Below are 56263 nucleotides of genomic sequence, written 5' to 3'. Positions count from 1 at the left end.
CCGCGCAGGTGCTGGGCCGGGGTGCGTGGCCGCGGGCGTCGCCGGCCACCAACGCTCAAGCGTAGTGGCCCGCGCCCACGCGGACGGTGCCTTCGGCGCGGCGCGGCTATCGAGCGGCGCTCGCCGACAGCTGCTGCTCGATGAGGTCGGCCGCACGCGGCGCGCGGCCAGCGGCCGCGAGGCCGGCGGCGACCGCCTCGACGCCCGCCTGCATCCCGCGGGCACGGCCCACCGCATCCCGCAGCCTCGCCGGCGTGAGCTGCGATCGCGAGAGCCGCACGCCGGCGCCGGCATGCTGCACGCGCGCGGCCACCTCCATCTGGTCGCGGCCGTACGGCACGGCCACGACCGGCACGCCGTGCGCGAGCGCCTTCTGCGTCACGCCCAGCCCGCCGTGGGTGATGGCGACCGCCGCCCGCTCGAGCAGCAGGCTGTGCGGCACGAAGCGCTCGACGCGTGCGTTGCGGGGCAGCGCCACGCCCAGCCGTGCCCCGTGCGCCATGGTCGCGATCACCGCCACCGGCTCGTCCGCCAGCGCTTCGAGCGCCACGCGCACGATGTCGGTGTCGCCCTGGTAGTCGGTAGCCGTCGCCACCAGCACGACGGGGCGGTCGAGCCGGGTGAGCCAGGCCGGCGCGGGTGCCGGCGGCTCCCAGGAGGTCGGGCCCACCAGCTGCAGCCGCGGCGCCCAGTCGTCGTGCCGGTACTCGAGCGGCTCGGCGGTCGTGACGAGCGTGAGCGGGGCGCGGCGCACCATCGCGTCGTAGGAGTCGATCGCAGGCAGCGCGGCGACCTCGGTGCGCAGCGCATTGAGCATCGGCGTGGCCGCCCGCATCGCCGGCCGGTAGACCAGCCGGTCGATCAGCGCATCCCGCAGCCGGCCGGCCGGCCCGTTCGCCGGTGCGAGGCCGGGGCCGTACGGCGGGCAGCCGCGCGAGCGCATGGCCGGCGGGTAGGTCGCGAGCGACACCCACGGCATCCCCGTGCTCTCGGCGACCGCGGCAGCGCCCCAGGTGTTGACGTCGGTGAGCAGCAGATCGGGCTGCGACTGCTGGATGAGCGCGCGCATGTCCGGCGCCTCGCGCCGGCCGCGCTCGCAGAAGGTCTCGCACATGCGCCCGTAGGCGTCGAGCACACGTCGCGCGCGCCAGTCATCGAACTCCACGGCCTCGACCCGCGCGTCGACCGCGTCCGCGTCGAAGCCGAGGTCACGCATCCGCCCGACCTCGCTCGAGAGCGTGCGCAGCCGGATCCGGTCGCCGCGGCGCTGCAGCTCGAGCAGCACGCCGGCGAACGGCAGCACGTGGCCGAGCGCCGGGCTCGTGTAGGCCGCGATCGTCGCCATGGCGTGACTCCAGCTCGGGGTCGGACGCGCGTCGCCCCGACGCTCACTGTAGGGCGACGGGGCGATGCGCGCGAGCGGCGCCTACGCGGTCTCGGCGGTGATGCCCGCGGTCGACGCGATGGTCTCGCGCATCTTCTTCTCGAACGCCTCGTAGAACATCGACAGCGGGAACTCGTCGTCCATCACAAGGTCGGTCAGCTGTCGCGGCGCGCCGTCGAGCGGCAGCTCACCGGCCTTCCACTTCGAGGCCGGGTGCGGCTCGACGACGGAGGAGACCAGCTCGTAGGCGGCCAGCCAGTGCGCGACCTTCGGCCGGTCGATCGAGCGCCAGTAGAGCAGCTCGATGGCCTCGCCGAGCTTGTTCACGACGTCGGGCACCTCGTCCCAGTCGAAGGCGAGCTGCGTGTCGGTCCAGTGCAGCACGCGGTGCTGGTGCAGCCAGGCGAACAGCAGCTGGCCGCCCAGGCCGTCGTAGTTGCGCACGCGCGAGCCGGTGATCGCGAAGCGGAAGATGCGGTCGAAGATGACCGCGTACTGCACGTGCTTGGCGTGCTTCGCCAACGCGAGATCGGCATCCGTCGCCTTGTCGTCAGCGGCGATGCGGCGCTCGATCGCGACCGACTCGCGGAAGGCGGTCAGGTCGCAGCGCAGCTCCTCGAGCGAGTAGAGGAAGAACGGCATGCGCTGCTTGATCATGAACGGGTCGAAGGGCAGGTCGCCGCGCATGTGGGTGCGGTCGTGGATGAGATCCCACATGACGAAGGTCTCCTCGGCCGTGCGCTGGTCGGCGATGAGCTCGGCGGCGTCAGCGGGCAGCTCGAGCTTCGTCACCTCGCACGCGGCCTCGACGACGCGGCGGAAGCGGGCGGCCTCGCGGTCCTGGAAGATGGCGCCCCACGTGAACGACGGGATCTCGCGCATCGCGACCGTCTCCGGGAAGAGCACCGCCGAGTTGGTGTCGTAGCCGGCGGTGAAGTCGATGAAGCGCAGCGGCACGAACAGCGCGTTCGAGTAGTCGCCGGCCTCGAGCTCGGCGATGAAGTCGGGCCAGATGACCTCGACCAGCACGGCCTCGACGAGGCGCTTCGCCGAGCCGTTCTGCGTGTACATGGGGAAGATCACCAGGTGCTTGAGCCCGTCGATGCGGTGCTGCTGCGGCTGGAACTTCGCCAGCGCGTCGAAGAAGTCGGGCTCGCCGAAGCCGCCGTCGGCCCAGCGCTCGAAGTCGAGCGCGGCCTGCGCGAGGTAGTCGGCATCGTGCGGGAACTCGGGGGCGATGTCGCGGATGCCCTGGGTCAGCTCGGTCACACGGGCGCGGGCCGCGTCGTGGTCGCCCGGCTCCTCGATGGAGCCGTTCTTCGACTGCATCGGCTGCAGCGCGGTCGCTGCCGCCTTGATCTGCAGCCAGGCGGCGTGCTGGCGGAGGTCGGCTGCGGTGGCCTGGGTCATCGTCACGGGGAAGCCTCCTGGAGGGATTCGCTGGTGAGCGATCGTGGCGCGGCGGCGCTCGATCGGTGCGTGTTTCCAGCGTACGGGCAGCCTGGCGCAATTATCTTGCGCTCCGGGCCGCCTTCTCTGTCAGTTCTGAGCGTTGCGCGTGAGGTCGCCGTCGCCCGCAAGGGAGTTGCGTCGGCGGCCGTCAGTGGCTGGTGGCACCGTCGGATCAGCGCCCGCCGCACCCCAGCGCGGTGAGCGCCGCACGACGCGAGCGCCGCCGACCCTGGCGCTCTCGCGCCGACGGGCATACCCTCGAACCTTGGAGCAGCCTTTGGACGTCACCCCCAGCAACGACCACCCGGCGCGCGCCACCGGAGTGCCGGTCGCGATCGTCGTGGGGCTGCACGTCGCCATCAGCACAGCCATCATCGCCCGGGTGGATCCGGACGTGCCCGAGCTGCTGCCCTACTGGGTCGCCTCCGTGCTCATGCCCTCACTGGTCTGGGCCGTGCTCGTGATCGGCCGCGCGGCGGTCTGGAAGCAGCCCTCCGCGTTTTGGCTCGGCGCCTCCGCCGGCGTCGTCGTCGTCCTGGCCTTCATCAGTGCGCTCGGGCTCTTCCTCGGCAATGCGAGGCTCGGCGACATCAGCGCGCGGGGCGTGCCGCTCGCACTGATCTTCTCCTCCTGGGTGCTGCTCGCCTGCGCCATGCTGGTCGCGATCGTGCTGCGGATGCTCGGCAAGCACGCCGATGCGCCGATCGACGCCGTCGCTGACGCACCGACCCCGCTGCCCGCCGGCGATGACGGCAGCCCCGCCGCTGCCGATGGCGACAGCCCGGCCGATGGCGTCGGCCTCGCCGACCGCGAAGGGGCGCCGGCCGAGCAGTCGCGCGCCGACTCCCGCTAGCTCAGATCAGCGCCTGCGCGATGAAGAAGCCGGCCCAGCAGCCGGCAGCGGCCAGGATCGGCGGCACGATCGCCCAGCGCTGCCTCGTGGCGGCGGCCGCGGCACCCACCGCATTGCCCACCAGCGTGGAGCCGAGCAGCGAGATCCAGTAGGTCAGCCGCGCAGGCTCCACGTCGGAGCCGGCTGCCTCGGCGGCCCGCACCAGCCAGCCGTCGCCGACCGGTGCGGCCAGCAGCAGCACCAGCACATTCACGAAGATCAGCACCCACGCGGCCAGCCGCCAGCGATCGGCGGCCGTCCACTCGCGCTGCGGCTCGAGCTCCTCCCACTCCTCGTGACTGAGCCCTTCCGGCCCGCCCGACACATCCGTCATCAGAAGATCATCGGTCGGTCGTCATCGAGCTCGGTGTCGAGGTCGAGGTCGACGACCACCGGCACGTGGTCGCTGGGGGCGTCGCCGGAGCGCTCGTCGCGGTCGATCGAGGCGCGGCCCACCAGCTCGGCGAGCTCTGGGGTGCCGAGCACGAAGTCGATGCGCATGCCCTCGTTCTTGTTCCAGCGGCCGGCCTTGTAGTCCCAGTAGGTGTAGCCGGGGGCCCGGTCGCGCACGACGTCGACGAGACCCGCGTCGATGAGCCCGCGGAACGCATCCCGCTCGGGCTGGGACACGTGCGTGGCACCGTCGAACACACCGATGTCCCACACGTCATGGTCGAGCGGGGCGATGTTGAAGTCGCCCATCAGCGCCAGCGGCTGCCCGCGCCACTCGTCGAGCAGCCCCGTGAGCACCCGCAGCCACTCGAGCTTGTAGCCGTAGTGCGCATGCGTGAGCTCGCGGCCGTTGGGCACGTAGAGGCTCCACAGCCGCACCCCCTCGACCGTCGCCGCCATCGCGCGCGCCTCGACCACCGGGTCGCCGGTGTTGGCGTAGCCGGGCTGGCCGGGGAAGTCGCGCTCGACGTCGGTCATCGGCAGCCGCGAGGCGATCGCGACGCCGTTCCACTGGCTGAAGCCGTGCGCCTGCACCTCATAGCCGGCGGCCTCGAACGCCGCATAGGGGAACTGCTCGGTCTTGCACTTGATCTCCTGCATGGCGAGCACGTCGACGTCGCTGCGCTCGAGCCAGTCGACGATGCGGGCCGAGCGGGCACGCACGGAGTTCACGTTCCAGGTGGCGATGCGCATGCTCCGAGCCTACGGGCGAGGCGGATGTTTCCGCATCGCGGGCGGGCCGCGGGTGGCCTGGCATGCGAAGGCGTACAGAATGGGGTGATGGGACACGCGCGCGACCGCTACCTCCAGGCTCTCGACCTGTTCTCGGCAGAGGCACGGTCATCCGCCGATCGGCTCGGGCTGCCATCGGCGTGCGACGAGTGGTCGATCGCCGACGTGATCCGCCACACCACCGGCATCCAGGCCGAGTACGGCGGCTCGGCGCTGCTGGGCCGAGCCCTGGGCGCGAACGACGTGACGGCCGACCACGCCTCGATCACGGCACCCTCGACCGACTGGGATTCGGTGACTGTCTGGGAGCAGCTCGCGACGCAGCTGCGCGGCGCCGCCCACGAGGCGGGCGAGGATTCCTTCCGCGCGCTGCCGCTCGCGACGCTCGACATGGCCCTGCACGCGTGGGACATCCGCTGGGGCGCGGTGCGTGTGGGGCTGGCGGCCAACCTCGAGTTCCCCACCCAGCTGCTCGAGTGGATGGAGGACTATCGCGACCGCGCCGACGAGGCGGCGATCCGCGCGCCCGGCATCTTCGGCGACCCCGTCGAGCCGCCGGCCGACGCGACCCGGTCCGAGCGCTTCGCCGCCTGGACCGGCCGGCACCCGCGCGTCAGCTTCGTGCCGCTGCGCGACCACCCGGCGACCCCCAGCTCGGCGAGCGCGGCCAGTGCGACCAGCGCGGCGGAGGCCGCCGCCGGCTGATCCATCCCGGCACCCGCGCCCAGTAGCCTTGACGCCGTGACCGCGCGCGACCAGCTCATCCAGCTCATCCGTGATGAGGCCGTCTTCCACGGCGACTTCATCCTCACCAGCGGCAAGCGCGCCAGCTACTACATCGACCTGCGCAAGCTCTCCCTCGACCACCGCGCGGCGCCGCTGATCGGCGACGTGCTGCTCGACCTGATCGCCGACCTGCCCGACATCTCGGCCGTCGGCGGCCTCACGATGGGTGCCGACCCGCTCGCCAACGCCGTGCTGCACCGCGGCCTCGCGCGCGAGCTGGCGGTGGACGCGTTCGTCGTGCGCAAGCAGCCCAAGGATCACGGCCGCGGCCGCCAGGTGGAGGGCCCCGAGCTGGCCGGCAAGCGCGTGGTCGTGCTCGAGGACACCTCGACCACCGGCGGCAGCCCGATCGCCGCGATCGAGGCGCTGCGCACGGTGGGCGCCGAGGTGGTGGCGGTCGCGGTGATCGTCGACCGGGCGACCGGCGCGCAGGCGGCGATCGAAGCGGCGGGCGTCGAGTACCGCGCCGCGATCACGCTCGACGACCTCGGCCTCACGCCCCAGTAGTCAGTGCTCAACGTGTCAGGTGCCTCGTTGCCGCACCGTGTGCGGCAAGCAAGCACCTGACACGTTGAGATCAGCGGGTAGACGGCCGCGCGCGTGCCAGTATTGGCTATCTGACAGGCGGATGCGGGAGGTCACGTGGGCGGAGTGCTCATCGGGTTCGCCATCATCGGCTTCGTCATCCTGGTCGGCTGGCTGCTCGCCCGCTTCCGCATCGTGTCGCAGGAGGGCCGCCTGGTCCTCAACAAGACCTCCTTCTTCGCGGCCAGCCCCGCACTGCTGTTCACGGTGCTGGCGGAATCCGACGTGCAGCTGCTGTTCTCGAGCGTGCTCGCCGTGGCGCTGCTCGCCTTCGTCGCGGTCGCACTGGTCTACACGGTGGTCGCCCGCCTCTGGCTGACGAAGGACGCCAGTCGCATCGCGCTCGCCGCCGCCGCCTCCGGCTACAGCAACGTCAACAACATCGGCCTGCCGGTGGCGATCTACGTGATCGGCGACGCGAGCTTCGTCGGCCCCATGCTGCTGCTGCAGCTGCTGGTCATCGCCCCCGTGCTGCTGCTGACGCTCGACATCCTCACCAGCGGCCGCGCATCCGTCACCGGCATCCTCACGCAGCCGCTGCGCAACCCGATGCTGATCGGCTCGCTGCTCGGCGCCCTCGTCGCGGCCTTCGACATCCAGCTGCCCGACCCGGTGCTGGCCCCGCTCGAGATCCTCGGCGGCGCGGCGGTGCCGCTGATGCTGCTCGCCTTCGGCATCTCGCTCGGCGGAGAGCGGCCGCTGCAGCCGGGCACCGGCCGGCGCGAGGTGTGGCTGGCGGTCGTGCTGAAGAACACGGTGATGCCGGTCGCGGCGTTCCTGCTGGCGCGGTTCGTCTTCGGCATGGACGACCAGCTGGTCTACGCCTGCACCGTGATGGCGGCGCTGCCGAGCGCACAGAACATGTACCAGTACGCGCTGCGCTACGACCGCGCGACCGTCATCACGCGCGACATCGTGCTGCTGACGACCGTGCTCGCGTTGCCGGTGATGCTGCTCATCGCCTGGCTGCTGAAGCCCGCGTAGCGCATCGACGCGGGAATCTTCGCGCCCACCCACCGGTTGTCCCTATCGTTGGAATTTGAACGAACGGGGGCGGAGCGATGGCTGACAGGACCGCGACGATCGTCGTGATCGGCGCCGGCCAGGCGGGCCTCTCCGCCGGTCACCACCTGCAGAAGCGCGGCTATCTGAGCGCCCTCGAGCATCCGCACGCCGAGCGCACGTTCGTGATGCTCGACGCCGACGCGGCACCGGGCGGCGCCTGGCAGCACCGCTGGGAGTCGCTGCGCATGGCGACCGTCAACGGCATCTTCGACCTGCCGGGCTTCGAGCAGCCGCCCGCCGATCCGGCAGAGCCCAGCCGCACCGCCGTGCCCCGCTACTTCGCCGCCTTCGAGCGCGAGCGGCAGCTGCCCATCCTGCGCCCGGTCACCGTCACCGCGGTCGAGCGCGCCGACGACGAGCCCGATGGCGACCTGCTGGCGACCACCGGCGCCGGCACCTGGCGCACCCGGGCCGTCATCAACGCATCCGGCACCTGGAACAGCCCGCGGCTGCCGGTCTACCCGGGGGCGGATGCCTTCCTCGGCCGCCAGCTGCACACCCGCGACTACGTGTCGGCGGATGCGTTGCGCGGCCAGCGCGTGGCGGTGGTCGGTGGCGGCATCTCGGCCGTGCAGCTGCTGGAGGAGCTCTCGGCGGTCACCGACACGCTCTGGTACACCCGCCGCGAGCCGGTCTTCCTCGAGGGCGAGTTCGAGCCCGAGACGGTCGGCCGCGACGTGATCGAGCGGGTCACCGCCGACGCCGAGGCCGGCCGCCCGACCGGCAGCGTCGTCTCGTACACGGGCCTGCTCTGGACGGACTACGCGCGCCGCGCCGAGGCTCGCGGGGCGCTCGAGCGGCGGCCGATGTTCTTGGCTCTCGAGCCGCACGGCGTGCGCGAGGCCGACGGCACGTTCACGAGCGTCGACGCAATCCTGTGGGCGACGGGCTTCACGGCCAACCTCGCCCATCTCGATCCGTTGGCGCTGCGGGGCGAGCTGGGCGCCGTGCAGGTGCGGGGCACGCGCGTGGTCGTCGAGCCGCGCGTGCACCTGATCGGTTTCGGGCCGAGCCAGTCGACCGTCGGCGCCAACCGCGCCGGCCGGGCGGCGGTCGCCGAGCTCGATCGGCTGCTGGGCCGCGAGCGCGTGCTCGCCGCATCCGCCTGACGCAGCTCAGCGCGACCGGCGTAGCGTGGCAGCCATGAGCTGGTCGTCGCGCTTCTTCAGGCCGCCGCCCTTCATCGTCGCCGGTGACCGCTTCAGCGGCTGGCTCGGCCTGCTGGTGGGATGGGTCGCGGTCGGCTTCGGGGCGAGCTCGGCCTCGCGCGCGGCCGGCCTGCTGCTCTCGTTCAGCGACGGGGCCTGCGGCATCCACTCGGCGTCCATCTGCCAGGTGGCCGGGTGGGGCGGGCTCGCGATGGGCATGGTGGCGCTCGCGGGCGGCACCGCGCTGTGGCTGCTGATGGCGCGCGGCTTCGGCCCGCCTGCCACGTGGTGGGTGCTGCCGCTGCTGCTCGCGGCGCTCGCCCTGGCGCCGTTCAACGCCGCCGAGGGAGCGGCGCTGTCGCTGTGGTGGCTGCCGCTCTCGGCGGTCGCTGGGCTGTTGGCGATCGCGCTCGCGATGCTCGCCGGGCGCCGCGGGAAAGCGGCCCGCTACGGCTGGATCCGCCTCGACGGGCTCGATGCGCGGGAGGTCGCGCATCGCCCGGTCGACAAGGCGGTCATCCCGGCGGCGACAGTCGCCGCCGCGATCGCGGGTGCGGCCTTCGGCGCCCACGTGATCCGACTGCTCTCGGAGGCCTGAGGGCGCTGCCGCCGCGCCGGACGCGGGCGGCCGCTTCGGGCTGGGCCTGTGCACCGGCAGGGCTGGCCTTGCGCAAAAGCGCTGGTCTGGCGCGGCTTGCTGAGGAGAACTTCAGTCGCAGTGCCCCGGCTCCTGAGTTGACAATGATTCGATAACCACGTTAGCGAACGATGTTCGAGAACGGTCGGACCGAGGAACCCCAGCTCGAGACCGGCGATGCGAATCGAGGACGGTACTCATGTCGTTGCGGATCCACGCCTCCAGGGCAGCCACCAATCTGCTTGCGCTGTTCCTGGCCCTCGCGCTCGCAGCCGCGATGCTGCTTGCACCGGCGGCGACGGCCATGGCGGCAGACGACGCGCCGACTGGTGACCCGGCTGTCACTGAGCCAACCTCCGGGTCGGCCGAGCCGGCTCCGGCGGATCCTCCCGCGGGCACATCGGCCGTGACCGAGCCGGCGATGGAACCCGTAGTCCAAACCGACACCGCGCTTGCGGCCGAAACCGCTCCTCCGGCCGAGACTGCGCCCCTCGCTGAGACCGCTTCTCCGGCTGAGACCGTGCCTCCCGCTGAGAGTGTCCCGCTGGCTGAGTCTGCTGCAACTGCGGCCGATCCCGTACTCACAGAGTCGGTACCATCCGTGCCGCTTCCGTCTGCACCGATGCAGTTAGTGCAAGCTTCGGTCGCGCCGCTCGCAGCATCGCTCATCACACCGATGGCTGCGCCTGACGGGGCGGCAGCTCTCGGCTACTACACGTCAGATTTTGACAACAATGATCCGACGGGCTGGTACGAGGCCGGCAGCGCAGCTCAGGCTTCAGAGATCTATTCCTTCACTACCGCGTATACACAGAGTGGCGGGGTTTGGACACTTGGCGCGACGTGGACGAGGCCGAACAGCACCGGCAACAAAGGGTGGTCCATCGAGTACACCGTGGCGCCGGAACGGTGGGGCACGACATCTTCAGGGGCGGCTCTCGTGCCGCAGCCCGATCGCTCGCAGGGCGGCGTCGTGTTCATCATCAAAAATCAGGGCTACACGACCGAGCGTTGCGTTTACACGGCGACAATCTACCCTCTCGGGTCGACAAACTATCCGGGTACATGCGAATCAGTCGGGAGCGTCGTGACGGCGCTGGACGGTGGCAACACGATGGTCCTGAGCCTCCCGCTCCCGGAGGAGCTCGTCGGCGCGCAGGGGTGCCCATCCACGCTCGGCTCCACTGGCTATATTCGTTCCTGGACCGGTGAGTCGCGCCAGATCCAAGCTTGGGCCGCGCCCGTGTCCGTCGATCCACCATCGACCTGCGGCTCGATCAGCATCACGAAGGCGTCGGATGTCGTCGCGACCAGCTCCCACCAGTTCGGGTACATCCTCGACCGCAGCAGCGACCTTCCTGTCATCGGCACGCCCGTGGGTACCCCACAGACGCTCACCGTCAACGGCACCGTGGCGATCGGCGAGACCGACACCATCACGACCGTGCCGGCAGGCACGGACTTCACGCTGGTGGAGACCGCGATCCCGGCGAACGTCCCGTGGTCGCACCTGTCGACCGTCTGCACGGTGGAGGGTGGCCAACGCTACGAGTTGACGGTCTCCGCTCCCACGTTCAAGGTTGAGCCGAACACGAGGACGAGCTGCGTGATCACGAACACGACGTCGAAGCTCACGGTCACGAAGATCGCGATCGGCCAGCAGGATCAGGCGTTCGGCTTCGACCTCGACGGCGTTGCCGGGTCCGATCTCAGCATCGTCGGCACCTCTGCACCCGGCACCTCGACAGCGATCCTCTACAAGCCGAACACCCAGGTGACGGTCACTGAGCTGCTGGACGCCGTCAACGCCGGAAATGGCGTGGGTGCCGATTGGGCACTGCAGGGCATTAGCGGGGGCACGGTCAATCTCGCAGATCTGAGCACTACGGTGACCACCGAAGCCGGCTCGACCGTCTACGTGACGTTCACGAACATCCAGACCGCATCGGTCGTCGTCGACAAGCAGTGGGTCGTCAATCAGGTCGCCTACGACCACGGTGCGCAACCCGACGGCCTCGATGCCGCGCTCAAGCTGACCGGGCCGGGCAACGAGCCCGCCTCCGAGCAGGCCTGGTCAGAGGAGCGGACCGGCTACGTCGTCGGTGACACCGTGGTGATCAGTGAGACGACGACGATCGATCCGCGGATGATCGGGTGCACCCTGACGTCCACGATCACCGACCCGTTGGGCCAGACCGTGCCGGCGGCCGGCTACACGCTCACGCAGGGCAAGCAGACCTTAACGGTGACGAACACCGTCGACTGCGACACCGACCTCACGCTCGTCAAGGAGGTCGTGGGCGGGCCTGCCGCAGCTGTCGACTGGACCCTGACGGCCACCGGACCGGGCACCGCGACTGCCGGACCGACGGGGCCGGGCACCGCAACCGGGTCGGTCGATCCTGATGTGACCTACAACCTGTCGGAGACTCCCGGCGAGAATACGGCCGCGCGCACCGCGCTCTATCGGCAGCAGGGCACATGGGCTTGCTTGGCGCTCGACGCGGACGGCGACCCGCTTGATCCGCAGCCCACTGGTTGGACTGACGCGCCGGATGCGTCGGTGACCGTGCTGCTCGGCATGCACGTGCGGTGCGCGGTCACCAATGCCACCGCGCAGCTGACGATCTTCAAGGCGATCGAGGGCGGTGTGCTGACGCCCGACATGTTCGAGCTGACGGCGACACCGGCAGTCATGGAGGGTCTGGCGGCCGAGTCCGTGGGCGGCGGCGCTCCCGACGACGGCGCTGTTGCAGATGCGGACGGATCCAGCACGTTCGACGTGCGGCCCGCCCACGACTACGTGCTCAGCGAGGCGACTCCTGGCAACGTCAACCTCGCCTACATCGGCCTGCGGCTCGAGCGGTGGGTGAACGGCAACTGGGAAGTGGTCGAAGACCCCTCCGCAGCGATCCAGGTGCCAATCGGCGGCCACGACTTCTACCGATTCGTCAACGCACCGCCGACAGCGTTCGCACTGCCGATCACCGGTGGCATCGGCTCCGACCTGTTCGGCTATGGCGGCGCCGCGCTCCTGCTTGCCGCACTGCTCGCAGCGGTCGCCGTCACGCGCAGTTCGACCTTCATGACCGCCCGTCCGGGAGGCCGCCATGTCTGACCATCAACTCTTCACAACTCCAGCGCAGTCCTCTGCACACCACCCGAAAGGAAACGCCACCATGGCAACCACACAGAAGGGACTTGCGGCGAGACTGACCGCAAGCGCCGGAGCCATAGTGCTCGCGTCGATGATCGCACTGGGCGGCGCGCTGCCCGCATCCGCCGCCGAACCCGGGAACATCAACCCCGCCACCGATCGATCGCTGACCGTCCACAAGTTCACGCAGACGGCAGAGAGCCTCGGCCTACCGAACGACGGATCCGCGCTGACGACTGACCAGCGGGCTCTACTGACCGGGCCGCTGAGCGGCGTCGAGTTCACGGTGCGCCAGGTGCCCGGCATCAACCTGACCACCAACGCGGGATGGGCGGCTGCGCAGGCCCTGACGGTCGGTGCGGCCCAGTCCGCGGTCGCGGGTGAGACGGCCGCCCCGAACGTCAACTCCTGGGTCGGTTCGACCGACGGGGGCAGCTACACGTTCAGCGATCTGCCGCTTGGAGTCTTCCTCGTCACGGAGACGGCGATCGGGACCAACCCGATTGCCGTGCGCACGCCTCCGTTCCTGGTGTCGCTGCCGCTCCCACTGAACAACGAGTGGCTGTACGACGTGAACGTCTACCCCAAGAACTCGGTCGGATCGATCGAGAAGACGGTCGATGAGGGCGGCGCGCAGGAGCTGGGCGACACCGTGTCGTGGCAGATCGACAGCACTGTGCCGTTCTCGCCAGCAGGCAGTCCCATCACGAGCTACAGCATCGAGGACGCGCTCGACGCCCGGCTCACCTACACCGCAGACAGCGCCGTCGTGCGGCTGGGCAGCCTGGCCGATCTGAATGCGATGACGCCTCCAGCGGCCACGCTGCTCACCACAGCCGATTACACGCTGACGCCTGTGGGCAACACTTTGACGTTCGCGTTCACCCTGGACGGGCTGATCAAGCTGAACGCTGCTGACGGGCAGACCGTGCGGATTGCGCTGGACACGACGGTGACCAGCGTCGGCAACGGCGTCATCGTGAACGGCGCGACGGCGTTCGTCAACGGCAACACGGTCGACACCGACAACGCCACGACCTACTGGGGCTCGGTCCGAGTGATCAAGCATGCTGGCAACCAGACGGCAAACCGTCTCGACGGCGCGACCTTCGAGCTGCGCAACGTCAACAACGCGACCGTCCCGGCTCCCGCCGGCTCGGTCGTGGCGACAGGGGTTGCCGCTCCAGACGGAGTGATCAACTTCGACGGTGTCATCACTGCCCTGGACGGCACGCTCTACTACCTGGTGGAAACACAGGCCCCGACCGGCTACGTGCGGCTGACCGACGCCACGCCCATCACGGTGATGCCGGGCCAGCCCGTCGAGGCGCAAGTGAACTTCGCGTACGTCTCGAACGAGCAGGTGCCCGCGTACACGCTGCCCATCACGGGCGGCAGCGGGGAGGCAGCCTTCATGATCGGCGGCCTGGGCCTGATCGGTACGGCGCTGGGCTTCGTGCTCATCCGCCGCCGCAAGGAGCAGGCCGAGGCCTGATCCCCAGGCTCCGTGGCAGAGGCTCAGGCCTCTGCCACGGAGTCGTCTCATCGCAGAGGAGCGACGATGACCCGCACGATCGAGGCAGCACCGCCCGTGCCACGGGCGTCGGCGCGGCGCCGGCGTCGTCGTGCGGGTCTTGCGTCGCTCGCCGTGGCGCTGATGGGCATGCTCGGCACCAGCATCGCCCTCTACCCCTCCGGTGCGGGCTGGTTCTCACAGCTCGAGCAGTCCTTCCGCGTCGACGACTACGCCGAGGTCATGACCGAGCTCGGCCCCGCGGGCCGCGAGCAGGAGCTCGCCGATGCCCGCGACTACAACGCGACCCTCAGCGGCGGCGCACTGATCGACCCCTACGGCGGCACGCCGCTCACCGACCAGCAGGCCATCGTGCGGGCGTACCAGGCGCAGCTCGATCTCGGCCCGGCCGACGTGATGGCGCGCATCCGCATCCCCTCCATCGCGGTCGACCTGCCGATCTACCACGGCACCGACGAGGCGACCCTGCGGCGCGGCGTCGGCCACCTGCTCGGCTCGGCGCTGCCGGTCGGCGGCGCCGGCACCCACAGCGTGCTCACGGCGCACCGAGGTCTGCCCGAGGCGGTGCTGTTCAGCGACCTCGACAAGGTCGAGGTGGGCGACGTCTTCGAACTTGAGGTCTACGGCGAGGTGCTCGTCTACCGGGTGCGCGAGGTGCAGGTGATCGACCCCGGCAACACCGACCTGCTGCTGCCGGAATCCGGCGACGACCTCGTGAGCCTCGTGACCTGCACGCCGCTGGGCATCAACAGCCACCGCATCATCGTCACCGGCGAGCGCATCGCCACCCCCGCCGCCGACACCCCCGCAGCCGAGGAATTGGTGATGCCCGAGATCCCCGGCGAGCCCTGGTGGTCGGTGCTGCTCGCCGGCGGCTGGGCACTGTCGGTCGGCTACCGCAGCCTCGTCACGCCCCGTCTGCCCGGGCCGCGCGGCTGAGCGCGGCCGGCCCCGACGCATCCGCACCCCGGAGCGCAGGATGCCGCGCGGCGCGCGGGCTCAGACGTCTGCGTGCGGCTCGTCGAGCTCCGAGGCGATCGGCTTCGGGTCGACGAGGTCCTGCACGCTCTCGAGCATCTCGTCGGGGCGGAACGGGTAGGTCTCGACCACCGCCGGGTCGCTGATGCCGGTCATCACGAGCACCGTGTGCAGCCCCGCCTCCATGCCGGCGATGATGTCGGTGTCCATGCGGTCGCCGATCATGCCGGTGACCTCGCTGTGCGCGCCGATCTTGTTGAGCGCCGAGCGGAACATCATCGGGTTCGGCTTGCCGACGATGTAGGGCACGCGGCCGGTGGCCTTCGTGATGAGCGCGTTGATGGCACCGGTGGCGGGCAGGATGCCGTCGGCGCTCGGGCCTGTCGCATCGGGGTTGGTGGAGATGAAGCGGGCGCCGGCGGCGATCAGGCGGATCGCCTTCGTGATCGCCTCGAACGAGTAGGAGCGGGTCTCGCCGATCACCACGAAGTCGGGATCGGTGTCGGTCATCGTGAAGCCGATCTCGTGCAGCGCGGTGATGATGCCCGCCTCGCCGATCACGTAGGCGGAGCCGCCGGGCGCCTGGTCGTGCAGGAAGTCGGCGGTGGCGAGCGCGCTCGTCCAGATGCGCTCCTCGGGCACATGCAGGCCGGATGCGCGCAGTCGCGCCGCGAGGTCACGGGGCGTGAAGATCGAATTGTTCGTGAGCACCAGGAACTCGGTGCCGGCGTCCTTCCACTGCTGCAGCAGCTCCTTGGCGCCCGGGAGCGGACGATCCTCGTGGACGAGCACGCCGTCCATGTCGGTGAGCCAGCATTCGATGTCAGCGCGCGTGCGGGAGATGGGCATGAGGCCAGGCTACGCGGGGTGTGTGTCCGTCGTGTGAACGGCCAGACATTCCGCTCTTGAGCAAATCTCAAGCGAATTTGAGGAAACCTCTAGCCGAACAATGTTTCGGGTCGTTCGGTTTTGAATCTCTCGCGGAGCCCCTGAGCCTCCGCTGTGCCCTGCGGCCTTCCATCCTGAGGTTCGCTCAATAGGTTTGTGACTTGGGCCCGATGCCTGATGATGCGCACACCCAGGTGCGCTCCGGGTACGGCCCCGCCGTCGCGACCATGCGACAGCAACTCGACTTGGGAGACCGTCATGAACAAATTCACCAAGGGCTCGATCGCGGCTTCGGCCGCTGTCCTCCTCCTCCTCGGTGGGGCAGGATCGCTCGCATATTGGAACGACGACGCTGCGCTCGCCGTCGACCCGATCAACGCCGGCCAGTTGACGATCGATGCGTCGACGGGCGCGTGGGCCCCGGAGATCGCCTCTTGGGTGCCTGGCGATCAGGCCGTGTACTCGACGGTCCTCGCCGTGGTGGCTGAAGGAGACAACATCCAGGGGACCATCGAGTTGGAGCTCGACTCCGTGGAGATCAGCCCCCTGGAGGCTGCAGGGCAGTTCGAGCTGACATTGGGTGCGGGTGCCGCAGCAACGGTGCCTGATGGGGCCGCCCTTACGTTCAACGCGGACCAGTCGATCACGTTCGACGGACCGGGCACGTATGCGATCCCGGTTGCGCTCACCGTCGAGTTCCCCTTCAACCTCTCCGACGAGAACGTCTCCCCGAACATCTCCCAGAACGCGAGCGTCGACTTCGATAGCGTCTCGTTCACGGTTACGCAGACTGCAGCGATGGTGCCGTGACCGAGAACTGATCCAGACGTTGTCACCGTGCCTCATAGCACGGTGGCACTGTCGATCACGGGCACACCTCAACCATGCGCATCACACAGGCGACCACGACCGCGGCACGGCCGACGGCGCACGGTCGACGTGCCTCGAGCGCTATGCGCACGCTCTTCGCCGCAGGTGGTCTTGCCGTTGTGCTCGGCGTCGTGCTCTCCGGCGTCGGAGGGTCATACGCGCTATGGAATGACTCTGCTGTCGTCGACGCCGGCAGCATCTCGACGGGGACCCCGGGCCTAGAAGCGCAATGGGCTGCCGGGCACGACGATGCGCTGTGGCAGAACCTGTTGCCGGAAGAATCGCGCCGGCAACCGTTCACGCTGACCAACACCGGCGACGTGCCGATGGCGCTGTCGGCCAGCGCCGTTGCCGCGCCCGGCTTCGAGGTGCGGATACTCGGCAGTTCGTGCCCGACGAGCGCCCTCGCTACATCGGCACTGAACGGCACACCCACGGTCCTGCTCGCTGCAGCCTTTGACACTGAACCGGTGACGATCGCACCGGGCGCAGCGCTCAGCGGCTGCCTCGAAGTGCACGTCGCAGCGGACGCGATGCCGGCATCAGAAAGCACGTTCTCCATCACCATCGACGGGAGACAGACAACATGACCCGCATGTCTAGTGGGACCCGTCTGCGGCTCATCGCCCTCGTCAGCGTCGTCCTCGTAGTCGCCGGAGGCGGTGGGGCGGCCGCCTATTGGAGCGGCCAGGCGCAGCTTCAGGCGCAGGCGGGTACGGCGACGACGGGCGTCCGTGCCGCGGTACTGCCCACCTCGACGACGTCGCCGCTCGTCGCGACCTACACCGCAGAGCACACGCGCAGCGCCGGAGCACTGCAGATTCAGAACGCGGGGAGTCGCAGTGCGACCCTGGAGGTGGCCGTCAGCGCTGAGTCTCCTTCGGTCGCTGGCCTGCCAGCAGCGATCGGTGTCGCGATCGCGCCCGTCGCGACCGAGGCGGCTTGCAACGCGCAGGCGACGCTCGCCTCGCCGACCACCGGCCAGCTCTCGACCGCTGCCAGCATCACGTTCACCGGCACGATCGCTGCGGGTGCGTCGATCTTCGTCTGCGTGCAGACGACGCTGCCCGCGCAGAGCCAGGCCTCCTTCGCCGCCGGACAGGTAACACTGGTGCTCGCACCCTCGCTCAGGTATGCGGCCGCTGCCGCGTGGACGGTTGCCGCACCGATGGCTCGCGTCACGCAGCTGGTCGACGCAGGTGCCGCGGTGCTCCTGCCGGACGGGCTCTACGACATCGGGCAGGGCGGCAAGGGGTGCATCCAGCCCGGGGGTGCGGGCATCGAACGGCACCCGGGCTGCGACAGCTTCACGTGGAGCATCGTCAATGGGTCCGGCACGATCGCGATCGTCGCCGGTGAAGGCGACCGCGCCGGACAGCGCTGGACGGCGACCGGCACGGCACTGCAGTTGCAGCCCGCGTCCGAAGGCCCGAGCCAGCAATGGCGAATCTCTGGTCCAGTCGCAGGTGGCTACCGGCTCGAGAGCGTAGGGATACCGGGCGAGTGCGCGACAGTCCTCGGCAATGGGCGAGAAGCGGTCAGCCTCCAGCCGTGCACCGAGTCCTCTGCCGCGCAGACGTTCTCCCTGCCGCCAGCGAGCGGCTCGTGACCGCGGCGACGGAGGCGTGGAAGGCGATCGGTCGGGGGCTGAGCGCAGGGCTCCTCCTGCTCGTGCTCGGCATCGGAGTCCTCACCATCGGGGTACCCGCCGTGACCGGCGGTGTGCCGCTCAGCATCCTCACCGGCTCGATGTCGCCGTCGCTGCCGGCAGGGTCGCTGGTCGTGGTCAAGCCGACACCGTTCGACGAGGTGCAGGTTGGTGATGTGCTGACGTATCAGCTCGAGTCAGGTCAACCCACGCTGGTCACGCACCGCGTCACCGCCCGGGTCGCCGACAGTGCAACCGGTGAGACGCGGTTCATCACGCAGGGGGATGCGAACGAGGTGGCTGATGCTGAGCCCGTGCGGCCCGTGCAGATTCGCGGCACAGTCTGGTACGCGGTGCCCTTGCTCGGCTGGGCGAACCAGTTCCTCGACGGGTCAGCACGCCAGTGGCTCGTGGCGCTCGTCGCTGGTGGCCTCCTCGTCTATGCGGGGGTCATGGCCGTCAGCGGAGTTCGCGACCGTCGCCGCACGACCGATGCCGCGTCGGTGACGGAGCCCGAGCCGGTCACCGGCGTCGGTGGCTGACGCCTAGCCTGGAACCATGACCGCCGGCCCCGACGAACCGCAGCTCGAGGTCGGCGTCGGGCCGTGGCAGGGCGAGTGGCCGACCGACGAGCGCTACGACCCCGAGCTGCTCGAGCACGGCGACCGCCGCAACGTCGTCGACTGCTACCGCTACTGGCGCCTCGAGGCGATCGTCGCCGACCTCGACAGCCGCCGCCACGCCTTCCACGTCGCGATCGAGAACTGGCAGCACGACCTCAACATCGGCTCGATCGTGCGCACCGCCAACGCCTTCGCCGCCGCGGCAGTGCACATCATCGGCAAGCGCCGCTGGAATCGCCGCGGCGCCATGGTCACCGACCGCTACCAGCACATCGTGCACCACGAGACGACGGATGCGTTCCGCACCTGGGCGCACGAGGCCGGCCTGGTCGTCGTGGCCGTCGACAACACCGCCGGCAGCGTGCCCGTCGACGCGGCGCCGCTGCCGGAGGCCTGCGTGCTGCTGTTCGGTCAGGAGGGGCCGGGCCTGACCGACGAGGCGATCGCGGCCGCCGATGCGCACGTGGCCATCCGCCAGTTCGGCTCCACTCGCTCGATCAACGCCGCCGCGGCCGCCGCCATCGTGATGCACGAGTGGGTGCGCACGCACGCGCCGTAGCTCGCGGTCGGCGCTGTGAGCCAAGCCGCCTCTGCCGCGCGCCCACCCTGCGACGTACGCTGACCGCGTGACCCTCGATCTCGCGTCCATCTACCGCGATCTGCACGCCCATCCCGAGCTCACCTTCCAGGAGCATCGCACCGCGGGTCTCGTCGCCGGCCACCTGCAGGCGCTCGGCTACGCCGTCACCACCGGCATCGCCGAGACCGGTGTCGTCGGCGTGCTGGCCAACGGCGACGGGCCCACGGTGCTGCTGCGCGCTGACATGGATGCGCTGCCCGTGCTCGAGGAGACCGGGCTCGACTACGCCAGCACCGCTCGGGGCCTCGACGCAGAGGGCCACGACGTGCCGCTGATGCACGCCTGCGGCCACGACGTGCACGGTGACCTGCCTGCTGGGCGCGGCCCAGCAGCTGGCGGATGCGTCGGGAGACTGGGCGGGCACGCTCGTCGTGCTGTTCCAGCCCGCCGAGGAGTGGGGAGGCGGTGCCGAGCGCATGGTCGCGGACGGCCTCTACGACCGGGTGCCTCGACCGGACGTGGTGCTCGGCCAGCACGTCGCACCCTTCCCCGCGGGCTTCGCCGGCCTGCACGCGGGCGTGGCGATGGCGGCCGCCGACTCCATCGACATCACGCTGCACGGCGAGGGCGGGCACGGCTCCCGCCCCGAGACCACCATCGACCCCGTCTACCTCGCCGCCAACGTGGTCGCGCGGCTGCAGGGCATCGTCGCCCGGGAGATCGCGCCGGCCGACAGCGCCGTCGTCACCGTCGGGCAGATCCACGCCGGCACCAAGAACAACATCATCCCGCCGTCGGCGAAGCTCGGGCTCAGCGTGCGCACGCTCGACGAGTCGGTGCGCGAGAAGGTGCTCGGCGGCATCGAGCGCATCGCGCGGGCCGAGGCAGCAGCCTCTGGTGCACCGAAGGAGCCGCAGATCGACTACGTCGAGCGCTTCCCGCTCACGGTCAACGAGTCGGCAGCGACCGCCCGCACCTTCGCGGCGCTCGAGGCGGCGCTGGGGGAGGGGCGCGTGATCGATCCGGGCCCCGTGGCGGGCAGCGAGGATGTCGGCGTGCTGGCGACTGCCGCCGGCGCACCGCTCGTCTTCTGGTTCCTCGGCGGCTTCGCTCCCGAGCGCTTCCCCGACCTGCTGCGCACCGGCCGCATGCCCGAGGACGTGCCCTCGAACCACTCGCCGCACTTCGGGCCGGTGATCGAGCCCACGCTCTCGACCGGCGTGCGCGCGCTGGTGGCCGCCGCGCGGGCATGGCTCAGCTAGTGGAGGCCGGCTGGCAGCGCGGGCACCACTGCACCTGTCGCAGTGCGCCGTCCTCGAGCGCGAGCATCGCATCCTCGATGCGGGTGCCGCAGCGCCGGCACGGCTGGCCGCCGCGGCCGTACACCCAGGTGCGCCGGCCCCGGCGGGTGTCGCCCGTGAAGGTGCGCTCGGTGCGGTCGCGGTTGGCGACCATGAGGCGCCGGGCGAGCGCGACGAGCGGCTCGACGGCGACCTCGCCGATCGGCGTCGTCGGGTGCGCGCCGCGCAGGAAGCACAGCTCGCCCCGGTACACGTTGCCGAGGCCGGCGACCGCGCGCTGATCGAGCAGCGCCACCCCGACCGGCGCGCCCGTGACGCGCAGCCGGGCGGCCGCTTCCGCTGCCATCGCCTCATCCCACGCGGGATCGAGCAGGTCGGGGCCGAGGTGCGCGACGGCGTCGAGGTCGTGCGCGCGCGGCAGCAGCTCGAGCACAGGCAGGCTCGAGCCGACGATCTCGTGGGCGGCGGTCGCGAGCGCCGCGCGGATGGTGTGCGCGGGCACGGGCGCGCGCCGGCCGGACTCGAGCACATGCCACAGGCCGTCCATGCCGGCGTGCGAGTGGATCGTCCAGTGCTCGCCCCGCATGAGCAGGTGCTTGCCGACGCTGCGCACCTCGTCGATGCGCTCTCCCGCGAGGTCGGCCGTGGCGAGCGCCGGGACCCGGAAGTCGCTGCGCACCAGCCGCTGGCCCGCCATCGCCGCGCCCAGCCGCACGGCCGCGCGGTAGATGGTGTCGCCCTCGGGCATCAGGGACCCATCCGGAAGCCGCGCGGCGTGCGGTAGACCCCCGCCTGCTCGAGCAGCGGCGCGAGCGCCGAGTCGAGTGAGCCGTGGTCGTCGATGTGCTCGATCGCGCGGCGGCGGCCGCCCATGCGCGCGACCGCGTCGGCGAGGCTCTCGAGCGCCCGCACGAGCGTCGCCGGGTCGTCGTCGAAGGTCAGCAGCGAGCGCCCGCCCCGCTCGAGGTGCAGCACGACGCGGCCGGCTGCGATGGTCGTCAGCGCGCCGACGCGGCGGGTGGGCCGGTGCCCGCCGCGCCCCTCGGGCCAGGGCAACGCGGCGCCGAACGGGTTCGCGGGATCGACGGCCGAGACGGTCGCCACCGTGTCGGAGGGGCCGCTCGACTGCCGCGAGCGCAGGGCGTCGACGACCGGGGTGTCGGCGAACTGCGCCGCGCCGAGCGCGTCGACGAAGTAGCCGCGGCGCGTGTGGCCGGCCTCCTCGAACGCCTTCAGCACCTGGTAGACGCCGTGGAAGCCGCCCGGCACGTCCTCGGCGACCACGCTCCCGCGGGTGACGACGCCGTAGCGCGCGAGCAGCGCATCCGCCGTCTGCGCCGCCCGCTCGGTCGGCGATCCCGCCGGCGCGGAGGCGAGCAGCCAGCGGCCGCCGAGCGTCGGCAGGGCGTCGGCGCGCGACGGCCGCGCGAGCCCGATGCGGCGGCGGTTCGCGGGCGCCGATCGGCGGCTCGGGGCAGGGACGCTGCGGGCGCGCACCCCGACCAGGTGGGCGCGCATCGGGGCGATCGTGTCGTTCGTGACGCGGCCCGCCCAGATGAGCGGCCACAGCACCTCCGACAGGTGGGCCAGATCGAACGCCGTCGCCTCGCTCAGCTGCCGGGCGAACAGGGCGCCGCCGTCGGCGAGCGCCTGCAGCACCGCGGCCGCGTCCGGGTCGTCATGGTCGATGTCGCGACGCTGCTCGACGGTGTCGGCGCCGCGCAGCACGATGCGGCCGTCACGGCCCGAGAGGGCACCGGCGCCGGCCCAGGTCACCAGGCCGCTCGCGGTCAGCTCGTCGAGCATGCCCTGCCGGTAGCCGCGCACGCGCGCGGGCAGGATGAGCGTCTCGAGCGCGCTGAGCGGCAGCGGCACCCCGTCGAGCCGGTCGAGCGCCTCGAGCAGCGCGTCGGGGCCGGTCAACGGCCGCGTGACGTGCTGGTGCGCCAGCAGCTGGTCGGCGAAGACCGCGTGGTCGACCGGCTCGACGTCGCTGCGCAGCGCCTGCAGGCTGCGGCGCTTGAGGCGCGAGAGCACCTGCGCGTCGATCCACTCCTCGCCGGTGCCGTGCGCGCGGTAGGCGCCGGGCGTGACGCGGCTCTGCGCGGCGAGCGCCCGCAGCGCCGAGCGCGCGACCGCGGGCGGCAGCGTCAGTGCGGCCGAGAGCTCCTCGATCGTGAAGGGGCCATGGGTGCGCGCGTATCGGGAGACCACGTCGCCGATCGGGTCGGCGACCGGCTCCAGGAACGCGGATGGCACACCGGCCGGCGGCGGCACGCCGAGCGCGTCGCGCAGCCGCCCGACATCCTCGATCGCGGCGAGTCGCTCGGCGTCGCCCATGCGCACCCGCACCGCCCGTCGGGCGGCGACGAGCTCGTCGGCGATCGCGGCGGCGCCGGCGAGGGTGAGGTGCGCGGCCGGCTCGGCCGACGCGTCCGCGCTGGATGTGTCCGACGCGTCTGCGGCGGATGTGTCCGACGCGTCCGCGGTGGGCCCCTCCTGCGCATGCGCGGTGGGCGTCTGCTGCGCGCCGGTGCACTCGAGTCGGGCGGCGAGCTCGTCGACGGTGAGCGGGCCCAGCAGCCGCAGCAGATCGGCGGCGCCCTCGATGCCGCGCGCGCGCCGGTCGGGCGCGAGCCGCTGCAGCTCGAGCTCCGTGCGCTCGAGCACCGCCGGGTCGAGCAGCTCGCGCAGCGCCGTCGAGCCGAGCACCTCGGCCAGCAGCGCCGGATCGAGGGTGAGCGCGGCGGCTCGGCGCTCGGCCAGCGGCGCGTCCCCCTCGTAGAGGAACTGCCCGACGTAGCCGAACAGCAGGTGATGGGCGAAGGGGGAGGGGCTGGGCGTCTCGACCTCGACCACGCGGATGTCGCCGTGCTGCAGCCGCTCGGCGATGGAGCGCAGCGCCGGCAGGTCGTAGGCGTCCTGCAGCACCTCGCGCAGCGCCTCGAGCACGATCGGGAAGTCGGGATAGCGCTTGGCGACGTCGAGCAGCTGCGCCGCCCGCTGCCGCTGCTGCCACAGCGGTGCCCGCCGGGCGGGGTCGCGCTTGGGCAGCAGCAGGGCGCGCGCGGCGCACTCGCGGAAGCGGCTCGCGAACAGCGCCGTGCCGCCCGCCTCGGTCTCGACGAGCGCGACCAGCTCGTCGGGCTCGAAGCGGATGAGGTCGGCCCCGGGCGGCTCGGCGTCGGAGTCGGGGACGCGGACGACGATGCCGTCGTCGGAGGCCATCGCGGCGGCGCCCGTGTCGCGGTCCTCGCGCAGCCGGCGATCGATCGCGAGCGCCCACGGCGCGTGCACGCGGCGACCCCACGGGGAGTGCACGATGATGCGCCAGTCGCCGAGCTCATCGCGGGTGCGCTCGATCACGATCTGCGCGTCGGTCGGCACGGCGCCGGTCGCGGTCAGCTGGTCGCGCACGTAGGCGTCGAGGTTGCGGACGGCGCGCTCGTCGGAGTGCGGCAGCTCGATGCCCTCGCCCGCGGCGAGCGCGGCGGTCGCGCGGCCGATCGAGGCGCCCAGGTCGGCGGGCCTGCCCTCGTTGTCGCCGTGCCAGAACGGCAGCTTGCCGGGCTCGCCGAACGCGGGTACGACGAGCACGCGGTCGTGCGTGATGTCGACCACGCGCCAGCTCGTCGCCCCGAGTGCGAAGACGTCGCCGGCGCGCGACTCGTAGACCATCTCCTCGTCGAGTTCGCCCACGCGCGCGCCGGGCTTGCCCTCCTGCCCGGCGAGGAAGACACCGAACAGCCCGCGGTCGGGGATCGTGCCGCCGCTCGAGACGGCGATGCGCTGCGCGCTCGGGCGGCCGGCGATCGTGCCCGCCTCCCGATCCCACACCACCCTCGGGCGCAGCTCGGCGAACTCGTCGCTCGGGTACACGCCAGAGACCAGGTCGAGCGTCGCGTCGAAGGCGCTCCTCGGCAGCGTCGCGAAGGGTGCCGCGCGCCGCACGGTCTGGAACCAGTCGTCGACGCCGAGCTCGTCCATCGCGGCGGCCGCGACGGTCTGCTGCGCGAGCACGTCGAGCGGGTGCCGCGGAGCGCGGATCGGCTCGAGCTCACCGCGGGCCATGCGGTCGGCGACGACGGTCGCGTGCAGCAGGTCGGCGCGGTGCTTCGGGATGATCACGCCGCGCGAGGCGTCGCCGACCGAGTGGCCGGCACGGCCGACGCGCTGGAGCCCGCTCGCGGTGCTCGGCGGCGCCTCGACCTGCACCACCAGGTCGACTTCGCCCATGTCGATGCCGAGCTCGAGGCTCGAGGTCGCCACGACGCAGCGCAGCCGACCCGACTTCAGCTGGTCCTCGATCTCGGCACGCTGCTCCTTCGACACCGAGCCGTGGTGGGCGCGCGCGAGCGGCGGGGCCTCCGCGTCAGTGCCGGCGGCCTCGCGCGCTGCGGCGCGCTCGGCGAGACGCAGGCGGATGTGCTCGGTCACATCGCGCAGGACGACGCCGCTGCCGCGCGTGCCGGCCGCCGCATCCGCCAGCGCGCTCGGCCCGGCCTCCTCGGCTGCGTCGAGCCGCTCGGTGTCGAGCTCGTTGAGCCTTGCCGTCAGCCGCTCGGCAGCGCGGCGCGCGTTGACGAACACGATCGTCGAGCGATGCCGGTCGATGAGCTCGAGCACCTCGCGCTCGATGTGCGGCCAGATCGACGGGGTCTCGGGCTTCGTCGCCCCGAACGCGCTGCCGGTCGGTGCCGCTTCGGCGGCGCGCGACCCGCGCAGGTCGGTCATGTCCTCCACCGGCACGGTGATCGTGAGCTCGATGCGCTTCTCGCTCGGCGGGGCGACGACGGTGACGGGCGCCGGCCCGCCGAGGAATGCCGCTACCTCGTCGATCGGATTGACCGTCGCCGAGAGGCCGATGCGCTGCGCGGGCTGCGGCAGCTGCGCGTCGAGTCGCTCGAGGCTCAGCGCCAGGTGCGATCCGCGCTTGGTCGGCACGACCGCATGCACCTCGTCGACGATGACGGTCTCGACGGTGCGGAGCGTCTCGCGCGCACGGCTCGTCAGCAGCAGGAAGAGCGACTCGGGCGTGGTGATGAGGATGTCCGGCGGATGCTTCGCCTGCTGCCGCCGCTCCTCCTGCGGGGTGTCGCCCGTGCGCAGGCCGATGCGCACCGGTGGAGGCTCGGCGCCGTCGGCGCGGCCGCGCGCCGCGATGCCCGCGAGCGGCGCCCGCAGGTTGCGGTCCACATCGACGGCGAGCGCCTTCAGCGGCGAGACGTAGAGCACCCGCACACCGGGCTCACGCTGCTCGTGCGGCGCGGCATCCTCCCTGTGCAGCCGGTCGATCGCCCACAGGAACGCCGCGAGCGTCTTGCCGGAGCCGGTCGGCGCCACCACGAGCGTGTGGTCGCCGCGCGCGATCGACGCCCACGCCTGCTGCTGCGCGGGGGTCGGAGCGGCGAACGCTCCCGCGAACCACGCGCGGGTCGCGGGGGAGAACAGCTCGAGCGCCTCGCTCATCCGCTCAGTACAGCACAGCGCGCTGGGGCGTTGCCGGGTGCAGGTGCGCTGACGCTCGGCGTCAGCGCAGCGACTCGATGATGTCGAGCGCGACGCCGGTGCCGTCCTCCTGGGCGACCGCAGCGGCCGCCTCGGCTGTGCTGTCGTGGCAGCGCAGCGCCTGCTCGATCGCGGTCGCGGCACGCTGCACCGTCACCCTGCGCTGCGGCAGCGGTGCGGCCGCGAGCGACTGCCGGTGCAGTGTCCGCGCCCAGAACGGCTGGTCAGCGGTGAAGGGGACGACGACCGAGGGGGCGCCTGCCCGCACGGCAGCGTGCGAGGTGCCGGCGCCGCCGTGGTGCACCGCGACGACCGACCGCGGCAGCACTGCTGCATGCGGCGCCGCATCGGCCACCCAGACGTCGTCGCCCAGCAGATGCGGCGGCACGTCGGCACCGCCCCAGCCGCGCAGCACGAGCGTGCGCAGGCCCAGGGCTCGCGCCGCGAGCACGAAGGCAGCACCGCGGCGCGCAGCACCCTCGGCGACCATCGAGCCGAAGCCGACGGTGACGACATCCCCGTGATCGAGGAACGCGTCGACTGCCGGATCCAACGCCTCCGAGGCGCCGCCATCGGTCACCCACGCGCCCGTCAGGTGCGCGGTCGCCGGCCAGTCACTCGGGCGCGGCAGGATCGTCGGGCTGACCGGCACCAGGCTGGCGGCCGCGGCGGCCGGCTCCGGGTCGCCGAGCAGGGCGGCAGCCTCGCGCAGCTCGGCGCGGAACATCGCTGACGCGGCACCCCCGAGCCCGTAGGTCGCACGGTTCAACGGGCCGAGGCTGAATGGCACCGTGCCCGGCGCGGGGAACGCTGCCGTCGGTGTGACCGACGGCACGAGCTCGACCACCGCGCGCGCCGCACCCACCCGGCTCGCGGCCAGCGGAGCCGAGAGCACCTTCGGATGATGCAGGATCACGTCCGGTCCGAACTCGAGCGCTGCCTCCGCGGCGCCGAGCAGCACCGCCCGCATCGCGGGCCGCACCACGCGCCGGAAGGCCCGGGCGGCGCCGAGCGCGGACGTGCCCTGCTCGTGGATCATGCGGCGGAAGTCGGCGTCGACCTCCCGCACCACTACGCCCGCCGCAGCGCGCGCGAGCTCGGCGGTGCCCGCCGGTCCGAGGAGCAGCACCTCGTGGCCGCGCTCACACGCACGCTGCGCGAGCGCCACGAACGGCTCGACATCGCCCCGTGAACCGGCAGTGGCGAGCAGCATTCTCATGGTCGCGTCTCCCGGCTCCGACCCGACTCAGTCCGTGCCGAGGTCCATCGCCGCGCGGTCGTTCCACTTCTCGATCGCCTCGGGGTCGTCGTCGGTGGAGGCCATGATCTCCTCGGCGCGACCCACCTCGAGCGCACCGAGCAGCTTCGCCGTCTCGCCCTCGACGAGCCCGGCGGCCGCGTAGCCCTCCAGGCGCGAGCGCGAGTCGGCGATGTCGAGGTTGCGCATCGTCAGCTGCCCGATGCGGTCCTCTGGGCCGAAGGCGGCGTCGCCGACGCGCTCCATCGAGAGCTTGTCCGGGTGGTACGAGAAGCCGTCGCCGCGGGTGTCGACGATCGTGTAGTCCTCGCCTCGGCGCAGCCGCAGCACGACCTCGCCGGTGACCGACGAGCCGACCCAGCGCTGGATGGACTCGCGCAGCATCAGCGACTGCGGGTCGAGCCAGCGGCCCTCGTACATGAGGCGCCCGAGGCGGCGGCCCTGCTCGTGGTAGGTCGCGATGGTGTCCTCGTTGTGGATGGCGTTCAGCAGCCGCTCGTAGGCGATGTGCAGCAGCGCCATGCCCGGCGCCTCGTAGATGCCGCGGCTCTTGGCCTCGATGATGCGGTTCTCGATCTGATCGCTCATGCCCAGGCCGTGACGGCCGCCGATGGTGTTGGCCTCCATGACCAGCGCCACCGCATCCGGGAACTCGACGCCGTTGATCGCCACCGGGCGGCCGGCCTCGAAGCGGATCGCGATGTCCTCCGTCGGGATCGACACCGACTCATCCCAGAACTTCACGCCCATGATGGGCTCGACGACCTCCATCGACTCGTTCAGGTGCTCGAGCGTCTTCGCCTCGTGCGTCGCGCCCCAGATGTTCGCGTCGGTCGAGTAGGCCTTCTCGGTGGCGTCGCGGTACGGGTAGCCGTGCTCGACGAGCCACTCCGACATCTCCTTGCGGCCGCCGAGCTCGGTGACGAACCGCGCGTCGAGCCAGGGCTTGTAGATGCGCAGGCCCGGGTTGGCCATCAGCCCGTAGCGGTAGAACCGCTCGATGTCGTTGCCCTTGTAGGTGGAGCCGTCGCCCCAGATCTCGACCTCGTCCTCCTTCATCGCGCGCACCAGCAGCATGCCGGTGACGGCACGGCCCAGCGGCGTGGTGTTGAAGTAGGTGCGGCCGCCGGAGCGGATGTGGAAGGCACCGGTGGCGAGCGCGACCAGGCCCTCCTCGACCAGCGCGGCCTTCGCATCCACGAGCCTCGCGCCCTCGGCGCCGTACTCGCCGGCGCGGCCCGCGACCGCCTCGATGTCGGGCTCGTCGTACTGCCCGATGTCGGCGGTGTAGGTGAAGGGCACGGCACCGTTGTGGCGCATCCACGCGACGGCGCACGAGGTGTCGAGACCGCCGGAGAAGGCGATGCCGACGCGCTCGCCGACGGGAAGGGAGGAGAGGACCTTGGACATGCCCTCAATCCTACGGTCGGGCGGATGCGTCGTGTTCCGCCCGCGCACTCGGCGAATTCCCAGGACACACCCATTGCCGGGTGCAGGTCGTCATGTCACGATTGCGTAACGGGGTACAAAGTTGCGTACCCCATTCGGCACTTCTGATCACGGTTGGGGGATGCATGCTCCAGGTGGATGAGCGCATCGAGATCGCGGCTCCGCGCGATCGGGTGTTCGAGATGTGGACTGCCGTGGGGCAGTTCCCCTCGTTCATGACGGGCGTCGACCTCGTGCATCTGGAGACCGAGGAGCGCATGCGCTGGCGGGTCTCCGTCGCCGGCGTCGATCCCGTCTTCTACGCGGTGATCACCGAGCTGGTGCCCGGCAGGCGCATCGCCTGGGTGAGCGTCGACCAGACCACCATGGGCTGGTGGATCGACCTCGAGGAGGCCGGGCCCGATCGCACGTGCATGACCGTGCGCACGATCTGGTCGCCGCGCGGCTCTGTCCGCGCCCCGGCGACCGCGCACGAGCTCGACGAGCGCACCATCCGCTGCGACCTGCAGCGGTTCCGCGCGCTCGTGGAGGAGGCGTTCGTGGAGGGGACGCTCGAAGAGGCGGCGTAGTCTGCCGCGACACCGACGACAGTAGGGAGCACAACCATGGCTGAACTCACCGACCGCATCGACGTCGAGGCACCGATCAGCGCCGTGTACTCGCTCTGGACCCAATTCGAGCGCTTCCCGGAATTCATGGGCGGCGTGGACTCCGTCACGCAGCAGGGCGACGACATGCTGCACTGGGAGGTCTCCATCGCGGGCATCGAGCGCGAGTTCGACGCGAAGATCACCGAGCAGCACATGGACGAGCGCGTCGCGTGGCAGAGCGTCGACGGCGAGATGCACGCCGGCGTCGTCACCTTCCACCGCATCGACGATGCGCACACGCGCGTGATGCTGCAGATGGACTGGCAGCCGCAGGGTGCCGTCGAGCACGTCGGGCAGCTGCTCGGCATCGATGACCTGCAGATCATGCGCGACCTGCACCGCTTCAAGAAGATCGCCGAGCAGACTCCCAGCGAGCAGGCGGTCGACGCCGGCTGGGAGGGCGACATCGAGCGCCCCACCGACGCCTCCGGCAACTGACGCCTGCGCAGACGCAGACGCAGACGCAGACGCCGCGCGCCCGGCCGGGCCGACGCATCCGTCACCGGATCGCGCCGCCCGACCGGGCGCGTCGGCGTTCAGGGGCGGGTGACGGCTCCGGCGAACTCCGCGGCTCGCAGCCGCAGCTCGTCGATGCGCCGGTCGCGCGCCGCCTCGCGGTCGTAGCCCTCGTAGGCGAGCACGGGCAGCGTGCGCACGTTCTTCGAGCACTGGAACCGCTCGCACACGAGCGTGCCGATGGTGTCGCCCTTGCGGCCGGCGGGGCCCGCCCGCTTCGCGCTGAGGAAGACGACGTCGTTCGGCAGCTGCACGTCCTGGCACCAGCTGCACTGCGCGCGGGCGCGCGGTGCGGCCTCGGCCTGCTGGAACAGCACGCCGACGAGGTCGCCGTCGAGCGTGGGGATGACGGCGTAGGCGCGGCGCGGGAGCTTCTGGTCGCGCCAGCCGAGGAAGTCGAGCGATGCCCAGTCGATCTCGTCGAGCCGGTCGGGAATCTGGATGAGCGATGTCTCCTTGCGACTGGCGTTCACGAACGCGCCGCGGAGCTGCTGCTCGCCGATGGGGAGCATGAGGAAGGGCCTTCCGTTGCGCCGGCACGCTGTGGCTGCCGGCGAGTTGAGTGATGGGTGGGGGAGGGGAGCAGCGCTCACCTGCCGACGACGGGGTTGCCGCCGTCGACCTCCTCGCGCCCGAGGGGCATCACCGAATCACGCACCGGGCCAGCGTACGCGCCCGAGCGCGCCAGCGCATCCGCCATCTCCTCCAGCCGCGTGCGGCGAAACCCATGGCTGCGGGGCGTACGGTCACGCCATGGGCATCCAGCACTGGACCACGATCGAAGCGCCGGTCGACGAGGTCTTCGCCTGGCACGCACGGCCGGGGGCGCTGCAGCGGATGCTGCCCCCGTGGCTGCCGGGCCGCGTGCGGCGCGAGGCCGCGTCGCTCGCCGACGGACGGGCGGAGCTCGCGCTGCCGGGCGGCCAGGTGTGGGTCGGCCAGCACGACCCGAGCGGCTATCGGGAGGGCCGGGCCTTCGTCGACGAACGCGTTGGCGACGGCTTCGGCTCCGCGGCGCTCGCAGCCGTGCGCTGGCGCCACGAGCACCGCTTCGAGCCCGTGCGGCTGGCATCCGGCGGGGAGGGCACGCGGGTGCACGACATCGTCGACGCGCCGGTCGGCTCGCAGCTGCTGCGCCCCATGTTCGTCTACCGCCACCGGCAGCTCGCCGATGACATCGCGCGACATCGCGAGCTCGCATCCGCGCCCATGACGATCGCGATCACCGGAGCGAGCGGGCTGGTCGGCACCGCGCTGTCGGCCTTCCTCACCACCGGCGGGCACGAGGTCGTGCGCCTCGTCCGCCGCGAGGCCGAGCAGGGCGAGCGGCGCTGGGATCCCGCCGCGCCCTCGGCCGACCTGCTGGACGGCGTCGACGCCGTCGTGCACCTGGCCGGCGCCTCGATCTTCGGCCGCTTCGACGACGAGCACCGCCACCGCATCCGCTCCAGCCGCATCGGGCCGACCGCCCGGCTCGCCGAGCTCGCGGCCGCGAGCGGCGTGCGGGCCTTCGTCAGCGCATCCGCCATCGGCCGCTACGGCGCCGACCGCGGCGACGAGCTGCTCACGGAGGCGAGCGGTGCGGGAGCCGGCTTCCTCGCGGACGTCGTCTCCGAATGGGAGGCGGAGACCCGCCCGGCTGCCGACGCCGGCGTACGCACGGTGCAGGTGCGCACGGGCCTGGTGCAGGCGGCTCGCGGCGGCATGCTGCAGGTGCTGCGGCCCATCTACGCAGCCGGACTCGGCGGCCCGCTCGCCGGCGGCGAGCACTGGCAGTCGTGGATCGGCCTCGACGACCTGGTCGACGTCTACGCCCGCGCGCTGACCGACGAACGGCTCGAGGGACCGGTCAACGCCGTCGCACCGGAGCCCGTGCGCCAGCAGCAGTTCGCGAGCGCACTCGCTGCGGCGCTGCATCGCCCTGCGCTCCTGCCCACACCGTCGCTCGGCCCGCGCGTGCTGCTCGGTCACCAGGGCATGCAGGAGCTCGCGCTCGCCAACCAGCGCGTGGTGCCCGCGAAGCTCGCGGCGCTCGGGCACCGCTTCCGCCATGCGGAACTGGAGGACGCCCTGCGGCACCAGCTCGGCCGACAGCGCGAGGCCGGCAGGCCGTGACCACCGAGCATGCGGCGCGGGCCGCCGCCCCGCTGGCAGGCGTGCGGGTGGTCACGATCGCGGTGAACCTGCCGGGCCCGGTCGCGGCTGCGCGGCTCGCCTCGCTCGGCGCCGACGTGACCTCGGTGCTGCCGCCCGCCGGCGACCCGCTGCAGGGCGCGGCGCCGAGCTATTTCGATGCGCTGCACGTCGGCCAGCGCGTGCTCACGCTGGACCTCCGGCAGGATGCCGGCCGGCGTGCGCTCGAGGGGCTGCTCGCCGACGCAGACGTGCTGCTGACCTCGCATCGGGCGCGCACGCTCGCGAGGCTCGGGCTCGCCTTCGCCGACGTCAGCGCGCGGCACGCGCACCTCTGCCAGGTCGACATCGTCGGCCATGCCGGCGGCGACGCAGACGTTCCCGGCCACGACCTGACCTATCAGGCGACGGCGGGACTGCTCGACCCGCAGCGCATGCCGGTCGCGCCGTACGCCGACCTCGCCGCTGCCGAGCAGGCGGTGACGGCGGTGCTCGCGACCCTGCTCGCCCGCAGCCGCGACGGCGCCGGGGCCCGCATCGAGGTCGCGATCGCCGCCGCGGCCGAGCAGCTGGCGATGCCGCTCCAGCACGGGCTCACCGGCGCGCACGGGCCGCTGGGAGGTGCGCATCCGCTCTACGCCGTGTACCCGGCATCGGAGGGGCACGTCGCGCTCGCTGCGCTCGAGCCGCACTTCAGCGCCCGCCTGGTGCAGCTGCTCGAGCTCGAGGACGTCGCCGCCGACCCGCCCCGCCTCAGGCGCGCGCTCGCCGAGTCCTTCTGCACCACGACCGCCGAAACGTGGGAGGCGTGGGCGCGAGCCCACGACCTGCCGCTCGCCGCGGTGCGGACCAGCCGAGCGGCCGCAGAGCGCTGATCGCGTGCCGCACGGCCCGGCAGCGGGCGGCCCGGCGGTCCGGGCGCGTCGGCGCCGCTCGATAGACTCGGGTGTACGCGAACCCGTCGAAGGGAAGCTCCATGCCAGGAATCGTCATCGTCGGCGCCCAGTGGGGCGACGAGGGCAAGGGCAAGGCCACCGATCTGCTCGGCAGCCGCACCGACTACGTCGTCAAGTTCAACGGCGGCAACAACGCAGGGCACACGGTCGTCGTCGGCGACGAGAAGTACGCGCTGCACCTGCTGCCCTCCGGCATCCTCACCGAGGGTGTCACGCCCGTGATCGGCAACGGCGTGGTCATCGACCTCGAGGTGCTCTTCGACGAGCTCGAGGCCCTCTCGGCGCGTGGCGTCGACGTGTCGAAGCTGCGCATCTCCGCGAACGCGCACGTCATCACCGACTACCACCGCACGCTCGACAAGGTGACCGAGCGCTTCCTCGGCAAGCGCTCGATCGGCACCACCGGCCGGGGCATCGGCCCGACGTACGCCGACAAGATCAACCGCGTCGGCATCCGCATCCAGGATCTCTTCGACGAGTCCATCCTGCGGCAGAAGATCGAGGGCGCCCTCGACGTCAAGAACCACATGCTCACGAAGGTCTACAACCGCCGCGCGGTCACCTGCGACGAGATCTTCGACGACCTCACCTCCTACGTCGAGCGCATCCGCCCGATGGTGGGCGACACGGGGCTCGAGCTCTCGCGCGCGCTGGATGCCGGGCAGACCGTGGTGTTCGAGGCCGGCCAGGCGACGATGCTCGACATCGACCACGGCACCTACCCGTTCGTGACCTCCTCGACCGCCACGTCCGCCGGTGCTGCGCTCGGCTCGGGCGTCGCGCCGTCGCGCCTCGACCGGGTCATCGGCATCGTCAAGGCCTACACGACGCGCGTCGGCGCCGGCCCGTTCCCGACCGAGCTGTTCGACGAGTGGGGCGAGCTGCTGCGCAAGCAGGGCTTCGAGTTCGGCACCACCACCGGCCGCCCGCGCCGCTGCGGCTGGAACGACACCGTCATCACCCGCTACGCCTCGCGCATCAACGGCCTCACCGACATCGTGCTCACGAAGCTCGATGTGCTCACCGGCATCGAGCAGATCCCCGTGTGCGTCGCCTACGAGGTCGACGGCGAGCGCTTCGACGAGATGCCCGTCTCGCAGTCCGACTTCCACCACGCGAAGCCGATCTACGAGAACCTGCCCGGCTGGAGCGAGGACATCACCGGTGCCCGCGAGCTCTCGGATCTGCCCGCGAATGCGCAGGCCTACGTGCGCTTCCTCGAGGAGCGCTCGGGCTCGCGCATCTCGGCGATCGGCGTGGGCGCCGACCGCGAGGCCATCGTGCAGGTGCACGACCTGATCGACTGATGCACCGCAGCGCCCCGCTCGGCATCAGAAGACGGGCGGATGCGCCGGGGCGCGCAGGCGGGCAGGCTCGCCCTCGTCCTTGACTGTGACACGGTGACAAGGTGCAGGCTGTGCTGCAGGAGGTGCTCCCCATGCCCACGACCCAGCAGGACAGCCAGCCCGAAAGCTCGCACCACAGCGCGCATGACGTGCAGCGCGCCGCCGGAGGGGCCGGCCTGTACGCCGCACTGACCCACGGGGATTCGTCGGTGCGGCTGCAGGCGGCGCTGACCGCCGGCACCTACCCCGACGATTCGCGGCTGGGCGCGCTGATCGCCCGCTTCGGCGCGGAGCCCGACTTCTACGTGCGCGACATGCTCACCTGGGCGGTCACGCGGCATCCGGCGACCGCCACGCTGCCGCTGGTGGAGGCCGAGCTGGCATCGCCGGTCGCGCAGGCCCGAGCCCAGGCCCTGCACACGCTGTCGAAGCTCGGCGAGCCGTCGAGCTGGCCGGCGCTCGAGGCGGCGCTGCTGCACGACGCCGACGCCGAGGTGGCGCGCGCCGCGTGGCGCGCGGCGGTGGCGCTGGTGCCGGCGGACGAGGAGGCGCGGCTGGCAGCGCACCTGATCGCCGAGCTCGGCCGCGGCGATGCGGAGGTGCAGCGTAGCCTCAGCCGTGCGCTCGTCGAACTGGGTGACGCCGCGGTCCCCGCGCTCGAGGAGGCTGCCGCCGCCGGGAAGGAGCGGGTGCGGGTGCACGCCGTCGCGACCCTGGCGCTGCTGCGCGACCCCGACAGCAGCTTCGCCGGCCATCTCGAGGAGGCCACGCGGGCAGTCATCCGCCGCGATGCGCCGCAGCCGGTCGACACGGGAGCCGAACCGACGCCGGAGGACGCGCACCGGCCGGGCTCTGCGGTCGGTGCCGGCTGATGCTGATCGGCGAGGTCGCCCGCCGCTCGGGGGTCAGCAGCCGCATGCTGCGCCACTACGACCGGCTCGGTCTCGTCGTGCCCTCCGCGCGCACGAGCGGCGGCTACCGCGAGTATGCGCGAGCTGATGTCGAGCGGCTGCTGCGGGTCGAAGCGCTGCGCACCCTCGGGCTCTCGCTCGGCGAGATCGGCGCGCTGCTCGATGACGAGCGCTCCTCGCCCGCGGCGCTGGTGCCGCGGCTGATCGCGCAGGCCGAGGCGCGCATCGCGCACGAGCGCCAGCTGCTCGCACGGCTGCGCGGCATCGAGCAGGCCGGCTCCACCGATTGGGAGGGCGCGCTGCAGATCGTCAGCCTGCTGCGCGGCCTCGGGTCCGAGCAGCCGCTCGATCGCCAGCGAGCGGCGCTCGACGCGGGCACCGGCGGCACGCTCGGCGGCGCCGCGCTGGCCGAGGCGGTCCTCGGCGAACAGGAGCAGAACGTCGCCGGCACGCTGCGCTGGGCGCTCGCGGCGGGCGATGCGGCGGCTGCGCTGCCGCCGCTCGCCGCAGCGCTCGCATCGGCAGAGCTCGAGGTGCGGCGCCGGGCGGTGGATGCGCTCGCCGACCTGCGGGGGCCGGGGGCGGATGCGACCCTGCGGGTCGCGCTCGACGATGCCGACCCGGTGGTGCGCGGTCGCGCGGCGCTCGCGCTCGCCAGCCGCGGCGACCACGCCGCCGAGCCGGTGCTGGTCGCCATGGTCGTCGAGGGGGAGCGCGATGTGGATGCGGCCGAGGCGCTCGCGAGCCTGGCGGCCGAGAGCGGGACGGAGCCCAGCATCCGTCATCTGGTCGTGCGGCTCGAGGGCGCCGGGCCGGAGGTGCGGCGGCGCATCGCGCAGGCGCTCATCGAGCTGCCGGGGCCAGCCGCGACCGCCGCGCTCGAGCGGCTCGCGGGCGACGACGAGCCGGGCGTGGCGATGACGGCGAGGGCGGCGCTGCGGCTGCTCGGCTGAGGCGACGCCCTGGCCGGCCGGCGCACAGGCCGGCCAGCGGCTTCAGCTCGCGGCGTGCTCGAAGCCGATCAGCCAGCGCAGGCCGAAGCGGTCGACCACCTGGCCGTCGCTCGCGCCCCACGGGCGCTCTTGCAGCGCATCCAGCACGGTGCCGCCCTCGCAGAGCGCCTCGTACCAGCGCGTCAGCGTCTCGGGATCGGCGGTGCCGAGCAGCGCGACGCTCGCGCCCCGAATGTCGAGCGGCTCGTCGTCGCCGACCGCGTCGGTGCCGTAGAAGCTCACCGGGCCGACGAGCATGCCGTGCCCGATCGCATCCGCCGGGCCGTCGGTGCGGCCCATGTCGGCGAGCGTGTGCAGCGCGAGCTCGCCGCCGAAGACGCCCTGGTAGAACGTCAGCGCCTCGCGCGTGGTGCCGGGGAACCAGATGTAGATCGACATCGCTGTCATGGGTACGGCCTCTCGTCGGTGCTGCCGCGCAGCGCGGCCCGCTGCTCGGTGGTGGTGATGCTGCCGGTCAGTGGTGATGGTGCGCGGATGCGTCGACCGGCGTCGCGCCCGGCCGGCTCCACTGCGCGGTCGGTCGGCCGTCCGTGCGCCAGGCGGTGAAGGTGGCCTCCTGCGGCCAGCCGGCGGGCGAATCCTCCCACGCCTCCCGCCGCCCGTAGACCGTCATGTCGGCGATCGCCATCGAGCTCATCATCGCCTCGACGCCGCGACCGGTGATCCAGTTGGTCGCGAAGATGCGCTCGCCCCGGCGCAGCAGCGCCACGTAGGCGCCCTCGGTCTCGGCCCCGAGCAGCGGGTCGTCGACCTCGCGGTTCGAGAACCACGGATGCGTGTAGCCCATGAACGCGCGGAAGGGCGCGAGCTCGTCGATCGGCCCCCTGCTGAGCACGGCGAACGAGATGCCGCGGGCGTTGGGGTACGAGGCGTCGTGGAAGTCCCAGATCGTCGCGGTGCAGCCCTCGCACTGGCCCTCGATCGGCTGCCCGTCGTGCCACATGTGCTTGTACAGCACGAGCTGCGGGCGGCCGTCGAAGAGCTCGAGCAGCCGCACCGTGCCGTGCTCGCCGACGAGCTCGACGCTCGGCACCTCGGTCATCGGCAGCCGCCGCCTGGCGGCGGCGATCGCATCGCCCTCGCGGGTATGGGCCTTCTCGCGCGCCAGCAGCGCCTCGCGCTCGCGCAGCCAGGCGTCGCGGTCGACGATCGCGGGCGCGGGCAGGTGCTCATCGGTCAGCGTCATGCTGCGATGTTAACGCCGTTCACATCGATGCGGAACCCCCGCACGCCAACGGATCAGATGACGCCGAGGGCCAGCATCGCGTCGGCGACGCGGTTGAAGCCGGCGATGTTGGCGCCCGCGACGTAGTCGCCGGGGCGGCCGTACTCCTCGGCGGTCTCGAAGCAGAGGTCGTGCACGCCGCGCATGATCTCGCCCAGCCGCTCGTCCGTGTGCTCGAAGGTCCACGAGTCGCGCGAGGCGTTCTGCTGCATCTCCAGCGCGCTGGTCGCGACGCCGCCGGCGTTCACGGCCTTGCCCGGCGCGAACGTCACGCCCGCCTCGCTGAAGAGCCTGGCCGCGCCCTGCGTGGTGGGCATGTTGGCGCCCTCGCCGACGAGTGTGCAGCCGTTCGCGATCAGCGTCGCGGCGTCATCCTCGTCGAGCTCGTTCTGCGTCGCGCACGGCACGGCGATGTCGCACGGCACGCTCCAGATGGTGTGCCCGTTCGACGAGAACGTCGAGCCCGGCCGGCGCTCGACGTACTCCGAGATGCGCGCACGGCGCACCTCCTTGATGTCCTTGAGCAGCTCCAGGTCGATGCCTGCCTCGTCGACGATGTAGCCCGAGGAGTCGCTCGCGGCGATGACGGTGCCGCCCAGCTGGTGCACCTTCTCGATCGCGTAGATCGCCACGTTGCCCGAGCCCGAGACGACGACGCGCTTGCCCTCGAACGACTCGCCGCGCTCCTTCAGCACCTCGTCGAGGAAGTAGATCGCGCCGTAGCCGGTCGCCTCCTTGCGCACCTGCGAGCCGCCCCAGGTGAGGCCCTTGCCGGTGAGCACGCCCGACTCGTAGTTGTTCGTCAGCCGCTTCCACTGCCCGAACATGTAGCCGAGCTCGCGGCCGCCGACGCCGATGTCACCGGCGGGCACATCGGTGTACTGGCCGATGTGCCGCGAGAGCTCGGTCATGAACGACTGGCAGAAGCGCATGATCTCGCCGTCCGACTTCCCCTTCGGGTCGAAGTCGCTGCCGCCCTTGCCGCCGCCGATCGGCAGGCCCGTGAGGGAGTTCTTGAAGACCTGCTCGAAGCCGAGGAACTTCACGATGCCGAGGTAGACGCTCGGGTGGAAGCGCAGGCCGCCCTTGTACGGGCCGAGCGCCGAGTTGAACTGCACGCGGAACCCGCGGTTGATCTGCACCGTGCCCCGGTCATCCACCCACGGCACGCGGAAGATGATCTGCCGCTCGGGCTCCACGATGCGGTTCAGGATCTGCGCGTCGACGTAGTCCGGCCGCTTGGCGACCACCGGCCCCAGGCTCTCCAGCACTTCGAAGACGGCCTGGTGGAACTCCGATTCGCCGGGGTTCCTGTGCAGCACGTCCTCGAAGACGGGCGTGAGGTGCGGGTGGAGCTGCGTCAACATCGGCCTCCTGGTGGTGTCAGACAACGATCGATCCTACCGCGACGGCGTTTTCGCGCGGTCGCGTCGCTTCCTTGCGCTCAGCCGCCGGCCGCCATGACGCCGGCGAGCCCGGCGTCCGGGCGCCTGCCGGTGAGGATCCGCAGCGCCTCGACGCCGGCGTGACGAGCGGATGCGTTCACCGCGGCCAGGTGCAGGGCGTCGATCAGGTGCGCGGTCGGCGGCGTCCACTCGAGGCCCGCGGCGTCGGCGATGTCGATGCCGTGCACCGTGAGCTCGAACACGCGCGTGCGCAGGTACTCGTCGAGCTGCATGGCGATGCCGGTCCCGGTGGCCGGCGCCGTGGCGATCGCGATGCGGCGCTCGGGGCCGGCGGCATCGACCGCCGCGATGGCGGCGCTCGCGAGCCGCGCGAGCGCGCCCGGCAGGTCGGCACCGAGCTGCTGGGCGGCGGCCTTGCCGCGCAGCGCGATGGCCTCGTCGTCGCCCTGCCGCCGCAGCACCACCTCGAGGTACTCGCTCGCCGACTGCACCGTGGCCGCCGCGGGCTCGGGCACCGCCAGGTAGTCGGTGACCGTGCTGATCGCGCGCGAGGCGTGGCCGATCAGCTCCCGCAGGCTCCACTCGCCGAGGCCCGGCCCATCGAGGCGGTCGACCGGCACGCGGTCGACCAGGGTGCAGAGCTCGAGGGCGGCCAGCTTGAAGTGCACGATCACCCCGGCATCGTCGCACCCGAGCGCCCCGGTCCGCCAGCCGGCGAGCACAATGGGCGCATGAGCAGCGACCAGCCGGGCATCCTCGACCAACCCGTGCTGACGCATCCGCTCGTCACCCTCGAGCCGCTGGCGGCCGTGCACGCGCGCGACCTCGTCGCCGCGGCGGCGGAAGGCGAGCTGTGGCGGCGCGCGGTCTACACCTCGGTGCCGGAGCCCGACGAGGCGGTCATGCTGGCCGAGATCGAGCGACGGCTGGCGATGCACCAGGGAGACACGGGCAGCGCGGGCTCGATGGTGCCGTGGGCGATCGTCGTCGGCGGGCGCGCGGTCGGCATGACGACCTACATGCACATCGATGCGGCGACGCCGCGGCTGGAGATCGGCTCGACCTGGCTGGCGATCGCCCACCAGGGCACCGGAGTGAACGCCGCCATGAAGCTCCTGCTGCTGGCGCGCGCGTTCGAGGTGCTGGGCTGCGTGGCGGTGGAGCTGCGCACGCACGTGCGCAACCGGCAGTCGCGCGACGCGATCGAGCGGCTCGGCGCCACGCTCGATGGCGTGCTGCGCAGTCATCAGCTGCATCGCGGGCAGCTGCGCGACACCGTCGTCTACTCGATCATCGCCTCCGAGTGGCCCGTCGTGCGGCTCGGGCTCGAGGCGCGGCTGGCGGTGCGCGGCTGAGTCTCAGCGCTCGCGACGCACGCGCCCCTCGTGCCACACGGGCTGCTCGCTCTCGCGCACCTCGCCGTCGGCGCCGAAGATCAGGAACCGGTCGAAGCGCTCCGCGAACCAGCGGTCGTGCGTGACGGCGACCACGGTGCCCTCGAAGCGCTCGAGCGCGTCCTGCAGCGCCTCGGCCGAGAACAGGTCGAGGTTGTCGGTCGGCTCGTCGAGCAGCAGCAGCGTGGCGCCCGAGAGCTCGAGCAGCAGGATCTGCAGCCGCGCCTGCTGGCCGCCGGAGAGCTCCTCGAAGCGCTGCTGCGCCTGCCGCACGAGGCCGTAGCGGTCGAGCGCCGACGAGGCAGCCTCGCGACCCATGCCCTGCCGGCCGCCGTCGCCGCGGGCGAGGAGCTCGAGCAGGGTGCGCCCGACGTGCTCGGGATGCTCGTGCCGCTGCGCGAACAGGCCCGGCACCACCCGCGCACCCAGGCGCGCGACGCCGGTGTGCGGCACCGGCTCGAGCCGGGATCCGGGCTCGCTGACGTGGCCGAGCGTCGGATCGGGATCGGAGCCGCCGCGGGCGAGCAGCCGCAGGAAGTGCGACTTGCCCGAGCCGTTGGAGCCGAGCACCGCCACCCGGTCGCCGAGCCAGAGCTCCGCGTCGAACGGCTGCATGAGGCCCGTGAGCTCGAGGCGCTCGGCGACCACGGAGCGCTTGCCCGTGCGCGATCCGCGCAACCGCATCGTGACGTGCTGGTCGGGCGGACGGGCCTCCGGCGCGCCCGCGTCCTCGAAGCGGCGCAGGCGGGTGCGGGCCGCCTGGTAGCGCGACGCGAAGCCGTCGTTCGCCGAGGCCTTGGCCTTCATCGCCTCGACGAGACGCCGCAGCTTCGCGTGCTCCTCGTCCCACCGGCGCCGCAGCTCGTCGAGCCGCTCGAACCGCGCCTCGCGCGCCCGCCGGTAGTCGCCGAAGCCGCCGCCGTGCACCCACGCGGTGCTGCCCGCGGCGCCGCGCTCGAGGGTGACGATCCGGTCGGCCGCAGCGGCCAGCAGCGCCCGGTCGTGCGAGACGAGCAGCACCGCCTTGCGCGTCGAGCGCAGCGCATCCTCGAGCCAGCGCTTCGCGGGCACGTCGAGGTAGTTGTCGGGCTCGTCGAGCACCAGCACCTCGTGCTCGCTGCGCAGCAGGTACTCGAGCACGAGCCGCTTCTGCTCGCCGCCGGAGAGCGAGTCCACCGACCGGTGCCGGGCTCGTTCGAAGGGGATGCCGAGCGCCGCGACCGTGCATTCGTCGAAGCGCACCTCCTCGTCGTAGCCGCCCGCCTCCGCGTACTCGGCGATCGCTGTCGCGTAGCCGATGTGGGAGGCCTCGTCGTCGCGCTCGATCGCGGCGTCCTCGGCCTGCTCGAGCTGCTGCAGCACGGTGCGGATGCGCGCGGGCGCGACCGAGCCGAGCAGGCCGGCGACCGTGAGCCCGGGCTGGCCGACGCCGACGAGCTGGTCCATCACGCCGAGGGCGCCGTCGCGGTGCACGACGCCCGAGAGCGCCGGGAGCTCACCGCGAACGATGCGCAGCAGCGTTGTCTTCCCCGCGCCGTTCTCGCCGATGAGTGCGGTGGTCGTTCCTGCCGTGACGTGGAACGAGACGTCGTCGAGCAGCGGTTCGCCATCCGGCAGTGCGAAGGCGACCTGGTCGATGTGCAGGTGCGGCATGGTTCTCACCGCCGCTGGGCCGCGGCACGGGCACCCGTGGGGGACGAGCCGATCAGGCTAGCACTGCGGCGGCGAAAGACCCGGCGCGACCGCCGCGGATCAGCGAGCGTTCTAGGCTGGAGGCATGGCCACCCCCGAGGAGCAGCTGCAGCGCTACCGGCGCTCGATCGACAACGTCGACGCGGTGCTGCTCCACACGCTCGCCGAGCGCTTCAAGCTGACGCAGTCGGTGGGCGAGCTGAAGGCCGAGCACGGGATGCCGCCGAGCGATCCGGCGCGCGAGCGCGAGCAGATCGCGCGGCTGCGGCGGCTGGCGGAGGACGCCGATCTCGACCCCGAGTTCGCCGAGAAGTTCCTGAACTTCGTGATCGCCGAGGTCATCCACCACCACGAGCGGATCGCGGGCAGCGACTAGCGGTCAGTGCGCGCGGCGGTTGTGCTCGCGCACCATCGCGGCGGTGCGGAAGAGGTCGCTGATCCACCAGATCGCGGCCGCCGCCGGCACCGCCAGCAGCCACAGGGGCGCGGCGCTGTCGCCGGTCTGCACGACCACTGCGGCGGCGGCGGCGAACGACAGCATCATCTGCACGATGCCCGAGCCGAGCCTGCCGAGGTAGTAGCGGTGCGCGCCCAGCAGGCCGAGCGCGATCAGCAGCACGTAGGCGGTCGCCATCTGCTTCGACGGGCGGCCGGTGGGCTGCGCGGCGGCACCCTCCCAGGCGATCGGCCGCCCCGGTGCGCCGCCGCCGGCGGCCGGGCGCGGCAGCGGCCCGGTGCCGCGCACCGGGCGCTCGTCGTCGCCGCCGTTGGCACGCTTGGCCCGCCCGCCGACAGTCGGGTCGAAGGTCAGCGAGCGGTCGAGCGTCGGCCGCTCCGGCCGCGCCTCCGGCTGCGCCACCTCGCTCGGCTCGGCCCAGGGTGCGTAGGCGCCCCAGTGGGTGCCGCTCCACCAGCGGCGCCTGCCGTCGGGGTCGTCGTGCCAGCCGGGGGCATCGGGCTGGGGATCGCTCACGTCGTCCACTGTATGACGGCGCTTGCCGGCGGCGGAACCGCTTCGGCGAGCCCTGAGCCTCAGGCGCGCTCGGCGGCCGCCGCGATGTCGTCGAGATCCTGCTGCATCATCTTCCGCGTCACCGACATGCCGATGCCGGAGGTCAGCTTCGCCATCGCCCGCTGCAGCCACGACGGCGAGACATAGCTGCCGCTGAAGCGCATCCGCAGCAGCGTGCCCTCCGACTCGGCGGTGCCGCCGGCGCCCTTCCCGCCGGCGAGCGGCTCGAGCGTGAACTCGGTGCGGTACGCCAGGCCGTGGGCTTCGGCCGCGATCATGGTCGAGCGCCCCTCGTCGATGCCGACGACCTCCATCTCCTCCGTCGACTCGCCGCCCATCGCCTTCCGCGTCTCCCGCCAGCGGGTGCCGATCGACCAGCCCATGCCCGCGAGCCGCTCGATGCGGCTCACACCCGACAGCACCGCCTCGGAGCCCTCGACGTCCGTGATGACGCGCCACACCGCATCCGTCGACGCATCGATCGACCGCTCCAGGGTCAGCGCGAGGTCGCTCATGCGGGCGGCCAGACGCCGATGACGAGCGCCATCGCGGTGATGATCAGCAGCTCGTTGAGCGCGGTGTGGCCGGTGACGCGGAAGCCGCGCGGGTCGAAGGCGTCATGCACGACCACGCGCGCGAGGGTGAAGCCGACGAAGAGGATCCAGGCGGTGATGAGCGTGTTGAGCAGGAAGCTGCCGCCGTGGAACTCCTGCGAGAGCCAGGCGGCGCCGGCGAGCACCCAGGCGGTCGCGAACGCGCACAGGATGATCAGCGGGTACACCCATGGCTTCGGCCCCTTGGCGACCGACTCCTGCGTGTGGCCGATGGCCTTCATCCACGAGGCGCCCAGCACCTTCGGGTGGTAGTAGACGAAGCCGATCACCATCGCGGCGACGGTCGCGAGCAGGACGGCCCAGATGTTGATGGCGGGCACGGTGAGCTCCATGGCTGAAGCATAGATTGGACACTGCACGCCATGGCGTCCGATCTCAACGTGTGAGGTGTCGCTCCGCCGCACACAGTGCGCTGGACGCGCACCTCACACGTTGAGAATCCGGTCGGGTCAGGCGAAGCGGGCCAGCGGTGCCCGGTTCGCGGCGCGCAGCTCGTCGAGCGAGAGCGTCGCGACATCCTGGATCTCGACCGTGCCGCTCGTGGAGTCGGTGACGCCGATGCGCAGCACAGGGACGCCGCGCGCCTCGCACATGCCGGTGAACTTCACCTCGTCCTCCCGGGCCACGGCGACGATCGCGCGGGCGCCCGACTCGGAGAAGAGCGCGGCGGTCTCGTCGATGCCTTCCCGCTCGGTGAGGCCGGAGAGCCAGATGCGCGCGCCGATGCCGAAGCGCAGCGAGGCCTCGACGACGGCCATGCCGAGCCCGCCCTCCGAGAGGTCGTGCGCGGCGGTGGCGAGGCCCTCGAAGGCGATGCCCTGCATGAGCCCGCCCAGGCGCTTCTCGGCCGCCAGGTCGACGCGCGGCGGCAGGCCGCCGAGGTGGTCGTGGATGGCTCCGGCCCAGGCAGAGCCGTCGAGCTCGTCGCGCGTGGTGCCGAGCAGGAACAGCGCCTGCCCGTCGTCCTGCCAGCCGGAGGGGATGCGGCGGTCGACGTCGTCGATCAGCCCCAGCACACCCACTACCGGCGTCGGGTGGATCTGCGTCTCGCCGGTCTGGTTGTAGAACGAGACGTTGCCGCCGGTGACCGGGATGCCGAGCTCGACGCATCCGTCTGCCAGACCGTCGACCGCCTCGGCGAACTGCCACATGACCGCCGGGATCTCGGGGTTGCCGAAGTTCAGGCAGTCGCTGACGCCCACGGGCGTCGCGCCCGTCACGGCGACGTTCCGGTACGACTCGGCCAGCGCCGCCTTGGCGCCCTCGCGCGGGTCGAGCTGGCAATAGCGGCCGTTCGCGTCGACCGAGACGGCGAAGCCGAGCCCCGACTGCTCGTCGATGCGCACCATGCCGGCGTCGTCGGGCATCGACAGCGCCGTGTTGCCGAGCACGTAGTCGTCGTACTGGTCGGTGATCCAGGATGCGTCGGCCAGGTTGGGCGTGCCGGTGAGGGTGCGCAGCTGGTCGCCGAGGGCGGCGCCGCTCACGCGAGGCAGCGCGGAGGCGGTGTCTGCCTGCAGCGCGTCCTGCCAGATCGGTCGCTCCATCGGGCGGTCGTAGACGGGGGAGTCGATGGCGACCGTCTTCGGGTCGACGTCGACGATCGTCTCGCCGGTGTGCGTGATGACGAGCCGGCCGTCGCCGGTGACCTCGCCGAGCACACTCGTCTCGACATCCCACTTGGCGGTGATCGCGAGGAACTCGTCGAGCTTGTCGGGGCTGACGATGCCCATCATGCGCTCCTGCGACTCCGACATGAGGATCTCCTCAGCCGTGAGCGTGGGGTCGCGCAGCAGCACGTGGTCGAGCTCGACCTGCATGCCCGAGTCGCCGTTCGCTGCCAGCTCGCTGGTGGCGCAGGAGATGCCGGCGGCCCCCAGATCCTGGATGCCCTCGACCACGCCCGCGGCGTAGAGCTCGAGGCAGCACTCGATGAGCACCTTCTCGGCGAACGGGTCGCCCACCTGCACGGCGGGGCGCTTGGCGGGGCCCTCGTCGTCGAACGACTCGGAGGCGAGGATCGACGCGCCGCCGATGCCGTCGCCGCCGGTGCGGGCGCCGAAGAGCACGACCTTGTTGCCGACGCCGGTGGCGTTCGCGAGGTGCAGATCCTCATGCCGCAGCACGCCGACAGCGAGCGCGTTCACGAGCGGGTTGCCCTGGTAGACGGCGTCGAAGACCGTCTCGCCGCCGATGTTGGGCAGGCCGAGGCAGTTGCCGTAGAAGGAGATGCCGCCCACGACGCCGTGCACGACCCGAGCGGTGTCGGGGTGGTCGATCTCGCCGAAGCGCAGCGCATCCATCACCGCGACCGGGCGCGCGCCCATCGAGATGATGTCGCGCACGATGCCGCCGACGCCGGTGGCCGCGCCCTGGAAGGGCTCGACGAACGAGGGGTGGTTGTGCGACTCGATCTTGAAGGTGACGGCCCAGCCCTCGCCGGCGTCGATGACGCCGGCGTTCTGGCCCATGCCGACCATCAGCCGCTCCCGCATCTCGGGGGTGACCTTCTCGCCGAACCGGCGCAGGTGCGTCTTCGACGACTTGTAGGAGCAGTGCTCGCTCCACATCACCGAGTACATCGCGAGCTCGGCGCTCGTGGGGCGGCGCCCGAGGATCGTGCGGATCCGCTCGTACTCGTCGGGCTTCAGGCCGAGCGCCGCGAAGGGCTGCTCGCGCTCGGGGGTCGATGCGGCGACCTCGACGGTGTCACGGGGGGTCTTGGTCACGGGTCTCCTCAGACGACTCGGGGGATGCGTCGATCCTATCGAGGCTCGCGCGCCCGTTCAGGGGGCGGATGCGAGCGCGCGATGCCGAGCGGCTGCCGCGGCGACCCCGTCGTGGGCGAGCTCGGGGTCAGGCGAACCACTCGGTGGGCGGGCCCGCCTGCAGCAGCAGGAAGAAGACGATCGCGACCAGGATCACCACGGCGATCACCAGCAGCACCGCGTGGTTGATCGCCCAGCGGAAGAGCCGGTCGATCGGGCGCTGGTCGCGGGGATCGTCGGTGGCCTGCATGCGCCAGTCGCCCTCGAGCATCCCGCGGCGCTCGAGGCGGCGCTCCCACGGGATCGTCGCGTACGGCACGATCGCCGTCACGATGCCCAGCAGCACGGTGCCCGCGCTCCAGCGCTGGTTGTGGCCGACCACGAGCTGCATCGCGCCGTAGGAGAGGAAGACGAAGCCGTGGATCGGCCCGGCGATCGGCACGAGCGTGTCGAGCTGGAAGGCGTACTTCGCGATGATCGCGATGATCAGCAGCGTCCAGGTGACGGCCTCGGCGATCGCGAGGAAGCGGTAGATCCGCTTCGGAGCGAGGCGGGACGAGGTGGTGCGCGAGGCGTCTGTCATGTAGCCAGTCTACATCTGGGCCTCAGGCCGTCACGGCCTCCAGCGCGCTCTTGAAGATCTCCAGCCCGTCGAGGCCGGCCTTCATGCGCGTGGTCGTCGGGCCGAAGCCGAGCTCGACCGCGTGCTCGGGGTGCGGCATGAGGCCCACCACGTTGCCGGCGGCGTTCGACAGCCCGGCGATGTCGTCGATCGAGCCGTTCGGGTTCTCGCCCAGGTAGCGGAAGGCGACGAGGCCCTCGCCCTCGAGCCGCTTGACCTCCTCGGGCGTCGCCACGAAGCGGCCCTCGCCGTTCTTCAGCGGGATGACGATCTCCTGGCCCGCCTCGAAGCGGTTCGTCCAGGCGGTGTCGGTGCGCTCGACGCGCAGGCGCTGGTCGCGGCGCACGAACAGGCCGGTCTCGTTGCGCACCAGGCCGCCGGGCAGCAGGTGCGCCTCGGCCAGCATCTGGAAGCCGTTGCAGATGCCCAGCACGGGCATGCCCCTGTTCGCCGCGTCGACGACCTCCGTCATGATCGGCGAGAGTGCGGCGATCGCGCCGCAGCGCAGGTAGTCGCCGTAGGAGAAGCCGCCCGGAAGCACGAGCGCGTCGACGCCGTGCAGGTCGTGCTCGCCGTGCCAGAGCGCCACCGGCTCGTGGCCCGCGAGCCGCACGGCCCGCTGCGCGTCCCGGTCGTCGAGCGTGCCCGGGAAGGTGATGACACCGACCTTCACTTGCCGACCTCCGCCTCGTCGACCACGTGCACGCCGACGACGTCCTCGATCACGGTGTTCGCGAGCACCTCGTCGGCGACCGTGCGCACCTGGTCGAGCAGCGCATCCGTCACGTCGCCGTCGATGCGCAGCTCGAAGCGCTTGCCCACGCGCACGTCGCCGACGGCCTCGTGGCCGAGCCGGGCGAGGGCGCGCGAGACGGCCTTGCCCTGCGGATCGAGGATCTCTGCCTTGGGCATGACGTCGACGACGATGAGGGCCATGGGTCGCTCCCTGCGAATGGGTGGATGGGGGTGCACCACCAGTCTACGGAAGGTCATGGTCGGCGGATGCGCGGGTCGCTTCCGCACGTCGGTCGCGGAAATCCCGGGGTGCTGCCCGGCGCGGCGGGCTAGTGTTCTGCCATGACGTTCAGGGGCGACGCGAACTTCGACACCAGCGCGGTCAGCAAGGGCGGCGGTGGCGGCGGCATCGGCGGCGGCACCATCGCGGTCGGCGGCGGCGGCATCATCACGGTGATCCTCGTGATCGTCTCGATGATCTTCGGCGTCGACCTGACGGGGCTCGCGCCCGGCGACCCGATCCAGCCGCAGTCGCAGGAGCAGTCGCAGGGGTCGGAAGAGGTGACCGGCTGCACCGGCGCCGACGCCAACGACCCGGCCAACGTCACCTGCCGCATGGAGGGCGGGGCCGACTCGATGTCGGCCTTCTGGACTGCCACCATGCAGTCGAACGAGCTGCAGTACGCCGATCCCACCGTGCAGCTGTTCAGCCGCCAGGTGACGACCGGCTGCGGCGACGCCACCAGCGCGGTCGGCCCGTTCTACTGCCCGCCCGACCAGCGCATCTACCTCGACGAGACCTTCTTCGCACAGATGCGCGACCAGTTCGGCGCTCAGGGCGGCAACCTGGCGGAGATGTACGTGCTCGCGCACGAGTGGGGCCACCACATCCAGAACGTCACCGGCCAACTCGGCCGCGTGCAGCAGGGCGACACCGGGCCGCAGTCGTCGGCCGTGCGCAGCGAGCTGCAGGCCGACTGCTATGCCGGCGCTTGGATCGCCGCCGCACCGCAGACCGCCGACGACGACGGCAGCGCGCCCGTGATCGAGGCGGTCACCGAAGAGCAGATGCAGCAGGCGCTCGACGCCGCGCGAACCATCGGCGACGACCGGCTGCAGCAGATGGGCGGCGGCGGCGTGAACCCCGACGGCTGGACGCACGGCTCGAGCGAGCAGCGCCAGACGTGGCTCTCGAACGGCTTCAACGGCGGCGTCGGCGCCTGCGACACCTGGAACGCGCCGCAGGTCTGAGTCAGTCGGCGGTGAGCCGCTCCAGCAGCTCGCCGTAGCGGGCGGCCGTGCGCTCGACGATCGCCGGCGGCAGCGCGGGAGCCTCGCCCTCGCCCGCCCAGTTGTCGGCTAGCCAGTCGCGCACGATCTGCTTGTCGAACGACTCGACGCGGCCCTGGGCCAGCGCCGCCGCATCCCAGTAGCGCGACGAGTCCGAGGTGAGCACCTCATCGGCCAGCAGCAGCTCGCCCGTCACCCGGTCGCGGCCGAACTCGAACTTCGTGTCGGCCAGCACGAGCCCCGCCTCAGCGGCGATGACGGCGGCCCGCCGGTAGACCGACAGGCTCAGCTCGCGGATCGCCTCGGCGTCCTCCCGCCCGACCAGCTCGACGGTGCGCTCGAACGAGACGTTCTCGTCGTGCTCGCCCTGCGGCGCCTTCCATGCGGGCGTGTAGATCGGCTCGGGCAGCTCGACGCCGTCGGCCAGGCCCGCGGGCAGCTCGACGCCCGAGATCGAGCCGACCTGCTGGTACTCCTTCAGCCCCGAGCCGGTGACGCGGCCGCGCACGACGCACTCGATCGGCAGCATGTCGAGGGTGCGCACGAGCATCGCCCGATCGGCGACGGATGCGGGGGTGCGGGCATCGGCGTCGGGCGCGAGCTGCGAGGGCAGGCCGAGCCGCTCCGTCCACCACAGCGACAGCGAGGTCAGCAAGGCGCCCTTGCCGGGGATGGCCGGCTCGAGCACCTGGTCGAAGGCCGAGACGCGATCGGAGGCGACCATCAGCATCTCGGGCGCGCTCTCGAGCGACTGCCCGTCGGCGACGTAGAGGTCGCGCACCTTGCCGCTGTAGGCGAGGCTCCAGCCGGGCAGCTCGAGACCCGCCTCCGCCGAGCTCATGCCCCGGCCGCGATGTCGGTGCGCGCCTGGCCGCCGAGCAGCTCGATCTTGCCGAGCGCCTCGTAGGCGCGCTCGCGCGCCTGGGCGAGCGTCGCGCCCGTGCCGACGACGTTGAGCACCCGGCCGCCCGTGGCGGTCAGCCCCTGCTCGCCCTCGCCGGTCGCGGCGTGCAGCACCTGCACGCCGTCCACGGCGGCTGCGGCGTCCACGCCGGCGATCAGGCGGCCGGTGACCGGCTCGGCCGGGTAGCCCTCGCTCGCGAGCACGACCGTCACCGCCGCCGAGTCGCGCCACACCAGTGGCGCGGCGGAGCCGAGGGTGCCGTTCGCGGCCGCCAGCAGCGCATCCGCCAGTCCTGACTCGATGCGCGGCAGCACCACCTGGGTCTCTGGGTCACCGAAGCGGGCGTTGAACTCGATCACCTTCACGCCCGACTTCGTCACGATCAGGCCGCAGTAGAGCAGCCCGGCGAAGGGGGTGCCGGCGTCGGCCATCGCGCGGATGGTCGGCTTCGCGACCGTCTCGACCACCTCGTCGACGAAGGCCTGCTCGCTGCCGAAGCGCTCGGCCAGCCACGGCAGCGGCGAGTAGGCGCCCATGCCGCCGGTGTTGGGGCCGGCGTCGCCGTCGCCGAGCCGCTTGTAGTCCTGCGCGGGCGCCAGCGGCACGACCGATTCGCCGTCGGTGAGCACGAACAGGCTCACCTCGGGTCCGGCGAGGAACTCTTCGATCAGCAGCGGTCCGTCGGGCAGGAAGGCCTCGGCGTGCGCCTCTGCCGCCGCACGGTCGTCGGTGACGATGACGCCCTTGCCGGCCGCGAGCCCGTCGGCCTTCAGCACGAATGGCGGCTTGGCGGCGTCGAGCGCTGCCCGCACCTCTTGCATCGTGGTGGCGGTGGTGTCGATGCCGGTGGGCACGCCGGCGCGCGCCATCACGTCCTTCGCGAAGGACTTCGAGCCCTCGATGCGCGCGGCCGCCTGCGTCGGTCCGAAGGCCGGCACGCCCGCCTTCTGCAACGCATCCGCCACCCCCGCCACCAGCGGCGCCTCGGGGCCGATCACGACCAGGTCGAAGCCGCCCTCGGTCGCGAGCTCGGTGACGAGCTGCGGCGACTTGATGTCGAGCCGCACCGTCTCGACATCGCGCTTGATGCCGGCGTTGCCCGGCGCGGCGGTGATGTCGTGACCGCCCTCCGCCAGGAGTGCCGCGATGATGGCGTGCTCGCGCGCGCCGCTGCCGAGAACCAGGATTCGCACCGGCCCAGTCTACGAACGATGCGTCGCCGGCGGGCCGCCATCCCGGATGAATCGGCTGTGAGCGACCTCGCGTCGCCGCTCCTCGGCCCGAGACGGGCCTCGGCGCTGGGCTCGCGGCGGCGACCTGAAAGCGTCGCCGCTCCGAGCTCCACCCCGCGCGGCTACCCTCTGAACGTGGCCAAGCGCATCCGGGATCTCGACGGCACCGATGCCGTCCGCGCCGCCCTCGAGCCCGGCGCCGAGCGGCCGCTGACGGCGCTCGCGGTGCGCTACACGCTGCAGTGCCTGGCCGATCGGGCGCCCGGCAAGAGCGTCGAGATGCGCGTGCCGCCCTTCGGCGCCGTGCAGGCGGTCGAGGGCCCCGGCCACACCCGCGGCACCCCGCCGAACGTGATCGAGACCGACGCGGCGACCTGGCTGGCGCTCGCGACCGGTGCGGAGACGTGGGCGAATGCGGTGGGTCGCGGAGCCGTGCACGCCTCGGGCGTGCGCGCCGACGTGTCGGCCTGGCTGCCGCTCGTGCGCGGTGGAGCTCCGGAGTGACGGCCCTTTCGGGCCGTCACCGCGACCCCAGCGCCTTGGCCCGTCTCGGGCCAAGGGTCGACCGGCCTCACCCGAACGCCGACTGAGACCGCCATACTGAGCACATGGCGCAGGTCGTGCAGTCCAAGGGGTGGGTCGGTCCGCTCATCACGATGGTGATCGGCGTCATCCTGATGCTCAACGGGGTGCCGGCGCTGATCCAGTGGCTGCCGTGGCTCGCGCAGACTGCGCTGATCGTGGGCGTGGACGACGCGCTCGAGACTGCGCTCGTGCCGCTGCTGCTCGCCGGCGCCGCCACGTTCATCGGCTTCCTGATGGCACGCGGCGGCTTCGGAGCCCTGCGGGAGCGCGCGCGCGGTGCCGCGAAGCGCACCCAGGAGCAGGTGCGCAGCGGCGTGCAGCAGGTGCGGCGCGAGGCGACGCAGCGCTACGGCGAGGCGAGCTCGCAGGCTGAGCACCTGGTCAACAAGGTGCCGCAGTCGTGGCGCGAGCGCATCAGCGCGGCCGCCGCGGCGGTGGAGCAGGAGCGCGCAGCGCGCGCGGTCGATCACGCCCACCCCGAATGGGAGGGGCAGGGCGCCCGGCGCGCGGCCGAGCAGCCCCAGCAGTTCCGTGGCCAGGGCCAGCAGCAGGGCCAGGGCGAGCAGTGGCAGGACGGCCACCAGCAGCCGCACCAGCCGCAGCAGCAGCCTCAGCCCCAGCAGCAGCCGCAGCGCCCACCCCAGCAGCAGCCTCAGCGCCAGCAGCAGCGCCCGCAGCAGCAGCTGCCCGGCGGCGACCGGCTCTCGCGCATCGAGGAGCTGCGCTCGCGCGTCGACTCGAAGGTGCAGCAGGCGACGCAGGGCCAGGACGCCCGCCGCGCCGCCGAGCAGGTGCGGCGGGCCGCGGAGGCCGCTGCCGTGCGGGCGGGTCAGGGCCTGCCGACGCGCCTCGACGACGCGACCGCGGCGCTGGTCGGCAGGCTCGACCTGGCCGACGCCGAGCGCATCCGCCGTCGCGGCTCGGCGCTCGTGCGCTCATCGCTGGCGACCAGCGCGCTGTCGAAGACCTCGCTGCGCACGAACTCGCTCTTCCGCCACCGCCGCTGAGCCGGCTACCGGCGCCCCCCGTCTCGCGGTCGACGCCAGCCGCGCCTCACCAGCCTGCAGCAGGTATACGGCGATTTGCTCTGAGCGCGCGGGTTTGAGCGCCAATCGCCGTATACCTGCGGAGGCGGCGCGCCGGGTTCCGTCGCGCGGGCGTGGGGCGTGGGGCGCGGGCGCGTGCGCGGGGCGCGGGGCGCAGTCGCGGGCGCGCTCTGCGACCACTGGGCCGGCTGAAGAACGGAGCGGCCCCCAGCCGGATGGGCAGGGGGCCGCTCGCATTCGCTCAGGCGGTCAGAGCGACCAGACCAGCAGGATGCCCGCGAACACCAGCCCGGAGGCGATAAGCGTCACGGTCGTGTAGCCGAGGATGTCGCGCATCTTCAGGCCCGCGATCGCCAGCAGCGGCAGCGCCCAGAAGGGCTGGATCATGTTGGTCCACTGGTCGCCGTACGACACCGCCATGATCGCGATGGCCGGGTCGACGCCGAGGCGCTCGGCCGCGTCGAGCATGACCGGCGCCTGCACCGCGAACTGCCCGCCGCCCGAGGGCACGAAGAAGTTCACGACACCGGCAGCCAGCAGCGCGAGCAGGCCGAAGGTGGTCGGGTTGGCGATCGCGACGAGCCAGTCGGAGAACACCTGGATGAGCCCCGAGGCGGTCATCATGCCGAGGATGCCCGCGTAGAGCGGGAACTGCAGCAGGATCTCACCCACGTTCGAGGCGGCCTCCTTGGTGAGCCGGATGATCTCGAACGGGTTGCGCACGAGCAGGAAGATGAGCGCCAGGAACGACCAGTTGACGATGTCGAGCGTGATCGTGCCGCCCTGCACGAAGTGGATCACCAGGTAGGCGACGAGCGCGACTCCCACGATGAGCGTCACGATGCGGCTGGCGTCGATGCGGTCGGCGGGGGTGACGACCTCCTCCTCCTGCTCGACGACGTGCTCGCGGGCGTCGATCTGCAGCTCGACGATCCGGTCGGCTCCGCGGGGGGCGACCAGCGACAGCGCGATCGCGACCACGGCGATCGTGACCACGGCACCGATGATGTTCGGCAGCGCGAAGATCGTCTCGGTGACGGGGATGACCTCGCCCCCGAGGTGCTCGGCGATGAACGAGTCGGGCGTCGCCGCGGTCAGCGGGCCGGAGCCCGAGTAGCCCATGTGCCAGACGACGAAGCCCGAGAAGCCGGCGGCGACGAGCATCGGGAAGTGCAGCTTCAGGCCGCGCTCCTTACCGGAGGCCGCGACCTCACGGGCGAGCAGGCCGCCGACCACGAGGCCGAGGCCCCAGGTGATCAGCGAGGCGACCGCTGCGACGACGAACACGAACAGGTACGCCTGCACCGGCGACTGCGGCAGTGCCGCCAGCGTGCGCAGCAGCTTGCGCACCGGCCGCGTGTTGGCGAGCATGTGGCCCAGCAGCAGGATGAGCGCCATCTGGGTCATGAACGCCAGCAGGCCGGCGAGGCCGTCGCCCCAGCCGACCACCAGGTCGACCGGGTTGGTGGGCGTGATGATGAGCGCGAGCACCGCGACCACCAGGGTCAGGATGATCGCGAAGACGAGCGCCGACGGTATCCACCGCTCGACGACGGTGTTGATCGGTCGCATCGCGCGTGCGAGCGGGGCTCCGGACTGCTTCGTTCCGGCAGGCGTGTTCGCCATGGTTCACCTCGTTGTGCAAGGGGCTGAAGGGGGGTGTAACGGGCCAAGGGCACCATGGCCGAGGCTACCCAAGGTTCGTGTCGGGCGGATACGGTGGGGCACCACCGCGCGCCCGCCCGGCAGTGGGATGATCGGTGGCATGGACCAGAGCCCCGAGTCTGCTGCCCAGCACGACGGCGAGCAGCCCGCCGCTCAGCACCGTCACGACGTCGAGGTGCGGGTGCGCCGCGCACCCAAGTTCGGCGTCTTCATGCTGCTCGGCGCCGTCGTCGGCGCGCTCGTCGCCTGGGTGGTCTCCGCGGTGCAGGCGCCGGGGGTGGACGAGGCCGGCCGGCCCGTCGACACCTCGGGCATCCTCGGCCTGACGATCGTCGTCGGCGTGGTGCTCGGCGTCGGCGTGGGCGCGGTCGTCGCGCTGCTGGTCGACCGCTCGCTCGCCAAGCGCGGCCGCATGCTGGTGGCCGAGCAGACCGACGTCGAGGCGCCCGAGCAGCCTCAGGCGGCGGTCGCGCCCGCCGACGCCGGCGAGGCATCGTTCGAGCACCTCCCGCACGGCGAGGCCGCCGACCCCGAGCGCCGGCCGCTGCCCGACGAGGCAGCCGACGCCGATCAGCGACCGCTGCCCGACGAGGCAGCCGACGCCGATCAGCGACCGCTGCCCGACGACCCCGAGCAGCCGCCGCTGCCGGACGAGCCCGGCGACGACCCGGCGCAGGAGCGCGACCGACCCAGCGGAGCCTGAGCGTGCCGACCCGGCGCGCACGGCTCGGCATCGGGCACGCACTCGCCTGGGTCGCGTTCGGGCTCGCCGCAGCGGCACTGGTGACGGATGCGCTGGGGCGCGACCGCGCACCCCTCGCGCTCGCGCTCGGCGCGGCCTGCGCGCTCGCCGCTGCGGCGCTCGGCATCGACATGCTCGGCATCGGCCTGCGAGCGATCGGTGCGGGGGACGACAGCGCGCGAAGGAGCCGCGGGCGGGATGCGTCCGTGCTCGCACCCGACGCGCCGCGCACGCTGCAGATCGTGGCAGCCCTCGTCGCAACTGCCGCGCTCGCGGTCGCCGGGGCGCTCGCTCTGCTCGACCAGCCGCCGCATCTGGCCGTCTGCGGGGCACTCGGTTTCGCCGCGGGCGCACACATCGCCGCGATGCGCGCGCGAGTTGCCGCCCACCCGGCGCTCGCGCCGCGGGTGCGCCCGGCGCCGACGCTGCTCGCTGCTGCCGCCGGCGTCGCGCTCGCCGCGCTGGTGCCGGCGCTCGGTGCCGCCGCCGGGCTGGGGCCGGTGCCTGCATCGGCGACCGGCATCGCGCTCATCGCGGCGGCCGTGCTGCAGCTGATCGTCATGGCGCTGGCAGCTGCGGCGACGCCCGCCGTCGATCGAGCGGATGGACCTGTTGCGGATCGGGGGACCCACTCTGGTGGACGTGGTTCCGAAGATGGACCCGTTGCGGATCGTGGGACCCGCTCTGAAGGGTCCTCGAATCTCGAACGGGTCCGCGGCGCGCAGGCCGCGCCGCACGCACCACAGGCCGCGCCGCACGGGTGGCCGCCGACGCGCACCGCGCAGCCCGCGCGCGTGTCACCGGCGCTGCTCGCGCTGCTGGCCATCGCCGCCGCCGGCCTCGCCGCGCTCGCTGCGCTGCGCCCGGCGCTGTCGGCC

At 72.1% G+C, this 56263-nt stretch carries 53 protein-coding genes and 1 pseudogene (1 of these 54 running past the window's edge); 29 read left to right on the top strand and 25 right to left on the bottom strand.

Annotated features, from left to right (window positions below):
- Window positions 1–106: 106 nt before the first annotated feature.
- The gene (locus J1M46_RS09635) at window positions 107–1345 is read right to left on the bottom strand and encodes a glycosyltransferase (protein WP_206447598.1); all 1239 of its coding nucleotides are present in this window, start codon (window positions 1343–1345) and stop codon (window positions 107–109) included.
- Window positions 1346–1426: 81 nt separating this feature from the next.
- Window positions 1427–2794, bottom strand: coding sequence for a DUF6421 family protein (locus J1M46_RS09630; protein WP_206448674.1), 1368 nt, complete (start codon window positions 2792–2794; stop codon window positions 1427–1429).
- Window positions 2795–3101: 307 nt separating this feature from the next.
- Here J1M46_RS09630 and J1M46_RS09625 point away from each other — a divergent pair, with 307 nt between their 5' ends.
- Window positions 3102–3689: a hypothetical protein gene (locus J1M46_RS09625; protein WP_206447597.1), complete on the top strand. Its 588-nt coding sequence runs from the start codon at window positions 3102–3104 to the stop codon at window positions 3687–3689.
- Window position 3690: 1 nt separating this feature from the next.
- Here J1M46_RS09625 and J1M46_RS09620 read toward each other — a convergent pair whose 3' ends face one another.
- A complete protein-coding gene (locus J1M46_RS09620; protein ID WP_206447596.1) occupies window positions 3691–4062 on the bottom strand; it encodes a hypothetical protein in 372 nt (123 codons plus the stop codon).
- Window positions 4062–4874 (bottom strand): exodeoxyribonuclease III, encoded by an 813-nt coding sequence (locus J1M46_RS09615; protein WP_206447595.1) that lies wholly within the window; start codon window positions 4872–4874, stop codon window positions 4062–4064. Before J1M46_RS09615 ends, J1M46_RS09620 begins: the two co-directional genes overlap by 1 nt.
- Before the next feature lie 87 nt (window positions 4875–4961).
- On the opposite strand from J1M46_RS09615, the gene J1M46_RS09610 reads away from it, so the two are divergent.
- From J1M46_RS09610 to J1M46_RS09575, 8 genes are all read left to right on the top strand, one after another.
- A complete protein-coding gene (locus tag J1M46_RS09610; protein ID WP_206447594.1) occupies window positions 4962–5618 on the top strand; it encodes a hypothetical protein in 657 nt (218 codons plus the stop codon).
- A 36-nt stretch (window positions 5619–5654) separates the two neighbouring features.
- Window positions 5655–6206 (top strand): orotate phosphoribosyltransferase, encoded by a 552-nt coding sequence (pyrE, locus tag J1M46_RS09605; protein ID WP_342384340.1) that lies wholly within the window; start codon window positions 5655–5657, stop codon window positions 6204–6206.
- Window positions 6207–6341: 135 nt separating this feature from the next.
- Window positions 6342–7268: an AEC family transporter gene (locus J1M46_RS15815; protein WP_206447593.1), complete on the top strand. Its 927-nt coding sequence runs from the start codon at window positions 6342–6344 to the stop codon at window positions 7266–7268.
- Between the two features lie 77 nt (window positions 7269–7345).
- Window positions 7346–8458: an NAD(P)-binding domain-containing protein gene (locus J1M46_RS09595; protein ID WP_206447592.1), complete on the top strand. Its 1113-nt coding sequence runs from the start codon at window positions 7346–7348 to the stop codon at window positions 8456–8458.
- A 34-nt stretch (window positions 8459–8492) separates the two neighbouring features.
- Entirely contained in the window at window positions 8493–9095 is a 603-nt protein-coding gene (locus J1M46_RS09590; RefSeq protein WP_206447591.1) for a hypothetical protein, read from the top strand.
- A gap of 238 nt (window positions 9096–9333) precedes the next feature.
- The gene (locus tag J1M46_RS09585; protein ID WP_206447590.1) at window positions 9334–12252 is read left to right on the top strand and encodes a hypothetical protein; all 2919 of its coding nucleotides are present in this window, start codon (window positions 9334–9336) and stop codon (window positions 12250–12252) included.
- Window positions 12245–13786, top strand: coding sequence for a SpaH/EbpB family LPXTG-anchored major pilin (locus J1M46_RS09580; RefSeq protein WP_342384339.1), 1542 nt, complete (start codon window positions 12245–12247; stop codon window positions 13784–13786). Before J1M46_RS09585 ends, J1M46_RS09580 begins: the two co-directional genes overlap by 8 nt.
- Before the next feature lie 66 nt (window positions 13787–13852).
- A complete protein-coding gene (locus tag J1M46_RS09575; protein ID WP_206447588.1) occupies window positions 13853–14764 on the top strand; it encodes a class C sortase in 912 nt (303 codons plus the stop codon).
- Window positions 14765–14824: 60 nt separating this feature from the next.
- Here the strand turns inward: J1M46_RS09575 and J1M46_RS09570 are convergent, their stop codons facing one another.
- Window positions 14825–15652 (bottom strand): HAD-IIA family hydrolase, encoded by an 828-nt coding sequence (locus tag J1M46_RS09570; protein ID WP_206447587.1) that lies wholly within the window; start codon window positions 15650–15652, stop codon window positions 14825–14827.
- Window positions 15653–15949: 297 nt separating this feature from the next.
- On the opposite strand from J1M46_RS09570, the gene J1M46_RS09565 reads away from it, so the two are divergent.
- From J1M46_RS09565 to J1M46_RS09540, 6 genes and pseudogenes are all read left to right on the top strand, one after another.
- On the top strand, window positions 15950–16501 hold the full coding sequence (locus J1M46_RS09565; protein WP_206447586.1) for an alternate-type signal peptide domain-containing protein: 552 nt from the start codon (window positions 15950–15952) through the stop codon (window positions 16499–16501).
- 74 nt (window positions 16502–16575) lie between these two features.
- Window positions 16576–17151, top strand: a complete 576-nt coding sequence (locus tag J1M46_RS09560; RefSeq protein ID WP_206447585.1) for a SipW-dependent-type signal peptide-containing protein — start codon at window positions 16576–16578, stop codon at window positions 17149–17151.
- Window positions 17148–18170 (top strand): RICIN domain-containing protein, encoded by a 1023-nt coding sequence (locus J1M46_RS09555; protein ID WP_206447584.1) that lies wholly within the window; start codon window positions 17148–17150, stop codon window positions 18168–18170. The genes J1M46_RS09560 and J1M46_RS09555 overlap by 4 nt, the downstream gene beginning before the upstream one ends.
- Window positions 18167–18751, top strand: coding sequence for a signal peptidase I (locus J1M46_RS09550; RefSeq protein WP_206447583.1), 585 nt, complete (start codon window positions 18167–18169; stop codon window positions 18749–18751). Before J1M46_RS09555 ends, J1M46_RS09550 begins: the two co-directional genes overlap by 4 nt.
- A gap of 16 nt (window positions 18752–18767) precedes the next feature.
- Window positions 18768–19391 carry a TrmH family RNA methyltransferase gene (locus J1M46_RS09545; protein ID WP_206447582.1) on the top strand — a complete coding sequence of 208 codons (624 nt, stop codon included), beginning with the start codon at window positions 18768–18770 and terminating at the stop codon, window positions 19389–19391.
- 67 nt (window positions 19392–19458) lie between these two features.
- A pseudogene (locus tag J1M46_RS09540) lies at window positions 19459–20674 on the top strand (amidohydrolase).
- On the opposite strand, the gene J1M46_RS09535 reads toward J1M46_RS09540, so the two are convergent.
- The 4 genes from J1M46_RS09535 to argG all read right to left on the bottom strand — a co-directional run bounded on the left by J1M46_RS09535 (window position 20667) and on the right by argG (window position 28889).
- Window positions 20667–21461, bottom strand: a complete 795-nt coding sequence (locus J1M46_RS09535; protein ID WP_206447581.1) for a DNA-formamidopyrimidine glycosylase family protein — start codon at window positions 21459–21461, stop codon at window positions 20667–20669. The pseudogene J1M46_RS09540 and the gene J1M46_RS09535 sit on opposite strands and share 8 nt — an antisense overlap.
- Window positions 21461–26182, bottom strand: a complete 4722-nt coding sequence (locus J1M46_RS09530; RefSeq protein WP_206447580.1) for a DEAD/DEAH box helicase — start codon at window positions 26180–26182, stop codon at window positions 21461–21463. The genes J1M46_RS09535 and J1M46_RS09530 overlap by 1 nt, the downstream gene beginning before the upstream one ends.
- A gap of 61 nt (window positions 26183–26243) precedes the next feature.
- Window positions 26244–27440, bottom strand: a complete 1197-nt coding sequence (locus tag J1M46_RS09525; protein ID WP_206447579.1) for a glycosyltransferase — start codon at window positions 27438–27440, stop codon at window positions 26244–26246.
- 27 nt (window positions 27441–27467) lie between these two features.
- Window positions 27468–28889, bottom strand: a complete 1422-nt coding sequence (argG, locus tag J1M46_RS09520; RefSeq protein WP_206447578.1) for an argininosuccinate synthase — start codon at window positions 28887–28889, stop codon at window positions 27468–27470.
- Between the two features lie 173 nt (window positions 28890–29062).
- On the opposite strand from argG, the gene J1M46_RS09515 reads away from it, so the two are divergent.
- Together J1M46_RS09515 and J1M46_RS09510 are read left to right on the top strand one after the other, a co-directional pair.
- Window positions 29063–29497, top strand: coding sequence for an SRPBCC family protein (locus tag J1M46_RS09515; RefSeq protein ID WP_206447577.1), 435 nt, complete (start codon window positions 29063–29065; stop codon window positions 29495–29497).
- Between the two features lie 36 nt (window positions 29498–29533).
- A complete protein-coding gene (locus J1M46_RS09510; RefSeq protein ID WP_206447576.1) occupies window positions 29534–30016 on the top strand; it encodes an SRPBCC family protein in 483 nt (160 codons plus the stop codon).
- A gap of 98 nt (window positions 30017–30114) precedes the next feature.
- On the opposite strand, the gene J1M46_RS09505 is transcribed toward J1M46_RS09510, so the two are convergent.
- Complete coding sequence (locus J1M46_RS09505) at window positions 30115–30606, bottom strand: FBP domain-containing protein (protein ID WP_206447575.1); 492 nt, start codon at window positions 30604–30606, stop codon at window positions 30115–30117.
- Between the two features lie 241 nt (window positions 30607–30847).
- On the opposite strand from J1M46_RS09505, the gene J1M46_RS09500 reads away from it, so the two are divergent.
- The 5 genes from J1M46_RS09500 to J1M46_RS09480 all read left to right on the top strand — a co-directional run bounded on the left by J1M46_RS09500 (window position 30848) and on the right by J1M46_RS09480 (window position 36393).
- Window positions 30848–32209 (top strand): TIGR01777 family oxidoreductase, encoded by a 1362-nt coding sequence (locus J1M46_RS09500; RefSeq protein WP_206447574.1) that lies wholly within the window; start codon window positions 30848–30850, stop codon window positions 32207–32209.
- A complete protein-coding gene (locus J1M46_RS09495; protein WP_206447573.1) occupies window positions 32206–33102 on the top strand; it encodes a CoA transferase in 897 nt (298 codons plus the stop codon). The genes J1M46_RS09500 and J1M46_RS09495 overlap by 4 nt, the downstream gene beginning before the upstream one ends.
- A 101-nt stretch (window positions 33103–33203) precedes the next feature.
- Window positions 33204–34490, top strand: coding sequence for an adenylosuccinate synthase (locus J1M46_RS09490; protein WP_206447572.1), 1287 nt, complete (start codon window positions 33204–33206; stop codon window positions 34488–34490).
- A 131-nt stretch (window positions 34491–34621) separates the two neighbouring features.
- Window positions 34622–35401, top strand: a complete 780-nt coding sequence (locus tag J1M46_RS09485; protein WP_241249077.1) for a HEAT repeat domain-containing protein — start codon at window positions 34622–34624, stop codon at window positions 35399–35401.
- Window positions 35401–36393: a MerR family transcriptional regulator gene (locus tag J1M46_RS09480; RefSeq protein ID WP_206447571.1), complete on the top strand. Its 993-nt coding sequence runs from the start codon at window positions 35401–35403 to the stop codon at window positions 36391–36393. Before J1M46_RS09485 ends, J1M46_RS09480 begins: the two co-directional genes overlap by 1 nt.
- 42 nt (window positions 36394–36435) lie before the next feature.
- Here the strand turns inward: J1M46_RS09480 and J1M46_RS09475 are convergent, their stop codons facing one another.
- The 4 genes from J1M46_RS09475 to J1M46_RS09460 form a co-directional block, all read right to left on the bottom strand.
- Entirely contained in the window at window positions 36436–36840 is a 405-nt protein-coding gene (locus tag J1M46_RS09475) for a VOC family protein (protein WP_206447570.1), read from the bottom strand.
- Between the two features lie 67 nt (window positions 36841–36907).
- Window positions 36908–37639: a DUF899 family protein gene (locus tag J1M46_RS09470; RefSeq protein WP_206447569.1), complete on the bottom strand. Its 732-nt coding sequence runs from the start codon at window positions 37637–37639 to the stop codon at window positions 36908–36910.
- Between the two features lie 53 nt (window positions 37640–37692).
- Window positions 37693–39045 carry an NADP-specific glutamate dehydrogenase gene (gene gdhA / locus J1M46_RS09465; RefSeq protein WP_206448672.1) on the bottom strand — a complete coding sequence of 451 codons (1353 nt, stop codon included), beginning with the start codon at window positions 39043–39045 and terminating at the stop codon, window positions 37693–37695.
- Window positions 39046–39122: 77 nt separating this feature from the next.
- Window positions 39123–39758 (bottom strand): maleylpyruvate isomerase N-terminal domain-containing protein, encoded by a 636-nt coding sequence (locus J1M46_RS09460; protein ID WP_206447568.1) that lies wholly within the window; start codon window positions 39756–39758, stop codon window positions 39123–39125.
- Window positions 39759–39815: 57 nt separating this feature from the next.
- On the opposite strand from J1M46_RS09460, the gene J1M46_RS09455 reads away from it, so the two are divergent.
- Window positions 39816–40439: a GNAT family N-acetyltransferase gene (locus J1M46_RS09455; protein WP_206447567.1), complete on the top strand. Its 624-nt coding sequence runs from the start codon at window positions 39816–39818 to the stop codon at window positions 40437–40439.
- 3 nt (window positions 40440–40442) lie between these two features.
- Here J1M46_RS09455 and J1M46_RS09450 read toward each other — a convergent pair whose 3' ends face one another.
- Window positions 40443–42131, bottom strand: a complete 1689-nt coding sequence (locus tag J1M46_RS09450) for an ATP-binding cassette domain-containing protein (RefSeq protein ID WP_206447566.1) — start codon at window positions 42129–42131, stop codon at window positions 40443–40445.
- Window positions 42132–42255: 124 nt separating this feature from the next.
- Here J1M46_RS09450 and J1M46_RS09445 point away from each other — a divergent pair, with 124 nt between their 5' ends.
- Window positions 42256–42546, top strand: coding sequence for a chorismate mutase (locus J1M46_RS09445; RefSeq protein WP_092916656.1), 291 nt, complete (start codon window positions 42256–42258; stop codon window positions 42544–42546).
- Between the two features lie 3 nt (window positions 42547–42549).
- On the opposite strand, the gene J1M46_RS15810 is transcribed toward J1M46_RS09445, so the two are convergent.
- From J1M46_RS15810 to purS, 7 genes are all read right to left on the bottom strand, one after another.
- On the bottom strand, window positions 42550–43143 hold the full coding sequence (locus tag J1M46_RS15810; protein WP_092916654.1) for an NINE protein: 594 nt from the start codon (window positions 43141–43143) through the stop codon (window positions 42550–42552).
- 59 nt (window positions 43144–43202) lie between these two features.
- Complete coding sequence (locus J1M46_RS09435) at window positions 43203–43697, bottom strand: SRPBCC family protein (protein ID WP_206447565.1); 495 nt, start codon at window positions 43695–43697, stop codon at window positions 43203–43205.
- On the bottom strand, window positions 43694–44128 hold the full coding sequence (locus tag J1M46_RS09430) for a DUF1761 domain-containing protein (protein ID WP_206447564.1): 435 nt from the start codon (window positions 44126–44128) through the stop codon (window positions 43694–43696). Before J1M46_RS09430 ends, J1M46_RS09435 begins: the two co-directional genes overlap by 4 nt.
- Before the next feature lie 117 nt (window positions 44129–44245).
- Complete coding sequence (purL, locus tag J1M46_RS09425) at window positions 44246–46525, bottom strand: phosphoribosylformylglycinamidine synthase subunit PurL (RefSeq protein WP_342384338.1); 2280 nt, start codon at window positions 46523–46525, stop codon at window positions 44246–44248.
- Between the two features lie 127 nt (window positions 46526–46652).
- On the bottom strand, window positions 46653–47147 hold the full coding sequence (locus J1M46_RS09420; protein ID WP_092916646.1) for a DUF3817 domain-containing protein: 495 nt from the start codon (window positions 47145–47147) through the stop codon (window positions 46653–46655).
- Between the two features lie 22 nt (window positions 47148–47169).
- The gene (purQ, locus tag J1M46_RS09415; RefSeq protein ID WP_206447563.1) at window positions 47170–47859 is read right to left on the bottom strand and encodes a phosphoribosylformylglycinamidine synthase subunit PurQ; all 690 of its coding nucleotides are present in this window, start codon (window positions 47857–47859) and stop codon (window positions 47170–47172) included.
- On the bottom strand, window positions 47856–48122 hold the full coding sequence (gene purS / locus J1M46_RS09410) for a phosphoribosylformylglycinamidine synthase subunit PurS (RefSeq protein WP_206447562.1): 267 nt from the start codon (window positions 48120–48122) through the stop codon (window positions 47856–47858). Before purS ends, purQ begins: the two co-directional genes overlap by 4 nt.
- 141 nt (window positions 48123–48263) lie before the next feature.
- Here purS and ypfJ point away from each other — a divergent pair, with 141 nt between their 5' ends.
- The gene (ypfJ, locus tag J1M46_RS09405; RefSeq protein WP_206447561.1) at window positions 48264–49172 is read left to right on the top strand and encodes a KPN_02809 family neutral zinc metallopeptidase; all 909 of its coding nucleotides are present in this window, start codon (window positions 48264–48266) and stop codon (window positions 49170–49172) included.
- Between the two features lies 1 nt (window position 49173).
- On the opposite strand, the gene J1M46_RS09400 is transcribed toward ypfJ, so the two are convergent.
- Both J1M46_RS09400 and purD read right to left on the bottom strand, forming a co-directional pair.
- Window positions 49174–50052, bottom strand: a complete 879-nt coding sequence (locus J1M46_RS09400; RefSeq protein WP_206447560.1) for a phosphoribosylaminoimidazolesuccinocarboxamide synthase — start codon at window positions 50050–50052, stop codon at window positions 49174–49176.
- Window positions 50049–51308: a phosphoribosylamine--glycine ligase gene (purD, locus tag J1M46_RS09395; protein WP_206447559.1), complete on the bottom strand. Its 1260-nt coding sequence runs from the start codon at window positions 51306–51308 to the stop codon at window positions 50049–50051. Before purD ends, J1M46_RS09400 begins: the two co-directional genes overlap by 4 nt.
- A gap of 174 nt (window positions 51309–51482) precedes the next feature.
- On the opposite strand from purD, the gene J1M46_RS15395 reads away from it, so the two are divergent.
- Together J1M46_RS15395 and J1M46_RS09385 are read left to right on the top strand one after the other, a co-directional pair.
- Window positions 51483–51851 carry a sterol carrier family protein gene (locus J1M46_RS15395; RefSeq protein WP_342384337.1) on the top strand — a complete coding sequence of 123 codons (369 nt, stop codon included), beginning with the start codon at window positions 51483–51485 and terminating at the stop codon, window positions 51849–51851.
- A gap of 104 nt (window positions 51852–51955) precedes the next feature.
- Window positions 51956–52939, top strand: coding sequence for a hypothetical protein (locus J1M46_RS09385; protein WP_206447557.1), 984 nt, complete (start codon window positions 51956–51958; stop codon window positions 52937–52939).
- Window positions 52940–53227: 288 nt separating this feature from the next.
- On the opposite strand, the gene J1M46_RS09380 is transcribed toward J1M46_RS09385, so the two are convergent.
- Entirely contained in the window at window positions 53228–54604 is a 1377-nt protein-coding gene (locus tag J1M46_RS09380) for a short-chain fatty acid transporter (RefSeq protein WP_241249074.1), read from the bottom strand.
- 139 nt (window positions 54605–54743) lie between these two features.
- Between J1M46_RS09380 and J1M46_RS09375 the strand changes: the two genes are divergently transcribed.
- Both J1M46_RS09375 and J1M46_RS09370 read left to right on the top strand, forming a co-directional pair.
- Window positions 54744–55346, top strand: a complete 603-nt coding sequence (locus J1M46_RS09375) for a hypothetical protein (RefSeq protein WP_206447556.1) — start codon at window positions 54744–54746, stop codon at window positions 55344–55346.
- Between the two features lie 2 nt (window positions 55347–55348).
- Window positions 55349–56263: the 5' portion of a hypothetical protein gene (locus J1M46_RS09370; protein ID WP_206447555.1), read on the top strand. 495 nt of this gene lie beyond the right edge of the window; only the first 915 of its 1410 coding nucleotides appear in the window; it begins with the start codon at window positions 55349–55351; its stop codon lies beyond the right edge, outside the window.

The organism is Agrococcus sp. KRD186 (assembly GCF_017168255.1).
Classification (GTDB): Bacteria; Actinomycetota; Actinomycetes; order Actinomycetales; family Microbacteriaceae; genus Agrococcus.
The sequence above is the reverse complement of the archived record's forward strand: the minus strand, read 5'-3'. Positions and strand labels throughout refer to the sequence as shown.

Excerpts from the sequence above, each read along its gene's own strand:
- J1M46_RS09635 (WP_206447598.1), bottom strand. The coding sequence starts at position 1,345 with ATGGCGACGATCGCGGCCTACACGAGCCCGGCGCTCGGCCACGTGCTG.
- J1M46_RS09630 (WP_206448674.1), bottom strand. The coding sequence starts at position 2,794 with ATGACCCAGGCCACCGCAGCCGACCTCCGCCAGCACGCCGCCTGGCTG.
- J1M46_RS09620 (WP_206447596.1), bottom strand. The coding sequence starts at position 4,062 with ATGACGGATGTGTCGGGCGGGCCGGAAGGGCTCAGTCACGAGGAGTGG.
- J1M46_RS09615 (WP_206447595.1), bottom strand. The coding sequence starts at position 4,874 with ATGCGCATCGCCACCTGGAACGTGAACTCCGTGCGTGCCCGCTCGGCC.
- J1M46_RS09610 (WP_206447594.1), top strand. The coding sequence starts at position 4,962 with ATGGGACACGCGCGCGACCGCTACCTCCAGGCTCTCGACCTGTTCTCG.
- J1M46_RS09595 (WP_206447592.1), top strand. The coding sequence starts at position 7,346 with ATGGCTGACAGGACCGCGACGATCGTCGTGATCGGCGCCGGCCAGGCG.
- J1M46_RS09590 (WP_206447591.1), top strand. The coding sequence starts at position 8,493 with ATGAGCTGGTCGTCGCGCTTCTTCAGGCCGCCGCCCTTCATCGTCGCC.
- J1M46_RS09585 (WP_206447590.1), top strand. The coding sequence starts at position 9,334 with ATGTCGTTGCGGATCCACGCCTCCAGGGCAGCCACCAATCTGCTTGCG.
- J1M46_RS09580 (WP_342384339.1), top strand. The coding sequence starts at position 12,245 with ATGTCTGACCATCAACTCTTCACAACTCCAGCGCAGTCCTCTGCACAC.
- J1M46_RS09575 (WP_206447588.1), top strand. The coding sequence starts at position 13,853 with ATGACCCGCACGATCGAGGCAGCACCGCCCGTGCCACGGGCGTCGGCG.
- J1M46_RS09570 (WP_206447587.1), bottom strand. The coding sequence starts at position 15,652 with ATGCCCATCTCCCGCACGCGCGCTGACATCGAATGCTGGCTCACCGAC.
- J1M46_RS09565 (WP_206447586.1), top strand. The coding sequence starts at position 15,950 with ATGAACAAATTCACCAAGGGCTCGATCGCGGCTTCGGCCGCTGTCCTC.
- J1M46_RS09560 (WP_206447585.1), top strand. The coding sequence starts at position 16,576 with ATGCGCATCACACAGGCGACCACGACCGCGGCACGGCCGACGGCGCAC.
- J1M46_RS09555 (WP_206447584.1), top strand. The coding sequence starts at position 17,148 with ATGACCCGCATGTCTAGTGGGACCCGTCTGCGGCTCATCGCCCTCGTC.
- J1M46_RS09545 (WP_206447582.1), top strand. The coding sequence starts at position 18,768 with ATGACCGCCGGCCCCGACGAACCGCAGCTCGAGGTCGGCGTCGGGCCG.
- J1M46_RS09535 (WP_206447581.1), bottom strand. The coding sequence starts at position 21,461 with ATGCCCGAGGGCGACACCATCTACCGCGCGGCCGTGCGGCTGGGCGCG.
- J1M46_RS09530 (WP_206447580.1), bottom strand. The coding sequence starts at position 26,182 with ATGAGCGAGGCGCTCGAGCTGTTCTCCCCCGCGACCCGCGCGTGGTTC.
- J1M46_RS09525 (WP_206447579.1), bottom strand. The coding sequence starts at position 27,440 with ATGAGAATGCTGCTCGCCACTGCCGGTTCACGGGGCGATGTCGAGCCG.
- argG (WP_206447578.1), bottom strand. The coding sequence starts at position 28,889 with ATGTCCAAGGTCCTCTCCTCCCTTCCCGTCGGCGAGCGCGTCGGCATC.
- J1M46_RS09510 (WP_206447576.1), top strand. The coding sequence starts at position 29,534 with ATGGCTGAACTCACCGACCGCATCGACGTCGAGGCACCGATCAGCGCC.
- J1M46_RS09505 (WP_206447575.1), bottom strand. The coding sequence starts at position 30,606 with ATGCTCCCCATCGGCGAGCAGCAGCTCCGCGGCGCGTTCGTGAACGCC.
- J1M46_RS09500 (WP_206447574.1), top strand. The coding sequence starts at position 30,848 with ATGGGCATCCAGCACTGGACCACGATCGAAGCGCCGGTCGACGAGGTC.
- J1M46_RS09490 (WP_206447572.1), top strand. The coding sequence starts at position 33,204 with ATGCCAGGAATCGTCATCGTCGGCGCCCAGTGGGGCGACGAGGGCAAG.
- J1M46_RS09485 (WP_241249077.1), top strand. The coding sequence starts at position 34,622 with ATGCCCACGACCCAGCAGGACAGCCAGCCCGAAAGCTCGCACCACAGC.
- J1M46_RS09480 (WP_206447571.1), top strand. The coding sequence starts at position 35,401 with ATGCTGATCGGCGAGGTCGCCCGCCGCTCGGGGGTCAGCAGCCGCATG.
- J1M46_RS09475 (WP_206447570.1), bottom strand. The coding sequence starts at position 36,840 with ATGACAGCGATGTCGATCTACATCTGGTTCCCCGGCACCACGCGCGAG.
- J1M46_RS09470 (WP_206447569.1), bottom strand. The coding sequence starts at position 37,639 with ATGACGCTGACCGATGAGCACCTGCCCGCGCCCGCGATCGTCGACCGC.
- gdhA (WP_206448672.1), bottom strand. The coding sequence starts at position 39,045 with ATGTTGACGCAGCTCCACCCGCACCTCACGCCCGTCTTCGAGGACGTG.
- J1M46_RS09455 (WP_206447567.1), top strand. The coding sequence starts at position 39,816 with ATGAGCAGCGACCAGCCGGGCATCCTCGACCAACCCGTGCTGACGCAT.
- J1M46_RS09450 (WP_206447566.1), bottom strand. The coding sequence starts at position 42,131 with ATGCCGCACCTGCACATCGACCAGGTCGCCTTCGCACTGCCGGATGGC.
- J1M46_RS09445 (WP_092916656.1), top strand. The coding sequence starts at position 42,256 with ATGGCCACCCCCGAGGAGCAGCTGCAGCGCTACCGGCGCTCGATCGAC.
- J1M46_RS09435 (WP_206447565.1), bottom strand. The coding sequence starts at position 43,697 with ATGAGCGACCTCGCGCTGACCCTGGAGCGGTCGATCGATGCGTCGACG.
- J1M46_RS09430 (WP_206447564.1), bottom strand. The coding sequence starts at position 44,128 with ATGGAGCTCACCGTGCCCGCCATCAACATCTGGGCCGTCCTGCTCGCG.
- J1M46_RS09420 (WP_092916646.1), bottom strand. The coding sequence starts at position 47,147 with ATGACAGACGCCTCGCGCACCACCTCGTCCCGCCTCGCTCCGAAGCGG.
- purS (WP_206447562.1), bottom strand. The coding sequence starts at position 48,122 with ATGGCCCTCATCGTCGTCGACGTCATGCCCAAGGCAGAGATCCTCGAT.
- ypfJ (WP_206447561.1), top strand. The coding sequence starts at position 48,264 with ATGACGTTCAGGGGCGACGCGAACTTCGACACCAGCGCGGTCAGCAAG.
- J1M46_RS09400 (WP_206447560.1), bottom strand. The coding sequence starts at position 50,052 with ATGAGCTCGGCGGAGGCGGGTCTCGAGCTGCCCGGCTGGAGCCTCGCC.
- J1M46_RS09385 (WP_206447557.1), top strand. The coding sequence starts at position 51,956 with ATGGCGCAGGTCGTGCAGTCCAAGGGGTGGGTCGGTCCGCTCATCACG.
- J1M46_RS09380 (WP_241249074.1), bottom strand. The coding sequence starts at position 54,604 with ATGGCGAACACGCCTGCCGGAACGAAGCAGTCCGGAGCCCCGCTCGCA.
- J1M46_RS09375 (WP_206447556.1), top strand. The coding sequence starts at position 54,744 with ATGGACCAGAGCCCCGAGTCTGCTGCCCAGCACGACGGCGAGCAGCCC.